The 57671-nt window shown below is 42.5% G+C and carries 41 protein-coding genes (1 of these 41 only partly in view); 40 read left to right on the top strand and 1 reads right to left on the bottom strand.

What is annotated here, in order from left to right; genetic code table 11:
- The 5 genes from G625_RS0116960 to G625_RS0116935 form a co-directional block, all read left to right on the top strand.
- Positions 1-818: the 3' portion of a PD-(D/E)XK nuclease family transposase gene (locus G625_RS0116960; protein ID WP_044933375.1), read on the top strand. It extends 49 nt beyond the left edge of the window; only the last 818 of its 867 coding nucleotides appear in the window; the start codon falls outside the window, past its left edge; the stop codon is at positions 816-818.
- 464 nt (positions 819-1282) lie between these two features.
- The gene (locus tag G625_RS23215; protein ID WP_256377654.1) at positions 1283-1417 is read left to right on the top strand and encodes a hypothetical protein; all 135 of its coding nucleotides are present in this window, start codon (positions 1283-1285) and stop codon (positions 1415-1417) included.
- Positions 1418-1564: 147 nt separating this feature from the next.
- The gene (locus G625_RS0116945) at positions 1565-1762 is read left to right on the top strand and encodes a hypothetical protein (RefSeq protein ID WP_029202046.1); all 198 of its coding nucleotides are present in this window, start codon (positions 1565-1567) and stop codon (positions 1760-1762) included.
- Between the two features lie 319 nt (positions 1763-2081).
- Complete coding sequence (locus G625_RS23130; protein ID WP_049895989.1) at positions 2082-3731, top strand: HNH endonuclease; 1650 nt, start codon at positions 2082-2084, stop codon at positions 3729-3731.
- A gap of 171 nt (positions 3732-3902) precedes the next feature.
- Positions 3903-4667, top strand: a complete 765-nt coding sequence (locus tag G625_RS0116935) for an NERD domain-containing protein (RefSeq protein ID WP_029202045.1) — start codon at positions 3903-3905, stop codon at positions 4665-4667.
- 48 nt (positions 4668-4715) lie between these two features.
- On the opposite strand, the gene G625_RS0116930 is transcribed toward G625_RS0116935, so the two are convergent.
- Positions 4716-5681, bottom strand: coding sequence for an NERD domain-containing protein (locus tag G625_RS0116930; protein ID WP_029202044.1), 966 nt, complete (start codon positions 5679-5681; stop codon positions 4716-4718).
- Positions 5682-5755: 74 nt separating this feature from the next.
- Between G625_RS0116930 and G625_RS0116925 the strand changes: the two genes are divergently transcribed.
- From G625_RS0116925 to cas2, 35 genes are all read left to right on the top strand, one after another.
- Positions 5756-6349 carry a class I SAM-dependent methyltransferase gene (locus G625_RS0116925; protein ID WP_029202043.1) on the top strand — a complete coding sequence of 198 codons (594 nt, stop codon included), beginning with the start codon at positions 5756-5758 and terminating at the stop codon, positions 6347-6349.
- A gap of 200 nt (positions 6350-6549) precedes the next feature.
- Positions 6550-7362: a hypothetical protein gene (locus G625_RS0116920; protein WP_029202042.1), complete on the top strand. Its 813-nt coding sequence runs from the start codon at positions 6550-6552 to the stop codon at positions 7360-7362.
- Positions 7293-10238, top strand: a complete 2946-nt coding sequence (locus G625_RS0116915; RefSeq protein ID WP_029202041.1) for an ATP-dependent DNA helicase — start codon at positions 7293-7295, stop codon at positions 10236-10238. Before G625_RS0116920 ends, G625_RS0116915 begins: the two co-directional genes overlap by 70 nt.
- Positions 10239-10316: 78 nt before the next feature.
- Positions 10317-10496 carry a zinc-ribbon domain-containing protein gene (locus G625_RS22165; RefSeq protein ID WP_084152976.1) on the top strand — a complete coding sequence of 60 codons (180 nt, stop codon included), beginning with the start codon at positions 10317-10319 and terminating at the stop codon, positions 10494-10496.
- Positions 10497-10622: 126 nt separating this feature from the next.
- A complete protein-coding gene (locus G625_RS20645) occupies positions 10623-11627 on the top strand; it encodes an ATP-binding protein (protein ID WP_049895988.1) in 1005 nt (334 codons plus the stop codon).
- Between the two features lie 371 nt (positions 11628-11998).
- Positions 11999-13681 (top strand): DUF2325 domain-containing protein, encoded by a 1683-nt coding sequence (locus G625_RS0116900; protein ID WP_029202039.1) that lies wholly within the window; start codon positions 11999-12001, stop codon positions 13679-13681.
- Positions 13682-13842: 161 nt separating this feature from the next.
- Positions 13843-14103, top strand: a complete 261-nt coding sequence (locus G625_RS23695) for an HNH endonuclease signature motif containing protein (RefSeq protein WP_084152980.1) — start codon at positions 13843-13845, stop codon at positions 14101-14103.
- A 531-nt stretch (positions 14104-14634) separates the two neighbouring features.
- Complete coding sequence (locus G625_RS0116895; protein WP_198014933.1) at positions 14635-15525, top strand: MerR family transcriptional regulator; 891 nt, start codon at positions 14635-14637, stop codon at positions 15523-15525.
- Between the two features lie 157 nt (positions 15526-15682).
- Positions 15683-17545 carry a beta-glucoside-specific PTS transporter subunit IIABC gene (locus tag G625_RS0116890; RefSeq protein WP_029202037.1) on the top strand — a complete coding sequence of 621 codons (1863 nt, stop codon included), beginning with the start codon at positions 15683-15685 and terminating at the stop codon, positions 17543-17545.
- Positions 17546-17556: 11 nt separating this feature from the next.
- A complete protein-coding gene (locus G625_RS0116885; RefSeq protein WP_029202036.1) occupies positions 17557-19017 on the top strand; it encodes a glycoside hydrolase family 1 protein in 1461 nt (486 codons plus the stop codon).
- Between the two features lie 114 nt (positions 19018-19131).
- On the top strand, positions 19132-19734 hold the full coding sequence (locus G625_RS20640; RefSeq protein WP_156885171.1) for a hypothetical protein: 603 nt from the start codon (positions 19132-19134) through the stop codon (positions 19732-19734).
- A 551-nt stretch (positions 19735-20285) separates the two neighbouring features.
- Positions 20286-21116, top strand: a complete 831-nt coding sequence (locus G625_RS0116875; protein ID WP_029202035.1) for a helix-turn-helix domain-containing protein — start codon at positions 20286-20288, stop codon at positions 21114-21116.
- A 253-nt stretch (positions 21117-21369) separates the two neighbouring features.
- Complete coding sequence (locus G625_RS0116870) at positions 21370-23304, top strand: oxidoreductase (RefSeq protein WP_029202034.1); 1935 nt, start codon at positions 21370-21372, stop codon at positions 23302-23304.
- A 396-nt stretch (positions 23305-23700) separates the two neighbouring features.
- Entirely contained in the window at positions 23701-24360 is a 660-nt protein-coding gene (locus tag G625_RS0116865) for a CatA-like O-acetyltransferase, family 3 (protein WP_330365066.1), read from the top strand.
- Positions 24361-24393: 33 nt separating this feature from the next.
- Positions 24394-24936, top strand: a complete 543-nt coding sequence (locus G625_RS23555; RefSeq protein ID WP_029202032.1) for a VanZ family protein — start codon at positions 24394-24396, stop codon at positions 24934-24936.
- Between the two features lie 353 nt (positions 24937-25289).
- Complete coding sequence (locus G625_RS0116855; RefSeq protein WP_029202031.1) at positions 25290-28229, top strand: AMP-binding protein; 2940 nt, start codon at positions 25290-25292, stop codon at positions 28227-28229.
- 121 nt (positions 28230-28350) lie between these two features.
- A complete protein-coding gene (locus G625_RS0116850) occupies positions 28351-31500 on the top strand; it encodes a non-ribosomal peptide synthetase (protein WP_084152974.1) in 3150 nt (1049 codons plus the stop codon).
- Positions 31497-32906, top strand: coding sequence for an MATE family efflux transporter (locus G625_RS20635; RefSeq protein WP_049895987.1), 1410 nt, complete (start codon positions 31497-31499; stop codon positions 32904-32906). The genes G625_RS0116850 and G625_RS20635 overlap by 4 nt, the downstream gene beginning before the upstream one ends.
- Positions 32907-32996: 90 nt before the next feature.
- Positions 32997-33488 carry a hypothetical protein gene (locus G625_RS0116840; protein WP_029202029.1) on the top strand — a complete coding sequence of 164 codons (492 nt, stop codon included), beginning with the start codon at positions 32997-32999 and terminating at the stop codon, positions 33486-33488.
- A gap of 238 nt (positions 33489-33726) precedes the next feature.
- A complete protein-coding gene (locus G625_RS0116835; RefSeq protein WP_029202028.1) occupies positions 33727-35529 on the top strand; it encodes a HAMP domain-containing histidine kinase in 1803 nt (600 codons plus the stop codon).
- Positions 35529-37232, top strand: a complete 1704-nt coding sequence (locus G625_RS21675) for an HD domain-containing phosphohydrolase (RefSeq protein ID WP_049895986.1) — start codon at positions 35529-35531, stop codon at positions 37230-37232. The genes G625_RS0116835 and G625_RS21675 overlap by 1 nt, the downstream gene beginning before the upstream one ends.
- Positions 37233-37910: 678 nt before the next feature.
- The gene (locus G625_RS0116820; protein ID WP_029202027.1) at positions 37911-38816 is read left to right on the top strand and encodes a hypothetical protein; all 906 of its coding nucleotides are present in this window, start codon (positions 37911-37913) and stop codon (positions 38814-38816) included.
- Positions 38817-38937: 121 nt separating this feature from the next.
- On the top strand, positions 38938-39048 hold the full coding sequence (locus G625_RS23690) for a methyltransferase domain-containing protein (protein WP_442852574.1): 111 nt from the start codon (positions 38938-38940) through the stop codon (positions 39046-39048).
- Positions 39049-39715: 667 nt separating this feature from the next.
- Positions 39716-41434, top strand: a complete 1719-nt coding sequence (locus G625_RS0116815) for a cation:dicarboxylate symporter family transporter (protein ID WP_029202026.1) — start codon at positions 39716-39718, stop codon at positions 41432-41434.
- Between the two features lie 36 nt (positions 41435-41470).
- The gene (locus G625_RS0116810) at positions 41471-43354 is read left to right on the top strand and encodes an AMP-binding protein (protein WP_029202025.1); all 1884 of its coding nucleotides are present in this window, start codon (positions 41471-41473) and stop codon (positions 43352-43354) included.
- Positions 43355-43446: 92 nt separating this feature from the next.
- The gene (locus G625_RS0116805; RefSeq protein WP_044933371.1) at positions 43447-43983 is read left to right on the top strand and encodes a macro domain-containing protein; all 537 of its coding nucleotides are present in this window, start codon (positions 43447-43449) and stop codon (positions 43981-43983) included.
- 14 nt (positions 43984-43997) lie between these two features.
- Complete coding sequence (locus tag G625_RS0116800; protein WP_029202023.1) at positions 43998-44531, top strand: GNAT family N-acetyltransferase; 534 nt, start codon at positions 43998-44000, stop codon at positions 44529-44531.
- A 148-nt stretch (positions 44532-44679) separates the two neighbouring features.
- On the top strand, positions 44680-45927 hold the full coding sequence (locus G625_RS0116795; RefSeq protein WP_029202022.1) for a tetratricopeptide repeat protein: 1248 nt from the start codon (positions 44680-44682) through the stop codon (positions 45925-45927).
- Between the two features lie 164 nt (positions 45928-46091).
- Positions 46092-47723, top strand: coding sequence for a hypothetical protein (locus G625_RS0116790; protein WP_029202021.1), 1632 nt, complete (start codon positions 46092-46094; stop codon positions 47721-47723).
- 2 nt (positions 47724-47725) lie between these two features.
- Positions 47726-50728, top strand: a complete 3003-nt coding sequence (locus tag G625_RS0116785) for an ATP-binding protein (protein ID WP_044933368.1) — start codon at positions 47726-47728, stop codon at positions 50726-50728.
- 12 nt (positions 50729-50740) lie between these two features.
- On the top strand, positions 50741-52288 hold the full coding sequence (locus tag G625_RS0116780; protein ID WP_029202019.1) for a hypothetical protein: 1548 nt from the start codon (positions 50741-50743) through the stop codon (positions 52286-52288).
- A gap of 199 nt (positions 52289-52487) precedes the next feature.
- Positions 52488-56156, top strand: coding sequence for a type V CRISPR-associated protein Cas12a/Cpf1 (gene cas12a, locus G625_RS0116775; RefSeq protein ID WP_049895985.1), 3669 nt, complete (start codon positions 52488-52490; stop codon positions 56154-56156).
- A gap of 15 nt (positions 56157-56171) precedes the next feature.
- Entirely contained in the window at positions 56172-56732 is a 561-nt protein-coding gene (gene cas4 / locus G625_RS0116770) for a type V CRISPR-associated protein Cas4 (protein ID WP_049895984.1), read from the top strand.
- 120 nt (positions 56733-56852) lie between these two features.
- Positions 56853-57266 (top strand): CRISPR-associated endonuclease Cas1, encoded by a 414-nt coding sequence (locus tag G625_RS20625; RefSeq protein ID WP_084152973.1) that lies wholly within the window; start codon positions 56853-56855, stop codon positions 57264-57266.
- Between the two features lie 10 nt (positions 57267-57276).
- Positions 57277-57552 (top strand): CRISPR-associated endonuclease Cas2, encoded by a 276-nt coding sequence (gene cas2 / locus G625_RS0116755; RefSeq protein ID WP_029202016.1) that lies wholly within the window; start codon positions 57277-57279, stop codon positions 57550-57552.
- Positions 57553-57671 lie beyond the last annotated feature (119 nt).

Raw genomic sequence — 57671 nt, 5'->3', positions numbered from 1 at the left:
AGAACGAAGAATTAGTAAATCAGATTGTTGATGACCTTACGCTTTTTGATGATGACTTAATGTCATTAGTATTTGATAAAAATATTCCTGCAACTCAACTTGTACTCAGAATTATTTTTAATCGTGCCATTGAGGTTATCAGTGTTAAAGGGCAAGAGGAATTTAAGAATCCGTTGGTAGGTGGCAGAGATATCACTCTTGATGTTCATGCTATCGATGTTGATGGCGAGGAAATTGACATCGAAGTACAGGGTGACTCAGAAGGTGCACATGTTAGGCGTGCTAGATTCCACAGTGCCATGATTGATTCAAGGATGCTAAAGGAAGGCGATAAATTTAAAATCCTTAAGGACTCATATGTAATATTTATCTACAAACATGATAAATTCCGCAAAGGCTATCCGATATATAGAGCTGACAGAACAGTGTTAGAAACAGGAGAGCCATTGAACGATGGATCACATATTATTTATGTGAATGGAACGTACAAAGGAAATGATGCGATAGGCAAGCTAATTAAAGATTTTCATGCGAAGTCTTCAAAGGACATGCATTACAAGGAATTGGCTGCGGGAGTTCATCATTTCAAGGAGACAGAGAAAGGACGTGATATTGTGTGTGAATCAGTAAAGAAATATGCGGAGCAGTATGCTGAGGCTGAATCTAAAAAGAGTGCTGAAACAAGTAGAATTAAGACTTTGGCAGAGAGCGTTAAGACTCTGATGCAAAACACATCAGTTACGTTAGACCAAGCTTTTAGTAATCTAGGCATTTCAGACAGCGATAGAGTTATTATTTCCAAACAGCTTCAGAAGTAAAAGTTAATATCGTAATATGCACATGAAGCAGTAGATCCGATAAATGGTCTGCTGCTTTTTTTGTGTGCTGGTATAACGATAAACCGATAACAATAATAGATTCTATTGTATCCGATTCGAAGGAGGTATTCCTATGTGTACCAGATCGCAAAACAGGACATCGACAGATTCCTGGAGATTGAAGAAAAGCAAAAAGATAAAGAGAAGAAAAAAGAGGTTCAACTATAACCGTAAGAGGGCAGTTAGCTATTAAATATGGCTATCTGCCCTCCTTTTTTAATGCACATTTTTTTGCTATGCCCATATGTTACTGTATGTATAACTTAAAAAGAATCAACACCAAAAATGATTTCTTTTTAAACACATAGCTGCATCCGTGACCAATACAATGGCGGATGCATTCTATTTCTATAACAATATTTTTATATATAAATCTTTAAGCTAATGATTATTGGGAGGATTTAATGTTTAGGACTCTTAAGAAGAAAACAATTATGGTTAAAAACATAGATGTGAGAATCAAATATGCTGCCGGCTACGATGATTATGAGATTGCAGAAAGCTGTGGCATTAATGTAGAAGCATTCCGTGAAAAATAGAGAGAAGTACTTGACCAGGAGGAGTATCTTTACAAGCAGGGGTTTGATACAGATGCAAAAGATTTTATACGGGACGGAATCTTCTGTATAAAAGGTATGAATCAATCATGAACTAAATGTCAATAGATCTTAAATGTGAGGTGAAGCATGGAACGAGTATTATTTGAATCTGAAATTTTTAACGAGGAAGCAAAGGGAATGTTTCCATTCAGGATCAGAGTGTCTGAATCTATAGTGAATGGCAATCATACGGTGCAAGTCATCCGTGAAGGGTTCGAAAAGATTGGAGAGAACCTGGTGGTCAAAAATCAAAAGCTATTGAATGGTTCAGTATGGAATGAGTGAAAATCTGAGAACAAGCTGCAAATGGTTTTGAAAAAATCCACGAACTGATGTAGAGACAACAAAAGAAAACAATGTGATTAGCCCTGCTCGTCAACGAGCAGATCAGGGGGATTGGGGGCTACCCCTCAACAAGCAACGGAGACATTCTGTACAGGATGTCACTGCTTGCCAGTTTTTTCGGTCACTCCGGTAGAATTATATTATTCAATATTAAGCCGATATAAGAGTGGACAGATAAATATATGGTAACATTAATTTAATATATTTATTGATTTCAAACTGCAATCATACGTTTAAGATTCTAAGAAGGATTATATATATGGAATTTATTATCATATTCGTTTTAGTGATAATTCTAGTTGCAATTATAACAAAAGCTATTAATGAAGAAATACAGAAAAAACAATACAAGAAAGCAAAAGTAAGTATTCTTAATCATTTAGGATTGCCCTATTTAGAATATTTAACACCTGATGATTATGTATATTGTAAGAGCGCCAAGGCTGTTGATAATTATACATTTGTTCAGTACTTCAAAGAAAATAGGCAAAGACTTGAATATGTATCTAATACTTTGGCTAAGAAAAGACAATATAAAACACTACTTGAATCATTTCTTAAAGAAAATGAGTTCAGCGCATGGCCAATGTATTCTAAGGTTGAAGCAGAAATCAAGGAAAACTTAAAACACTTGGACACATTTGATGTTGTTATTAGCTATAGTTCTCCTACTGGAAGAAGTTATAACAATAAAACCATCAAGTATACTCAGTTTCATGTAAATGCTCTTATTGAAGATCCTGCACCTATAATGAGTAAGAGTGAATATAATCAGATGATTAAGAGTAAGAATAAAGAACAGCTTGATAAAAAACATCATGAGTATTATGCCTTAGTAAATGAAATCGTAGACACAGCAAATAGTTATAAAGATAAGCTAGTAATCAAAGAAGATCAAGCTGAACTTGATAAGAATATAGCCTCTTTGTTTGACAGAACGGTTAATAGTATTAAAAAGATTAAGGATATTGATAGCGACGAATGGACTGTCATAGGAAATTTCATTTCTAATATCAAGCAAAAAGTTGATGCCATTACAGAAAGAAATCAGAGAATTCTTGATTACTATGATTCTTCTGAATTTGCGGGCATCAAAACAACCTGCAATTCATTGATGGAATCACAGAAAGAATTTAATGAGTATATTAATGAGAAAGCGCAGTCTATTTCCAAACTTTTCGGATCAAGAGTCACACGAAATGAAACCGTAATTGATGATGAATATGATTACATCAGGCCCTATAAAAAGAGCATAACTCCTTTTACTGCAGAAGTATCTGCTCAGGTTTTTGCAAGTGCGGAAAATAGCCCTATAGAATACATTATCAAATATTTTTATCCTAATAAGGATCAATATCCGGAACAGATTCAGAAGCTTCAGCTTCTTGTTGAAGAACTTGAAACTTTGAAAGATGCGAAGCAAATCATCGATAATTATAAGAAGGATTACCAACAATATATTACAAATGTTCCATCTTATATAATGGAGAATGATGAAGATGGTTTTTATTCAAGACTTGGTTTTGCTAACATCAGTGAGAGTGCCTTAACTGTAGAATACAAGTTTAATTACACTTCAAATGGTGGTATGGCTCAACGTAATTTTACCGTTCCTATGACGGAAGAAACTATCATAGAGCTGATAAATATCCTTCAAAGTAAACTTTCGATGGCATCCTTTGCTAAGGAACAACGAGCTTTAATGACTAGTAAGCTGCGTCAGTACATTAAAGAAAGAGATGACTTTACTTGTAAGTTCTGTGGCAACTCTACTTATAAAGAACCTAATCTATTGCTTGAAATAGACCATATTATACCTGTAGCTAAAGGTGGTGTAACAGAAGAAAACAATCTTCAAACATTATGCTGGAAGTGCAATAGAAGTAAAAGTGCTAAGATATTGCCTTAATAAAATAATAATGCACCATTAAAGTGTGATTATCATAAAAGATAGTCACGCTTTTTACCTGTCACGTTAACCCCGAGTATTTTAGATAACTGAGCCCTTTTAATTATTTGATGTATTACGTAATCTTCTAAGTTATACTAATCAAGTAATCAACCACGGGAGGTTTGCGTCATGAGGCAATATGACTGGTTATGGATACTTATTGGTATTTATATTTGCTTGAGACTCACAAAAAATATATGGTTACCTTTGATTAAAGGTTTCATAGGAGAAGCATCTATATCGACCTTGCTTTGCGGTCTTAACAATGAAGACTATAAGGTTCTTCATAATGTGATGATTCGAGCAAGACAAGGCACAACACAGATCGATCATATAGTAGTATCTCGTTATGGAATATTTGTTATTGAAGTCAAAAATTATAAAGGCTGGATTTTAGGCTTTGAGAACGGAAGAGAATGGACACAATCTATTTATGGGCATAAAAATAAGTTTATGAATCCAATCCACCAAAACTACGGGCATGTAAAAGCTATTGAAGCATTACTTAAAGAATATGATATATCTGGAGTTCCTATTATACCAATTGTAACCTTTCCAGGATATGCTAATTTAAAGATCAAATTTAATAACGCCCTCGTTGTAAAGTGGGGGGATCTAAACAAAACAATAAGATCTAATTCTGAAACCATGTGTTTGAGTGAAGAAAAAATGAATTCAATATTTGGAATAATCACGATAGCCAATGTTGATTCGGGAGAAACTTGTCAAGCTCATATAAGTGGTATTCAAGAAAAAACGAATAACGAGAAACATTCCATACAAGAAGGTATATGTCCCAAATGTGGTGGAGACCTTGTAAAAAGAAATGGCAAATATGGTGATTTCTATGGCTGTAGTAATTATCCTAAATGCCGCTATACAAAGAAAATATAAAATTCAAAGAATACAAAAAACACGGTTTCATTGTACGTGGTTTTGTATTCATAGGTCCAATATAATATTTTCTATATATCTGCACTTGGGGTACTGGCTGCATCCCCAAAACTGATTTCCTTTGTATTGGGCTTTCTTGGCTGTTCTCAGAATCATCTTACTACCGCATCTAGGACAAAGCTTTTCTTCCTCATGCAATGCTGGGATAGAAGAAAGCTCGGGTGATGGAGTGGTTGAAGAAGGTGTAGGTTGAGCCTCAGCTTCCATTTCTTCCTTCATCTTCAGGAACTTTTCAAGGTAATCTTTTCTTTCCTCGTGATTCATAGAGAGAATATTGTTACCATCGTCCAACATCTCTTTTTTACTGGACTTATCTGATGATGTTAATGTTTTAAGTGTTTTGATTAGCTGGTCTGCCCTTATAACTTTGGAATTAATATCTTTTGGAGCATATTTATCATTCAAGAGCGTCTTTGGATTCGCTAATACAACTAAAGACCTATTCCAATGATCAAACATTTTTTCGATGCCAACACGTAAAACAATGTTTTTATTCTCGGTAATACAATTCTTAAATACAAGCAAATGGCGTTCGTTCTGAGTGATTGGACTGTAAAGGCCTTCCTTGTATTTTTTACTACCATATTCAATGGTTCTGATAAACTCACCCTTGTTGTTAATTTCTATGTCGCCGAACAAGTTCTTGCACTCGATAAATACTCTGACATAAGGAGTAATAACAAGAAAATCGATCTGCGCTGAGTTTCCGTCCTGGTCAACTAAACAGATATCATGAAGCACAACAAGATCCATGCCACTATTTTTAAGTTCGAAGAGGATATTTTCCTCGCCTATGATACCGGCCTTAACGATAGAAATCTCTTTATCTATTTTCCTATGAAGCGGTGAGCCTTTCTTTATTGTAGCCTGAAATTCTTCCAGCTTTGACAGGTACTCCTTGGCATCACTAGACTCTTTAAGTATTGTTACTTCTGATCTTGCAAACAAAGACATCTCGATTATCTCCTGAATTTGAATATAATATAAGTATAACATAGAAACGAATGAATACAGCATAGAGGTAATCAATGACGGATACTACATTAAACTATTACAACAATAATGCCGAGGCCTTCATTCAAGGAACTATATCTGTTGATTTCAGTGCTACACAGGATAGATTTTTAAGACTTTTATCCGGAAAGAAGATTCTGGATTTTGGTTGCGGTTCCGGCAGGGATACAAAGTACTTTCTCGAGAAAGGTTTTGAGGTTGCTGCCATTGATGGATCCGTGGAACTGTGTAAGGCAGCAAGCCTGTATACCGGAATAGAAGTTAAACATATGCTGTTTCTGGATCTGGATGAAAGCGCTGCTTACGACGGCATCTGGGCATGTTCTTCAATTCTTCATCTTCCCAAATCGGAGTTAAAAGAAGTATTTCTGAAGATGTCGGAAGCATTGGTCCCTGATGGAATCATCTATACTTCATTTAAGTATGGAACCTTTGAGGGAGACAGAAACGGACGATATTTCACGGACTTCACTACTGAGACATTTGCAAGCTTTATCAAAGACATAAAAGAACTTGTCATCAAGGATCAATGGATAACCGGGGATGTGAGACCCGGAAGAGAGGATGAGAAGTGGTTAAATCTGATACTGCAAAAGACGAATTCTTAGAATACTAGGCACCGTGTACCCTTTCAAGATATTTACGGTTGTAATAATTATTTCAGGGAACACGGTACCAATTTCTTTTTGTGCAAGGGAGCATTTCAAAGATATCAGCGGTGAGAATGTGGTTTACGATGTAGCGGATAGCTACACATCGCTGATGGAGAAGGTAATGAAGTAAAACAATCAAGTAGGAGGTAACCGATATGCCGCAGCATATATCTGTTAGGGTGACTTGGCACGATCATGGATGGGATGGAACTGTATGTGCAGATCCCGAAAGCAACAACGCCTGTCTGCGACTAAAGAACATTTCAGAAAACCGAAATGATAAAGCGGAAGCTGCCATATGCGGACAGTGTATGGCAGATCATGCCGATACCCTCAGTTGTATTGATGAGGGTGCCTGTTTCATGTCTCCAAAGGAGATTATAAGGACAACAGAACATCCGTATAGGAAAAGCAATCCTGCTACGCACGGACACTTTCTTCCTACGGATGTGACATATCCACCGTATAGTTTCCCTGCTCGTCCTTTTGCATGGCTTATGAAGGACTGGATTGCTAGTATTAAGGACATTTATAATATCGACTATCAGGAGGAACGTGAACCGGTCTTAAAGTTCAAAACCATGTGGGTACAGGACGCTGAAAACCACAAGGCAATATTTGATTATTTTTATGGAGATGTGGTGGAAGACGAATCTCTTTGCATTGCCTATGCAAAGCAGGTTCCTTTTGTGGAAGATACCAAGCGCGTAGTGATTGGTATCGGTCACGTAAAGAAGATCATTCCGGCGATCCAGCATAATTGTACGAATGAAGGTAGTCTCAGGTCGATGATCTGGGAGACGATGATATGCCATTCTATCCGAGAGGATCATGAAGATGGTTTTGTGATTCCGTATCAGCAGATGATGGAATATGCCAATGACCATCCTGACCTGATATGGCATCCATTACAGTATTTGCGCCGAATGACGCTTTTAGTGAATTTTCGTATGCATCCGAGCATGTGAGCTATGATGCAGTCATAGACGTGCTTCAGTCCTGCATAAAGGCATTTGAGATTATCAACAGCTGCCTTGATGAGGATTATTCCAATGTTCTTGAATGGTTGAACCGACAGCTGGCTACTGTATGGGAAGATAGAGGTGCTTTCCCCGGTTTGGGTGCTATGCTTTGTGCGCTTGAAATACCGCAGGGTATTCTTATCTCAAAGCGTATGCAGGAAGATATGGAGGATTACGTTGATATCTGGGAGCGGTTGGATTCGCTGATTGCAAAGCCAAAGGAATATTTGGATCCGCTGCTTGCGAAAGCGATTACTCCCATTATACAAAAGACCTGGAAGAATATGCCTGAAGAACGGAAGGCATTATTTCGTTTACTCAGCAGATTTTCATTGAATCTGGAACAGGCGTATGTCCTTTTTTATGAGAACGAACGCATTAAGCAGGGTATTGAATGCAGCGATAAGGATATTATTGATAATCCGTACATTGTCTATGAGCAGACAAGGCTTAAGATCAATAAGCTGTACGTTTCTGTGAAGAAGGTTGACTGTGCGGTATTTCCGGTTGCATCTGTGTTAGAGAAGTATCCACTGGAGGATCCAACGGCTCTCACCTCAGATAATGATCAGAGACGTGCCCGTGCAATTGCTGTAGCGGTATTGGAAAATGAAGCTCTTGCTGGGAACACGATACTTCCATGCGATCAGATGGTGGATAAGATTCGTGATATGATCCTTGATCCGGCTTGCAAGATCACAAATGATATTCTTAATGCTATCGATAAGTTCCTGCATAAAGAAATTATTCGCAGGGAAATGAAGGATGGAACGGAATATTACAAGCTTGTTCGCATAAACGAGTTTGATGAAATAATTGAAAAACGCATCAGTAAGCGGCTTAAGGCAAATAAGCTGGAAGTGAATGCGGATTGGCGCGGACTTCTTGATGCTAAATTTGACAAAGGAAAGAAAGTGAAGCTGGATCCCGGTTCCGATGAGGAAAGAGCAAGGCGTGAGAAAGCAGCTATTCTTGGAGAATTGTCCGGAGCACGTATCGGAGTACTGGTAGGTGATGCCGGAACAGGAAAAACAACGGTGCTTTCAGTACTTTGCAACCAGCCGGATATAAAGGCGGGCGGTGTTCTTCTTTTAGCACCTACTGGTAAGGCTACAGTTCGTCTTTTGGACAGCATGGGAGACGATGCAAAAGATTTGACGGCACTTAATGTAGCTCAGTTCCTTGTACGGAGCAAGCGTTTTGACTGGAATGATATGAGATATAAGCTATCCGGTTATGATTTCCGTGATGTGCCGGAGACAGTCATCATAGATGAAGCTTCTATGCTTACCGAAGAAATGTTCGGTGCGCTGATGCAGGCTTTGAAAGCAGCAAAGAGAATTATTTTCGTTGGCGATCCGAATCAGCTGCCGCCTATAGGAGCCGGTCGTCCTTTTGTTGATCTTGTGAATCTGTTAAGGATGAACCTGAAGGACGGAGTATTTCCTAGGGTATGTAATTGTTATGGTGAGCTCACTGTCAACCGCAGGCAGAGTTCTGATGAAGAGCGTCTTGATGTAGAGCTTTCAAAACTCTTCACAAATGCTGAGGATGCTCCAGATGGTGATGTTGTATCAGAGATTGAGAAAGGAAACAGCGGAAACATACTATTTTCCCGTTGGTCCACAAAGGAAGAACTTGAAGAAAAGCTCCTACAGATTATGGCTAAAGAAATCGGCATGGATAACGTGGATGATCAGGAGGGCTTTGATCTTTCGCTGGGCGGTACTAAGGGTGATTATGGTATTTTCTTCAATACCGGATGTGCTGAGTTTGCTGAGAAGTGGCAGATACTCGCACCAGTTCGTAATATGCCGCAAGGCGTTATGAATATTAACAGACTGATCCATCTGAAATATAGGGAGAAACTCCTTCGGGTTTCAAAGTACTATGGGACAAAAAAGAGGATACCTAAAGCGCTGGGACCTGAAAATATCATATATGGCGATAAGGTCATCAATGTCATTAACAATGGCAGGGATGCATGGCCTAAGGATGACAGCCGGAATTATGTGGCAAACGGGGAGATAGGAATTGCCTGTGGCTCATATTCCGCAAAGAAGGCGAATGATTATCTTCACGTGGAGTTTTCGTCGCAGAAAGGATTCTCATACACTTATACGGCAAAAGACTTCAGTGAAGAGGATGGAACAGCTTGCTTGGAACTTGCCTATGCGCTAACAGTACATAAGGCTCAGGGTAGCCAGTTTGATACAGTTATTCTTGTGCTTGCGGAGCCGTGCCGTATCATATCGAGGGAAATGCTTTATACATCACTGACAAGGCAGACTAGAAAAATCATTATCCTTTACAATCAGGAATCATATCACCTTCTGAAATACGCTTCAGAAGAGAATTCGGATATTGCTAGACGGTTTACAGATCTTTTTGCTGACGTGTTCCACGATGGGGATGTTGATATGCGTCCTCAGGTGGTAAAAGTTGGGGATCAGTTCTATGAAGACAGGCTTGTGCATAAGACAGTTCGTGGGGAACTTGTGCGCTCCAAGTCAGAAGTGATCATTGCAAATGCACTGCATTATCATAATCTAGAATATATTTATGAGCCTGAGCTTATGCTTGAAGGTAAGGTGAAGCGTCCTGATTTCAAAGTGGTGGACGATGATACCGGAGAGGAATGGTACTGGGAGCACTGTGGTATGATGGATGATCCCAAGTATAAGAAACGATGGGAAGATAAGAAGGCGTTTTATAAGAAGAACGGGATTGAGGAAGGAAGGAATCTCATTGTTACGTATGATGAGAATGGTTCCCTTGATTCACAGAAGGTAGAGGAAATTATAGACGATATATTTGGTTAAGGTAGTGTTGGCGATTGGGCGTATGAAGAATGGCAGGTACTACATGGCACGTTGAACGATATACCATAGAATAAGCTGATGGAGTTAATTGAACCTGGTACCAATGTAGAAGAGGATACCGAAGCCTCAAAGGATGAGCAATTTAACCCGCACGCAAAAGGCGTTGTACAAGGATATAAGTACTGCCGTAACTGTGGGCATAAAGTTCCTGAAAGTACTAAATTCTGTGATAAGTGCGGGGAAAGAATGGATTACTAAGGATAGATATTTTTTTATGGAATTGAGTACAGAAGCTAAGTCGAAATTCGGGAAAGAACCATATAATATATCTGAGCAGATTGAAATATTGAAGGGTGATAGTATATATGACAGTTTGATAATGTTGTGAATAAAGACATTGAAGTAACAGATGCAGATATTAAAAGCTTCTGTGAGGACATGAAAAAAGAGGCACAGCGTAATTGTATGGGCGAGAAAGATGCTAAAAAGGTTAAGACTCCTACTAAGAATAACCTGATAACTTGGGGAATTCTTAAGGAAGAAAACGGAGTTATTCGCCCAACGTATGCATATTATTATCTGAGAGGCTTAGATGGCGTAATGTCTCAGATTCAATGTGCTGTATTTAAAGGCAATACACGTGGGATTTTTGTAGATAAAAGAGAGTATGAGGGTAATCTTTGGGAGCAGGTAGAGCAGGCATATCAGTTTGTTCTTCGTAATATTCATCTTGGAGCAAGGATTAAGGGGATTCACAGACAGGATGTTTATGAACTGCCACCGGAGAGTATACGAGAGCTTATTATCAATGCTGTTGTTAATTGCAGTTACCTGCAGGGAAGTCTTGTGCAGGTGGCAATATATGATAATAGACTTGAAATTTCGTCTCCTGGCGGATTGATGCCGGGGGTTACGATTGAGAAGATGAAAGAGGGTTTTTCGAAGGTTAGAAATCATGGTATCGCGAATGCTTTTGTTTATATGAATCTTATCGAACAATGGGGGAGTGGTATTCCAAAGATATTAACACAGACTAAAGAGTATGGACTTCCAGAGGTTGAATTTATCGATATGGAAAATGCCCTTAGAGTTAATATGTACCGTGCCTTTTCAAACGATGAAAAACAAACGATAAAAGCAAACGATAAAAGCAAACGACAAACGATAAATACAAATGATAATGATAAACAAAAAACGGCAAAAGAATATGCAATACTTGAATATTTAGGCAGGGTGGATAAGGCTAAAACAGTTGATATTGCTGCTGTTATTGGTCTTGGACCTGATCGAACAAGGGTTATTCTTGCGTCTATGGCCAAACGTAATATGATAGTAGCAGAGGGTGCAAATAGAAATAGAATTTATCGTTTGCCGCAAACGATAAATTGATATATAATTCTTTTATTACAAACGATATTAATGGTTGCACTTTGGTTGCAAAAAGTCATAAAAAGCAAAAAAATCGATGGAATAAACGTAAAACCACAACAATATATAGTTATAAAAGAAAATCAATCTTACTAGATGTTGATGTTTTTCTAGAGATGGAATGATATAATAAGCCCAAGAAACCGCAAAATAGCGGATTCTTGGGCTTTGTATTTTCATTTTTATATTGTCATTATGTTGTCAGCAGATTTGCGGTCAAATTATTTGACCACAAATATCAGCCTTAATACTTGAGATTTGCGAAAGGCCGAGACCTTTAAGTATATAAAGTTTTGATATAGTATAATTGACAATAAAGGAAACATTAACCTATGAAACCACCATTCAACAATAAATTCTTCCAGGATCAGTTCAAAGACGACTTCATTGACAACATCGATCCCGAAGACATTAAACATAAAAGAAAAATAGCAGGCATCATGTTACAGGACCTGATGAACCGGCAGAGCGGCAATGTGGTTGCACCGGATACCACAGGTGTTGGCTTTGAATTTCTGATGGGTTTTATCACTCCTGAAATGTCCTATGATTTTCCCCTGATAGGACAGGATTTCCTAAAGAACTGCCGGAGCAAACTGGAGGAGTTCCGGAATGCGGGCTGGTACGGGGACATGTCATTCAGGACAAACAAGCCTCTTGATGCGATACAGAACAGTATACTGAGGCTTATATATAACGGCGCAAAGCTTGGGGATGAATACTGCATTGAGCTCATCAAGAACCTCTATAAGGTTTACCACAAAAAGGAGTATAACCAGCTAAAACGCTTCAGGACCATTAACGCACAGGAAATCCTTTCACTTTCCGAGGATGACATCGGAGGGTGTTCTTATTCTGCAATGGGCCGGATAGTGGCAATGTGTCAGTTCTTAGGCATTGAGCTTCATGAGAATTGCTCTTTTATTTATGAGCTCCTTAATAATGACAGAGATGAATTCCTTACAGAGGAAGATGAAGAAACAGAATTTCTGCAGTTTGAAGATGGGCTGTTCGATGAATGCACCGAGCAGGTTGATGAATGGATTTCGGAGCTGACAAAGAAGAATGTTCCACGAAGAAAGAGGATCAAACACTATCTTGATAATTTAGATTTTGTTGGCTTATGCATGAGACAGCATGGTTATGTGGAGGTTTATCCGAAGATCTGTCTTGAAAATGACATGGGTATCAGGATGCAAATGATCCGGACTCTGGCAATGCTCAGGACCTGGAAGCCTAAGAAGGAGTTCACTTTCGAGGAAGTGCAGCTCTACACCAATATCTATGATCTGTCAGCTGCATTGGCCGATACGGCAGACTGCCTGAATTATGATATAGGGTATCTGATCGGAGAAGAGATCGATGAGCTAGACATTGAGGATGCCCTGTTTAATCCTGAGAACATGACTGTTAATGTCAAGAATAGGAAGCCGGAGAAGAAGCCGGTGACAAATGTGGCTCCGGTAAGTAAGGGTGATGTGACGGCGGAGGATTATCTTGCCGAGATCGCCGAGCTCCAGAAGAAGCTCAATGAAAAAGAGCAGGAAAACAAGTATCTCCGGGAAATGTACAGGAGCGCCAAGCATTCTTCTGAGGAGACCGAGGGGCTTGTAAAGAAATATGAGGCTGAACGTGATGAGCTGATCGCGCTTCGTGAGTATGCCTATAACTCAGAGCATGAGGATGCTGAGGTAGATGAAGATAAGCTCCCGGATATGGAGAAGGCAATCGCGGATAAGAAGATTGTCATCATCGGCGGACATGTGAACTGGCAGAACAAGCTTAAGCAGCTGTTTCCGGAATGGCTCATTGTCCACCTGGATGAATATAAAACCGTGAACAGCAGGATGCTGGAAGGTAAGGAGAAGGTCTATTTCTTTACGGATTACATTAACCACATCAGCTATAAGAAGTTCATTGCTATCGTGAGGGAGAAGAATATACCATTTGGATACATCGGAAGCAGCAACATTGGCAGTGTAGTGGCGCAGATTTATGAGGAGATGGTGAGGTAATTGTAATACCTGTCAAATAGAAATAATCAGCAACGATATATATATCTGCATCGTATTCCAAGTGGATCCTCGTGGTTTATGACTGTATGTGCTTAAGACCGGTCAATTATAATAAGTTGGGGGATGTATGAGGGGCCTGAAGCAAAAACAAGAAAACTGAAATTAAACGTATTCTTCTGAGCAAAACGGATGGAGTTGGTGCTCGTTGCGGAAGGACTCTTTCGCCAGAGAAGACAACGATAGAACATTACGTTCCTAACTACAGAGGTGGGGCAGATGATGAAAGAAATCAACTTCCGCTATGCAAGAAGTGTAATAAACAGAAAGGCTCCAGGTTAGTGGTCGCAGAGAAGTACTATCCGTTTCTTAAGAGCGAATACTGCTTAGAAGCAGCTAAATATAAAGTTGAAGAGGGGATATAATTATGACTTGTCTGGTATGGAAGCATGAATCTGCTATCGCGAGTTAAAGAAGATGATAATCTGATTCGAGTAAAAAACAGAGATGCAGCACAAGAATTAATGGAAATGACCTTTGGATAACAGTTAGGTCTTTGTTAATATTGTCTATTGAATCCCTATTCTTTTAGTGTAAAATATAAGTAGATAAAGGTTTTGAGGAACCTTGATATGAAACAACCGGAGAGTTCCTGCCGTTTAAGTGGAAGGTTTAACAACAGTGGAAGCATCTTAACGGATGCTTCCATTTCTTTAGGGAGATGTAATATGTTTCATATTACAATAAATTGTGCGGATGCATGCATTTGAGAAAAATAGATTCAGGTGTTGAACAATGAGTAGTTCAGACAATCCTAAAAACGGAGCCGATATGATATATAGAGCAGATTACCGAATGGAGGAGTAAAAAGATAAGATATTCAGGAAACTAAGTGTCATCACGCAACAGTTCAGCGAAACTCATGAATGATCATAAGCTGCGGAGGTGGAAAGAAGATGCAGAGATATAGAATCGGAGAAGTTTCAAAAATTGTGGATGTTCCTGTGGAGACGATACGTTTTCTGGAACAGAAAGGACTTGTTTCGCCGGAGAAGAATACGGAGACAGGATACCGTTTTTACAGCGTTTGGGATATAAACCTGATACTTGACTATAAGAAGTTCCGCAAGATCGGGTTCAGTTCCAGGGAGACTGTGGACCTGGTTCGGGACAGCAGTTTTGCAGATCTTCAAGAGCAGCTGGATGTAAAAAGAAAGGAAGCTGCATATCTGGCACATTATTATCAGGCCAAGGCCCTGAAACTGAAGAACTTCCAGTCTGTCCTGGGCAATGCTCTGGAGCTGGTGGGAAAATACTATATCATGAACCGCCCGGAAAACTATTCCCTCTTTACCAGGTCTCACTCCGGAGAGAGCCTTAAGATGACCAATGCCAGAGATACGGAAGGCGGTTTTGAGGAAATTACCAGGAATTATCCTTTCGTGGAACATATCTGTCGGCTGAAAAAAGGGGAGCTGATGCTTCCCGAGGATCTGGAAGAGGCAGAATGGGGATTGACAGTCAAGAAGTACTGGGCGGATCGGCTGGGAATACAGCTTTTGCCAAGGATGGAGCATATCCGTCCCGTCACAGCTCTTTTTACGGTTATTACTCTGGAAGAACGGGAGTATTTCACCAGGTCGGCTGTTGAAAATGCCCTGCAGTATATGGAAGATCATCATTACACTCTGTGCGGTGATATCCTGGGCGTCTATATTGCTACTGTCAGGGAAGGAGGCAGGAACGTCCGCTACATGGAGCTCTGGATACCGATTGCCGGGGAGGACAGTGCCATAGCCTTTTCTGAGGATAGGAAAAGAACAGAACTGAAAAAGATTTTCGGATGAGAAGCTTTCGTTCGGGGAATATTCCGGGATACCGGCATATTCCCCGATTTTTTTATAATAACCCATTGACTCTGTAGTTACTGCAGGGTCTACCCTTTTATTCAGAAAGAGAACCGGTTCTGATAATCTCTTGCGAATAGAAAGGTATGGGGAATATATGACGAATAAAGAGTTAGCTTCCAAAATCATTTCCCTGGTGGGCGGAGAGAGCAATATTTCTGTTCTGACTCACTGTGCTACCAGGCTCAGGTTCAATCTGAAAGACAACAGCAGGGCAGACATCGACGCTCTGAAGAAACTTCAGGGAGTTCTGACCGCCCAGATGAAGAGCGGCCAGCTCCAGGTCGTCATCGGAGCCAAGGTCAACGCTGTTTTTGATGAAGTCTCGGCACAGGTACATATCACAGAGGACGGCGCTTCCGAAGAAAAAACAAAAGGAAACGGCATCGGTTCCGTGATCGAGACCATTTCCGGCATCTTTGCCCCTACTCTGCCGGTCCTGATCGGATGCGGTATGTTCAAGGCCATCGTCTCTCTGATCACGAACCTGCATCTGCTTCCCGGCGATAACAGCTTCATGATCATCATGTCCATGATCGGCGACCTGATCTTCTATTTCTTCCCTTTCTTCCTGGCAGTCAGTGCGGCCAGAAAGTTCAAGGTCAGCGAATACATGGCCCTGGCTCTGGCAGCGGCATATATGTATCCCACCATCATGAACGGTGCAGCGGCCATTTCGGAAGGCGGCCCTTCCACCATGAGTTTCCTGGGCCTGCCGATCCTCTTTGTCAACTATAAATCTACGGTCATTCCCATCATTCTGTCCGTATGGGTACTGAGCCTGATCTACAAGCGTATTGACAAACTGGTTCCGGACTTTTTGAAGATACTGCTGACCTCCATGATCGTTCTCTTTATCATGGTCCCCCTGGAACTGATCGTTCTCGGCCCTATCGGCTCTTACATGGGCACCTATATTGCCAAGTTCATCGACTGGTTCTACAACATCGGCGGTTTTGTGGCAGCGGCTCTTCTGGGCGGCACCCGTTCCCTCCTGACAATGATGGGCATGCACTATGCTCTGGCTCCCCTTCAGATCCAGCAGATCGCGGAGACCGGCGGATCCACTCTTCTGGTCAGTGCTCTTACGGCCAACTTTTCTCAGGCCGGTGCCGGCTTCGGTGCCTTCCTTCGCCTGAAGGATAAGGAAATGAAGTCCGTGGCAGGCTCTGCATCCCTTTCGGCTGTCCTGGGCATCACCGAACCCGTCATGTACGGCGTGAACCTGAAGTACAAGCGCCCCTTCGCTTTCGGCATGGCTTCTTCCGCAGTGGCGGCAGCCTTCCTGTCCTTCTTCAATGCCAGAGCCCTGGCCTATGCGCCTCCCGGTCTCTTCACTATTATTACTTATGAAGCAAACAGCTTTGTATTCATCATCATCGGCGCTCTGATCGCTTTCTGTATGGCAGCTGTCCTGACCTACCTGTTCGGAATTCCCGCTGAAGAGAATACAGAGAACGCCGGATCTGAGATCCATACTTCCGAAGAACCTGCCAGAACTCTGATCGGCGGCCAGATCGAGATCAGCTCTCCCATTAAGGGAAAGGTCATCCCCTTAAGCCAGGTGCCTGACGGCGCTTTCAGCGGCGGTGAGATGGGAAAAGGCGTCGGTATCGAGCCTGCCGAAGGAAAAGTTTATGCTCCCTTCGACGGAACCGTAGACATGCTCTTTGATACAAAGCATGCCATCGGCCTTTCCAGCGCCGACGGCGTAGAACTCCTCATCCACATCGGCCTGGATACTGTGGAGCTGAACGGACAGGGCTTTACCGCTCATGTAAAAACGGGCGATTCCATTAAGAAAGGCCAGCTCTTGATAGAGTTTGACAAAGACAGTATTGCCAGAAAGTATTCTACCGTGACTCCCGTCCTGGTAACGAACTTTGACCAGTACGGCAGGATCGAAGGCATTTCCGGCATGACTGCGGATACAGATACAGCCGTCATCCGGATCAGCTAAAGGAGGAGACCATGAACAATCAGATGCCTGAAGGCTTCCTCTGGGGCGGAGCGACAGCGGCCAATCAGTACGAGGGCGGCTATCTTTCCGGAGGCAAAGGCCTGTCCACACTGGATGCCATTACCGGGGGAAGCCATACTTCCCCAAGAATGATTACCTTCCGCACCGCTGACGGTGAATATAAAAAGGTGACCAAGGAGCAGTCACTGCCCGAGGGCGCCACCGGCTATATCGCGCCGGAACTCTACTATCCCAGTCACGTGGCAACGGACTTCTACCATCACTATAAGGAAGATATCGCTCTTTTTGCGGAGATGGGCTTCAAATGCTTCCGCATGTCCATTGTCTGGTCCCGCATCTGTCCCAACGGAATGTACGATGTGAATGAAGAAGGCCTCCGGTTCTATGACAATGTTTTTGACGAATGCCTGAAGTACGGCATCGAGCCTGTGGTCACCATCAATCACTTTGATACTCCCATGTATCTGGCGGACGTCTATGACGGCTGGGCCAGCCGGGAACTGGTGGATTTCTATGTATTCTTCTGCAGGACAGTCTTTGAGCGTTATAAAGACAAGGTCAGATACTGGATGACCTTCAACGAGATCAACTTTCTCAGGAGCTGGACCCAGATCGGTATCCATTCCAATGACCCGGCCACCAAGGCTCAGGCCCATCATCATCTCTTTGTGGCAAGTGCCAGAGCAGTCAGACTGGGTCATGAGATCAATCCTGACTTTAAGATCGGCATGATGGTCTCCTATATACCCAGCTATCCAATGACCTGCCGCCCGGAGGACGTTTGGGAATCCATCGAATTCAACCACGAAAAGGAATTTTTCATGGACGTGCAGTGCCGTGGTGAATATCCGGCCTACCGCCTGAAAATGTACGAACGTATGGGCATCGAAGTCAGGATGCAGCCGGAAGATGCTGAGATTCTGAAGGCCGGGACCGTGGATTATGTGGGCTTTTCCTACTATATGTCCACTGTATCTACAGCGGACAAGAATGCCGAGATGACCGGCGGCAACCAAATCATGGCCTACCGCAATCCCTATCTGAAGGAATCCCAGTGGGGCTGGGCCATTGACCCTCTTGGCCTTCGTATTTCTCTGAATCAAATCTATGACCGATACCGCCTGCCCATGTTTATTGTGGAGAACGGCTTTGGGGCTGTGGATACCATAGAAGATGACGGCTCCATCATCGATGATTACCGTATCGACTATTTCAGAGCTCATATCCAGGCCGTGAAAGACGCAGTCCTGATTGACGGAGTGGACCTGATCGGCTACACTCCCTGGGGGTGCATCGACGTAGTGTCCTCCGGAACCGGAGAGATGAAAAAACGCTATGGTTTCATCTATGTTGATATGGATGACACAGGACACGGCACTCTGGAGCGCCGGAGAAAGAAGTCTTTTTACTGGTACAAGCATGTCATCGAAACCAACGGAGCAGAACTGTAAGAACCGTGATTTGTCCGTCAAAACAGGACTGAACTAAAAACTGCCCTCAGCGGACAAGGAGACAAAGTACCTGTCCGCTAAGAGCATGATTCAGACAGAACGGAGGAATTCTGAATGATACATATGGAATCGGCTTCTTTTTATCTGATGCCGCATACTGCCATGGAATTCCCGGACCCTGAGACCATCAGAGTCTGGAAGTACGGTACAGAGGAGCCGGATATCAATACTTATGCAGCTGTGAAAAACTTGTCCTTCCATAACGGCGTTATTGAAGTTGATGTATGTGGATCACTTCTTTCCGGCGCGCCGGACTATGCCAGAGGCTTTATTGGCATTGCCTTCCGGGGAGCAGAAGATGGTCGGGAATTCGAATCCTTCTATATCCGGCCGACAAACGGAAAGCACTGCAGCGATCCTGTAAGAAAGATCCATGGCTGCCAGTATTTTTCTTTTCCCGGGTATACATTTTCCTATCTGAGAAATTTTGGGATAAAGGATTACGAGAATCGCGTAGACACCATTGCCCTGAACGAGTGGAGCCATATAAAGGCAGTGGTCAGGGATGATAATGCGATTTTTTATGTAGACCAGGTAGAGGTACTGAAGGTCACAGGCCTGAAACACGGCCCTTCTGCCAGAGGAAATGTGGGCCTCTATGTAGACATCGGAACAGATGGTTTCTTCCGAAACCTTTGTATCACCTGTGATGATTAGTAATGGGCCATGATCTGACGTCAGAGAACAGGATTGTGCCTCAGCAAGAATCAGAAGAATAACATACACAGCAGATTTGTTATAATTCTATTATGGATTGCTTTGCAGCCGCATGAAGAACAGCAATCTTACTTTATGCAGAAATCAATAAGTCAATATCAGTTTGTGATTGTACCAAGGATTGTAGTATGATTATTTGCATATGCAATCGATAAATCGAAGTGTTTTAGCTCTTTCAGATTGACCGTTTTCTGCTTCTATTGATTGTCCGTGAACTGCTCTGTATACTGTCTTTCATAAAAATAGAAAGAGGTCCCAGAGCACCCTCCCTGGAAAGTCGTGTACTCTGAGACCAGTGGTATAAAACCATGTTTATGGTAACAGAGTATACCTGTTCAGGGCAACATATTTTTACCTGACGGCAGGAATATATGTTGGATGCAAGCTGAAATATGAGATGTTCCAGTACGAATTGATGGAGCAGTAAGACGACCGACCTCTGGGGTAGTTTTTTACGTAGGCGGTGGGTAGTTCACCGTGTGAGGAATACCATGAATATGTCAAAAAGAACCAGCGCCGTTGATTCATATTCCATTGGGGAAGTATCGACGCTATTAAGTATCTCGAGGGATATGATTCGCTATTATGAAAAACAAGGAGCGATCCGGGCGAGCAGAGGAGCAGAGAATAACTATCGGCGATACGATTCAATGGAAGTTTTCTGGCTTTTGGAAGCAATGCAGCATAAAAGCTGGGGGATTCCTATCAGTGAAATTTCCGGGATACGCAATCACGAATATACTATTAACACGGAACAATTTCTGGGTGAGGAAGTCAAAAGGATCAGGGCGGATATACAATATCGGGAACTATTGGCGCAGCGGTTGGAACAGCTGCAGATGAATATGCTGCTGAGTACCAAAAACATTGGATGTTTCTGGGTAGAGAGTATCCCTTCTGCATACTATTGCCATCTTGTTACAGGCCGCGGAGACGAGTACGAGCGAATAAATTTGTCAGAAAAGAGCAGTTCTTTTGTTTTTGACGATCAGCATTTGCCTTTCATTGACAGCGGACTTCAAGTCGAAGATGACCGGGTGGAATGGGAAATGGGCATACAGGAGAAATATGTCAGATCTTTGGGACTGGAGATACCCGAAGATTTTACAAAGATCTCCGGAGGTTTATGCCTGTGTACGCACATTGACATTGGTGAAATCGGCAGCTATAACCAGGAGGTCTTTCATGTTTTGCCGGAATACGCCGCTGAACATGGATTTAATGTACCGGACGGGGCCAAGATCAGAGGCGTCATATTGGGAAGAGGGTATGAGAACGGAGAGTTTCGCCGGATCGTGAAGATACATCTTCCAATCTTGTAAGAACCAAAAAAGCAAGAACGAAAAACCTTGGAACTCCTCCAAGGTTTTATGAACACCGTTTGCCCTAGACAGTACCGTTTTTTATATAAAAGAGAAGAGAACAGAGGGATCATCGAGCTGTACGGAAGAATCGGCATCAACAGATTTACCTAAAGTCTCTTCTCTTTTTTGGCATTGACACTGGAATCGTACCATTCGTTATTATTTTCACATAGACAACCACCTTTCCAAAAACACAAGGAGGAAAACGAAAATGATGACGGAACTTTTTACACCTGCCAAAATAGGTAACTGCGAAATCCCCAACAGGCTGATCGTGCCCGCAATGGTCATGAACCTGTGCACAGAAGACGGAATGATCACAGAACGGTATATCAAGTATATCGAAGAGAAAGCCAAAGGCGGCTGGGGCATGATCATCACAGAAGACTATGCAGTAAATGTGAACGCGAAGGGCTATAAGTTCATTCCGGGCCTTTACAACGACGAGCAGATTGAAGGCAACAAAAAGCTCACGGAAGCAGTCCACAAATATGAATCCAAAATCTTTTGCCAGATGTATCATCCCGGACGCCAGTCCAAACATGATGTAAACGGAAACGTACAGCCGGTAGCGCCTTCTGCAATTAAGGACCCCTTCTGCATGGATCTTCCCCGTGAGATCACAGTAGAGGAGATCCACCAGATTGTGAAGGACTTCGGATCCACTGCCAAAAGAGTGAAAGAGGCAGGCTTTGACGGAATTGAGATCCACGCTGCGCACGGCTACCTGATCTCCGAATTCCTCTCTCCTTTCACAAACAAGAGAGTAGATGAGTATGGCGGATGTTTCGAGAACAGGACCCGCATCCTGGATGAGATCTATGCCTGCATCCGCGAGAACGTCGGCAAGGATTTCCCGGTCCAGGTCAGAATTTCAGCCAACGAGTACCTTCTGGGCGGCCGCACCGAGGCTGATACCTTTGAACTTGTCCGCCATCTGGATGAGCTGGGCGTTGACGCAATCCATGTTTCCAACGGTATGTATGCTTCTCCTGTCATTCGCCAGATCATCGCGCCGATGTACACGGAGCACGCCTTTAATATGAATACTGCGGAAATGGTCAGAAAACTGGTATCATGCCCTGTCATCGTCACGAACCGCATCAACTCCCCCAAGATGGCTGATACTATTTTGAAGATGGGCAAAGCAGATTTCATCGGCATGGGCCGCGGATCTCTGGCAGATCCTTATCTCCCCGCCAAGGCGAAAGCAGGCCAGTTCGAGAACATCCGCTACTGCATCGGATGTCTCCAGGGCTGTGAAGCAGGCCTTTTGGCCGGAACCTGTGCGACCTGTCTGGTCAACCCTCGTGTCGGCCGCGAGTATGAGAATGCAATGGAAAAGACCGGAAATCCGAAGAAGGTCATGATCATCGGCGGCGGTCCTGCCGGCCTCATCGCAGCGGAGACTGCAGCGAAGATCGGACATAATGTTACTGTATACGAAGCAGGATCATGGCTCGGCGGACAGTTCCGCAGCGCCGCATTCCCGCCCGGAAAAGGCGAGCTCTCCACTTTCGTATCTTCACTGCGCAAGAGTCTCATTGATCTGAAGGTTCCGGTCAATATGGGAGTAGAGGTCACTGAGGAAATGATCCGTGACGAGAAGCCGGATGCAGTCATTGTTGCAACAGGCGCGAAGCCGCTTACACCTCCGATCAAGGGAATGGACGGCAGCAATGTCGTGAATGCGGAAGACGTACTCTTAGGTAAGAAAGATGTCAAGCCCGGTCCGGTCGTCGTCTGCGGCGGCGGCGAAGTTGGCGGAGAGACAGCGCACTTCCTGACCCAGTCCTGCCAGGACATCACACTGATCGAGATGCGTGATGACATCCTGGTCGATATGTTCCCGCTGATGAAGATGCAGCTGATGGAGTACATCAGAGACGCAGGCATCAAAGTATTGACCGGTGCAAAGGTCGCAGAGATCACGGAAGACAGTGTAAGATACACAGATTCCAAGGGAACTCTCCACAGTGTACCTGCTTCGACTGTAGTATCTGCATTCGGATATAAGGCATACAATCCGCTTGAGGAAGCGGCAAAGAAATACTGTGACAATGTCAAAGTTGTTGGATGTGCTGTAAAAGCCGGCAACGCGCTGGTTGCTGTCAGAGAAGGTTATGAGGCCGCATTGGCTTTATAATATACCGTCATCATATGAAAAGCCCGGGGTCCGACCCCGGGCTTTTTGACCTCTGGGGTAATTTGTCCACAGATGTGGACAAATTACCCCAGAGGTCGTTTCAATTGGTATAATAAATATGACTATTCCTGGAGGAAATCCCAAATGACACAAAACGAACGATTAGATTACCTTGTAGAAGAGTTCAAAACCGATTCTGTCCGGTACAAGGATCTGACAACGCCCTCTGATACAACCATAGGTGCCAGTCACTGTGAACAATTGTTCACAGTGACTGGCACCTATGATTGTACCAAGGATTATAGTATGATTATTTGCATATGCAATCGATAAACCGGTGTTTGTGGAGATACGGTTATACTTCTTCTGAACGAGCAGAAGGTCGGGGGTGTAAGAATGAAGCAAATTAACTATAAAGTAATTGATAAAGGTACGTATTATCGAAAAGGTGTATTTCGCCACTTTACTGAAGACTGTAAGTGCTCGACCTCGATAACTTCGAGAATAGACGTAACAGAGCTCGCCGCATACTCCAGGAACACAGGGACGAAGTTTTACATCAATTTCCTGTTTATCCTTTCAAAAGTCATGAATTCACGCGAAGACTACAGAATGGGATATCTTTGGCAGACAGATGAGCTGATCTGCTATGACGTAATCAATCCTACGCAGTATGTTTTTCATGAAGATACGGAAACCTGTACGCCTGTATATACGGAATATGATAAGGACTATGAAAAGTTCTATACTGCTGCATTGCGTGATGTTGAAGAGGCAAAGAAAACAAGAAAATACGGTCTGGATACGACGAATCATCCCAACTGGTTCGATGCATCTTATATATCCTGGCTTTCCTATGATTCACTTCATCTTGAACTTCCTGATGGATATCTATATTTTGCGCCGATCATTAACTGGGGAAAATACAGAGAAGAAAACGGCAGGCTTGTCATGCCTGTGACCGTTCGTCTGAATCATGCGATTGCTGATGGGTATCTGGTCGCAAACGTATTTCGACTCCTGGAACAGGAAATCAGATGTTTTGTCGGGCTATAATCGATTAATGGAGTTTTAAGGATCACGGAGATAATGATTGAGATCACATACTTTCAACTTTTTCTATTTATAACGATAATATGGATAATCACTCGATGCTTCATAGCGATAAAATCGAAGACATTTTCAGTAAAGCGTGAATGTCGGCAACTTTTGGTTTATGTGTGTATCGTTGTTATTTGCAGATTTGTATACTTCGGATTCCATCTTGAGAATGGAAAGATACCGACATTAAAGATGGGCTTTGGAGATGATATCCGTGATATGATCAGTTTCATTCCATTTTATTTTCTTGTAGACCGGTATGATGGTTGGAAGATGAACATTATTGGAAATATCACAATGTTCATACCGGTTGGGATCGTATGGCCGATATGTTTTAGCAGACTTGATACGGTTAGAAAAACGATATTTGCAGGGGCCGGGTTTACTCTACTTATCGAAATGACTCAGCTCTTTTGCCTCGGAAGACATACGGATGTTGATGATTTGATCTTAAACACAATCGGTGTAGTAATTGGCGCATGTATTGTATTCTTGATTCGGAGAAAGCAGAAGAAAAACAGTTCTTTATAGACAGTTGAATTCATGTGAACCCAATGAGGTTTAGTGGTCTATACTCTTTAAAAAAGACGGATATTTAATTCGTTTTTTGAGCCGATTTTTATGCAGCGTGGATTAAAACGGGGTATAATGGGCTTGGCTTCATGACCACACGTACAAACCCGGTCTTGAGCTCATATCCACACCTATGCTAAACTGCCATCAGGCGAGGAAATACCTCTCGTCTATTTTGGTTATTCAAAAATTCATCGGATTTTTCGATGTCGGAGACCTTATAAATCAAGGAACTTTGTTGCGGCTTTTCCACGAAAAGTGCTTAGGATTCCGCATCATTATATTCGAATGAGGCAGGAGGATTTCAACCAATGATTCATTTTTTAGAGAAATTTCTGAACAGTGTAAATGCCAATCCGCTGCACACGGCTGTAGTCGATCGCGCCGGAGAGCGCAGGACAAGCTATCGGGAGCTGGATGTGATGTCGGGCCGGGTGGCGTCCTGGCTGAAGAAAAACGGCATCGGCAAAGAAAACGTTGTCGCTATCTGCGTTCCCAGGGGCGTGGAATTTGTGGCAGTGCGGCTCGCCGTCATGAAGGCCGGGGCAGTCTGGGTCGGTACGGAAAGCATGATGGGAGCGGAGCGGATCGCCTACATCATCAAAGACAGCGGAGCAGCTCTTGTGGTGGACGAGAAGGGCTTTGCCGATGCAATGAAGGAGGAACCGCTGCCGGAGGAGCTCTGGGCGGACCCTGATCCGCACGACCTTGCCTTTATCTATTACACCTCCGGAAGCACGGGAAGACCCAAAGGGGTGGAGCAGGAATATGGCGTATACGACTATATCATGTCATCCACGCACCGTGCCATCGCCAGATGGATCCCCCTGGATTACGCCAATGTGGCGCCGGAAACATTTATCGGCGGTCTTTATCTGATGATGGGAGTGTTGCAGGCTGGCTGCACTCTCCACCTGATCCCGCTTCCGCTTGTGCGGGACCCTGCAGGCCTTCTGGCCTATTTCAGGGAGAAGAAGGTCACTGCCTCCTGCATGCCTCCAACGCTTGTAAAGGCTCTGGAAAGCATGGGAGGCCTTTCCCTTAAGGTGCTGCATGTTTCGGGGGAAGTCGTGGTGGATCTTTACATCGACCGGTTCCCGGTGCTGAATGCCTACGGACCTACAGAGTTTTCGTACCTGCCCTTCTTTTTTGACATCGACAGGGCTTACAGCAATACCCCCATTGGCTCTCCGGATGAGTATACGAAGCTGGTCCTTCTGGACGAAAACGGAGAGGTCAGTTCGAAGGAAGGCGTGATGTGTATCCAGCTTCCTTATTTCCGCGGGTATCTGCATGATACGGAAAGAACCGGATTTGTCACGGTCGAAGGAACGGAATATTTCAGGTCCGGCGATTACATGAGCGTGGATGGGCGTGGGAACTATACGCTTCTGGGTCGTGTGGATGACATGGTCAAGATCAACGGAAACCGCATCGAGCCGGCCGAGGTGGAATTTGCCGTCAGGAAAGTGCTTGGAACAGACTCTGTGACCGTCAAGGCATGGGAGAGGAACGGAAGCAGATATCTCTGCGCGTATCACACCGCGGAGACGGTGCCGGACGCAGCGGAGATGGCTGAGCTCCTGAAAGACCTTCTGCCGGGGTATATGATTCCTTCCTGTTATATGCGTTTGGATGCTCTGCCGCTCAATGACAATGGAAAAGTAAACAAGCGGGCCCTTCCGGAACCGGATGACGCGCTGCTGTTTTCGCCGTACGCCGCTCCGGAGACGGAGCTGCAGGAGCGGATCTGCGCCGGTTTTATTTCGGTTCTGAAGCCCGGAGACCGCAGGGTGGGCCTGGATGATGATTTCTTCCTCCTGGGCGGTGATTCCCTTCTTGCCATTTCGCTCATCATTGAAATCGGGGATCCGAGGCTCACCGTCCCCATGATCTACCGCGGGCGTACTGTGCGGAATATCGCGGAGGCGCTGGAAAGAGCGGAAAGGGTCGGGGAGAAGGCACTTTTCGGGACGGATCCCGGCGCTCCGGATCCGGAACGCCTTTTTCCGCTCACAGAGGAGCAGACCTATTTCCTGGAGCAGAGGAATGTAAGCCCGGAGGAGACCACCTATTACCTGTCTGTCGCGTTAAGCCTTGATCCCGGTATGGAGGACGCAAAGCTGGAAGAGGCCCTGCTCAGGGCCTTTGCGGCTCATCCTGCACTCCTTACCGTCATCAGGGAGACGGCGGAGGGCTGGCGGCAGCAGTATTGTCCCAGGAACAATACGCCGGTCAAAACGGAAAAAATCACCGAAAAAGCGCTTGCAGCGGTCATAGGCATGCGTGAAAAGCCGTTTGCCTTTGATGGTTCTCCGCTGTTCCGAAGGAAGCTGTACCGCACGTCAAAGCGTCTGGTGCTTCTTTTGAAGATCCATCACATTATCTGTGACGGGTGGTCTCTTAAGATCCTGGTGGAGGATATCCTGTCCGTCTATCACGGGAAAACGCTCGCGGAAGATCCGTGTTTCTCCATTCTGTCGGAGTCACTCGCTTATTCCGGATCCGCAGCGCAGAAAAAAGATATGGAATACTTTGACAATCTGTGCAGGGGAGCATATGACAGGCTTCCGCGTCCGGACTTTACCGGAAAAGGATCGGCGGAAAAAACAGTGGCTGTGGAGCTGACGCTTTCCGCAGAGGAAGTGCGCGGGGCAGCGAAACGGATGCACCTTTCTGTTACGGCATTTTATCTGCTGGCCTCAGCCATGTCCATCGCGGCGTATAACGGCTCGGATCGCGTCCTGCTGTCCTGGAATTACCACGGAAGGTCCGATGTGCGCAAGCAGCGATCCGTGGGACTGCTCATCAAGGACTATCCGGCAGTTTTTCATTTCCGGAAGGAAGAGAAGATCAGCAGGGCTGCGGCGGATTTGGCCGCCCAGATGGCGGCGGGGATCCTGCATGGAAGAGTTTCTCCTTTTATGAACAGGGACAAAGAGGATCTTCTGTGCGTCCTGTATCAGGGAAATCTGTTGGATTATACGGACATCCCTCTGGCTCTTGACGTTGATGTTTCCGAAGGAATCGCTGACAGGGCAGCCATTGAACCTATGGAGATCCAGCTCTATGAAGGCATAAATGGCCTGAAGGCGGTGATTTGCTACGACAGCGGGTTGTATAGCAGGGAAAGTGTAGAACGGTTCGGAAAGATATTTGAGCGGATCTGCGTCTTCCTTGCGAAGGATGGAAGCGAAGCCTGCCGGTTTTCCGAAATTCTGTCTTTAAACGCACTGCCGGCTGCGGACTGAACAGAAATGAACGACTAGGACGTTTTCATCTGCAACCCCTTGTTTATAAGGATTCAGCCCTCCTGTAATTATTGACGGACTGGTCCGCATTGAGTGTCATGGTAACGAAAGGTAAACGTGTATGAAAAAGAACCATATCTCTGCGTACAATGAACTGAACGATACGGCGTGGGACGCGCCGTTCGAGAGCGTCGTCCGCATGTTTGAACGGCAGGTCCGGGAGCATCCGGATCGCTTTGCCGCAGCCGGGATTCGGCTAGCCTTGACTTATGCGGATCTGAACGAATATGCCAACCGGGTGGCCAATGCCCTCATCGACAGCGGGATCGGCCAGGAGGATCTGATCATGTTGCTTCTTCCGAGAAACATCATGTATTATGCAGTGAACCTGGGCATCCTGAAGGCGGGAGCGGCTTTCCTGCCGGTGAGCCCCGGATATCCGGACGAGCGGATCCGTTATATTTTTGAGAACGCGGGCTGCCGTTGCCTGGTGACGACGCGGAAGCTGTCTTTTGACCGGGCGGACCTGTTGATTGACCTTCATAAAAGGCCTCTCTTCCTGGAAAACCTGCTGACCTGGGAGCGGGCGGAGAACCCCGGTACGGAGATACAGCCTGATGATCTGGCCTACTGTATTTATACCTCCGGATCAACCGGAAGGCCCAAGGGCGTCATGATAGAGCACGGAAATCTTGCTAACTTCCTGCAGCCGGGGCCGAAGAACTACGAAGTGACGACGATCATGGAGAAGGGCAGCGTCCTTCTGGCCAACGCCGCGCTGACCTTTGATTTTTCCCTGATGGAGGAGTTGACCGGTCTGTGCGGTGGACTGACTGTTGTAATGGCTTCTGATGCGGAGACTCTGAATCCTCTGCTGCTTAGCCGTCTGATGGATCAGTATGGGGTGGACGCAATGTGCTGCACGCCAAGCTACCTGAATACCCTGCTGGCCGCGCGGGCTTTGCGGCCGGCACTGGAGAGGATACGGGTCTATGATCTGGGCGCGGAGGCGTTTCCGGGAGAGCTGTTTGGGGAAATCCGCGCGGCCAGCCCTGAAGCCGTGATCATCAACGGTTATGGTCCGACGGAAACAACCATCAGCTGCATTGCGAAGGAGATCACCTCCGGCGAGGGGATTACCATCGGCAGGCCGGCTGCCAATGTGTGCTGCTATATCATCGGGAAGGACGGCGAAGTCCTGCCGCCCGGCGAGACCGGAGAGCTGCTGATCTGCGGCAAGGGGGTCGGGCGCGGCTACCGGAACCCGGAGGCGCTGAAGGAGAATCCCTTCATCAAATTTAACGGAATGCGGGCCTACCGGTCAGGCGACCTGGCCCGTCTGAATCCGGACGGCGAGATCGAATTCCACGGCAGGACGGATCACCAGATCAAGATCAAAGGCCTGCGGATCGAGCTGGGCGAGATTGAGGAAGTGATGTCCGGTTGTCCGGTGATCAGCCTGTGCGCCGTGACGCCCATTGAAAATCGTTATCTGTGCCTGTACTATACCCTGCGGGAGGATGTTGCGCCGGGGAATGCGGATGAAGCAGTCCGGTCCTTTGCGAAGGAGCACCTTGCTCATTATATGGTTCCGGACTGGTATATGAGACTGGATCGGATGCCGTTCACCGCCAACCGGAAAATAGACCGGAAGAACCTTCCAAAGCCTGAAATTCATGAAATGGAAGGGCTCGCGCCGGAAACGGACATGCAGAAATATATTCTGGAATGCATCCGGAGCACCCGGTCTGACCGCTCCCCCGGTACGGATACGGATCTGACTCTGGAAGGGCTTTCTTCTCTGGACTGGATGCTGGTCATCGCGGCGGTTGGGGAAAAATACGGGGTATCCCTGAACATTGCCGATATCAGCCGCTGCAAAACGGTTCTGGGATTGGAAAAATATATCCTGGATATGCCGGAAAGACAGGCAGATGAAGCGGTGAGGGAGGCTCGGGCAGCGGATGTGCAGGCCGTCTATTACTACCTGCAGCAGTTTTCCGGGCTGGATGAAAACCGGATGACTGTTCAGCTGCGAATGGATCGGACCGTCAACATCGGTGCCGTCGAGGACGCCGTGCGCAGGGCAGCGGCGATGCACCCGGGCCTTTTTGCCCGCTATGAAAAGCGGAAGGACGGCCTGTACATACTTGCGCCGGAATCCGCGGCGGATGCCGCCCGGGAGATGCCGGTGGACATCCTCCGGGCAGCAGAAGCGGAGATGCCGGAGATCTGCCGCCGGTTTGCTGCGGAACCTTTACTGTCGGATGATGAAACCGGCTTCCGGTTTGCCGTATGCGAAACGGAGGAATCGAAGATCCTGCTCGCCTGCTTTTCACATACACTGGGGGACGGTACTTCTGTTTCCATCCTGCTGGACGATATCCTGCGCGCGCTGGATGGCAGGGAGATCGAAGCTGAGGAGATAAACATCTTTCAGGCAAACCGGGAAAACGATCAGGTGATGGAGTCGGTACACCGCGGCCGGATCGAAAACTATCTGAAAGCGTACTATGAAAAGCTGGTCGGAAAAGCGGACTGGCCTGATCTGCTGACTGACCCCTGCAATGCGTTTCATCCTTCCGAGTACGGGATGAAAACCCTTTCGCTGTCCGAGGAAGAATGCAATGAGCTTTGCAGAAAGCTGAACGTTTCCGAGACGGTCTTCTTTGCGGGTCTGACCATCCTGTCGCTTGCCGGGCGGAGCGGCGGCAGAAGGGTTCCGCTGCTTCTGGCTTCCAACGGCAGATTCGACAACCGCCTGAAAAACACCTTCGGATTTCTCGTCCGCCCAGTGATTCTCTGCCCGGATGCCGATCCGGGTATTTCCGCGGCTGCCTTTTTCCGGGAAACGGCACGGCAGTATTTCGACGGGCTGTGCCTGCAGGGGTTCCCCCTGAAGGAAATGCAGGCCCGCTATCCCGGCTGGATGGATCACCTGTTTATTTACCAGGCGTCGGACACCGACCACACGCTGTTCGGAAAGGACGTGAAAGAGCAGTGGATTGCATACGAGGAGGACGTATCCGCGGAGGAAGGAATCCCGGAAACCGATTCCGGAAATTTGCAGGAACAGACAGCGGTCCGCTGGGCCTGTCGCCAGATGACCTATGAGGTCTACGCGGAAGACGGCGAAATCACCTATCTGGTGGGAGCGCCTTCCGGGTTTGTTCGGGAAGGAACGCAGCAGGAAATCGCGGAGGATGTGGATCGCATGTGCAGCATGCTGCACAGTAATCAGAATATGCTTCTCGGGGGTCTTTTGAAATGAGCGGAAATGAGAATGAAACGGAGTTATCCAAGCATTACACGACAGGCGGGCTGATCCGGTTTTCAGTCATTCCCATCCTGACAATTACAATTGCATCCCTCTATATGATCGTGGACGCGCTGTTTATCGCGAATTTCACCACTTCAACCTCCTATGCTGCGGTTGTTCTCACTTCGCCCTATGTCCTGATTTTTCCGGCAGTGGGCTTTATGGTGGGAGGGGGCGGAAATGCGCTGATCGGAAAGCTGCTGGGAGAGAAAAAGCAGAAAGAAGCCTCAGAAACCTTTTCTGTGCTTGTGGAGTTTACCGTCCTGGCCGGACTGGCAGCCACCGCCCTTGGCATGCTCCTGCTCGATCCGTTTCTGTGCTGGAGCGGAGCGGATGGGCTCCTGCTTTCAGAGGGCCTGATATACGGGCGGATTGTCCTATGCGGCACAACCTTTTTTGCACTGCAGTACGCGTTTCAGCTGTTTCTGATTACCTCCGGCGAGGAGGGACGGGCCTTTGCATATACGCTGACTGTCGGTGCTGTAAACATCGGCCTGGACGCTTTCCTGATGCTGGTACTGAAGGTGGGAGTGACGGGGGCCGCTGTCGGAACCGTTTGTTCCCAGATCGCAGGCGGACTGCTGCCCTTGGCTTATTACTGCTCACGGAAGAGGGATGGGATGCTGATTCGCTTCAGGTGGACGCGCATGAAATGGAAACCGATTCTGAACGCCTGCTTCAACGGGGTCTCTGAGATGATCGAAAACCTGACGGAAAGCCTGGCCGGTTTCCTGTACAATATTGAACTGATGCGTGTGAGCGGAGAGGCCGGGGTGGATGCGTACGGATCGCTGATGTACGCGCAGATGATTTTTACGCTGATTTTTGTCGGTTTCAACGAAAGTGTGATACCCCTGATCGCCTACCACTACGGCGCGAAAAACCTGGAGGAGCTCCGAAGCCTCTTCCGGAAATGCACCGGTATCCTGTTCGTTTTTTCCCTTGTCTTCTTTGCGGTGTCAGAACTCCTGGCCGTTCCCGTTTCCGCGCTGTTCTCGGACGGGGATGCAGGGATTATGGCCCTGACGGTCAGAGGATTTCGGATCGGGAGCTTTTCCCTGATCTTCATGGGCGTGGCCATGTTTATTTCTCCTCTGTTCACAGCGCTGAACAACGGGCTGGTCTCCGGAGTGTTGACGGCATTTGAGATGCTCGTGTTCCCGGCGGCTGCTGTCATTATACTGTCCCGTGCCTTCGGCATGGACGGAATCTGGCATTCACTGAATGCTTCCTGGATTCTTTCCGTCCTGCTCGGTGCGGTCGTGCTCTATGGCCTGAAGGGACGCTATCCCTTCCTTCGGGGGGTGCTCCGGAAATCCCGAAAGTCGTCCGCTGAGCATCCGGAAGCTTGCTTGTAGGACTTTATATTTTGACAAAAATCTAGTAAAATTAAGCTCGAACTGTGCAAAAGCAGTTCGAGCTTTTTCTGTAGAGAGGAATGGAATTATATGGACGAATATGTAGAGCACATGGTGAAAAGAAATGACCCTTTATACTGGAAGGCAGCACTTGGAATTGCGGCAGTTCTGACAGTTATTTCACTGTTTCTGGCACTTCAGTATGCCTTTGCACTGCTCCTGCTTCTTGCGATGCTGGCAGCCGACTATGTCATCTGGCTTTTTTCAAGTGTTGAATACGAATACACTTATTTCGGCGGAAACATGGAACTTGACGAAGTTCTGAACAAGTCCCGCAGAAGAAAGATCGTAGAGACAAATGGTGAAGAGCTCGTCCTCTTTGCACCGAAGAATTCAGATGCCGCAAAAACGGAAATCGGTAATGCCAAGGTTCTGGACTATTCGGGAAACGGCCCTGAAGATAAAAAGTACGCATACATTTACATAAGGAACGGTAACAAAACCTGTATGTTTATTGAAGGCACGGAAGAGCTCCTGAAGCAGGTGAGAAGAAACACGCCGCAGAAGTATAAAGCGTATTGATAAACAAAGAGAAACCTGTCGGATCTTCCGGAACCACTCAGTGTCACGAAAATCCCGAATTGCATTTCTGCAGAGGGGGATTTTTATAATATGTGGTATTTTGCCGATATAAATCACAGAATGATGACAGGTAACAGTTCTGCCGATGGACCATTGACTCCGTCCCCATGATCCACCGGCTGAACTGCTACGATTATGGAAAAGACGATGATGCATGTGCCTTAAGGAGGGTTGATGCATGAAGATGAATTTAAAACAGTATTACAGAGGCTTTATCATAATATGTCCTATAGTGATCGTTTTGCTGTTTATTTACCAGATGGTATTCGTGAGCCGTTTTAACGCCAGGGAATACGTTGTAAATGGACCGGATACAAACGCCCCTACGTATTTTAAATATGACGGCAGAGGTGATTCCACTAGTGAATGGTTAAAAAGAGATTTTGACCTGAATGGGAAAAAAGTAGACCTGAAGGGGCAGACAATCGACGGAGTTCTTTATAATCATTCGGAAGACCTGGTGAGTCAGTGGACTCTCCGCATAAACATACGTGGAGACTGTTACATTAACAATGCCTGGTGCGGAACTGTTGAGATACATCAGGCCGTTGGGACCGAGGATGAAAAGGTTCAGAAGCTTGACCTTAGAAATTACAAGCTGGAAGAAGTTGAGCTTGATTATGTTTATGACGGTGACCTGCTTATCCCTCTTTCAAAGGGTGATTATGTGATATATTTTCCTTCGTCGAAGGATAATGAAATTCCTGCCGGACCTCATTCTGAGCTTACCACGGGTGTGATTTTTTATTACCTTGACAGGCTGGATCTTGATAATATCGATCTTAGTTTTTATTATCACAGGGATATAACCAACGGTACAGTATTTTATATCATTGTCACACTTCTTGTGATCTGGCTGGTAAATCTGATCATTTATCTGGCGTCCTTAAAGATATATGAGGATGCCCAAAAAGAACTGGAGCTTAAGAAGTCAGGCATATCCAGCATGTCTGATATGTATGATGCGATCTACATCGTGGATATCGTAAAAAATGAAATAGTTTCCGTGGTATCTGAGGGAGAAAGCGAGTTGAAGAGACCTGCGGAACTGGGGGCTAACGAACAGTTTAAGTATCTTTTTAACTACGATTGCTCAGAAACCTTTAAAGACAGTGTGCTTGAATTTACAGATGTCTCAACCCTCAGTGAAAGGATGAAGGGGAGAAAGAACATCACTTTTGAATATTTAAGTAAGTACAGAGGGTGGACCCGTGTATACTTTTTTGCCATGGATTACGTTGAGGGGCAGCCTGTAGACAGAGCGGTTTTTGCACTTCAGGTTGTAGATGATGAAAAACGTGAAAAGGACAGCATAGTTAAAAAGGTATCTGATTTTGAAAAAGACAGGGAGGAAAAGATAGGTCTGTTCCGTGATCTGGCGGCAGATATCATACACCATTGTAATGAAAGCCTTAGTCATGAACAGAATATGATTGATGAGATCAAGGACGAAAGGATACGTGAATATGCAATTAAGTCAAAACGCGGAATCGTAAAGGTATCAAATCATATGAAGGATCTGGAGGAATATCTCAAGATCGATGACGGTTCTTTTTATATCAATGCACAAGAGTATGATTTCAATGCACTGATTAAAAATATTGAAGAGGATGTGAAGCAGTATCTGGAGGGCAGTCAGATCACTTTCACTGTAAGTGTTCAGCGACCTGTCCTTCACGATCTGTATGGTGACGGTGAACGGATAAGATATTTAATACACTCATTGATACTTGATTCTCTGGGCAGAGTGGATACTAACGAGGTAAAGCTGGTTGTTTTTTCAAAGGAATTTGAGGATAAACTTCATCTCGTGATATCAGTCAGGGATGATGGAACAAATAGTGAAGATAATGGAAAATTCCGTCAGGGACTTGTTGACAGGATACTCACATTTATGGGTTCGAAACTTCATGTCATAGAGGATCCCGAAGGCGGCAGAGATACATATTTTGAAATAGACCAGTTGGTAGGGGGGCAGTGATGTATACATACGCCTATGGAATTTGCCTGTTAGTGTCTGTTCTGATATGGATCCTTATCGCCTGCAGAGGGTATGAAAAAATCAATCCCTATACAAGTACTGCCTTTATCATCATAGTTATAGTTAATCTGGGTTATTGGCTGAAAAGTATGGTTCTCAGTCAGGAAGCAGCCATGATATGTTTTTGTATCTGCTATTTTGACAGCACGGTACTCTTGTCTATCATGATACTGTCAATGCTTAAGGCCCTGGATATAAAAACCGGATTTTCAATAAAGTTCCTTGCCTATGGAACAGCTTTTTTACATTTATTCATAGTGTGGACCAGTATTCACAATAGTAATTATTATGACACTATCACAATAATCCATACAAATATGGGTAATGTGACAAAAGTCACATACGGACCATTGTTACTGTTCCATACAGTTTACCTGTCTTTACTTATTGCTATATTTTCAGTATTGGTGATCGTGGCATATGTAAAAAAGGGCAGGTATTCAAAAAGAACTCTTTATATTTACACAGTGGGAATTTTCGTGGGATTGATGGCATATCTGCCGGATATTCTTGGATTGATCCAGTTTTCCCTCCTGCCTTTTGTTTACGTCATCACAGATGTGTTTCTGGTGTACAATTTCGAGAGATCCCAGTCACATGATCTTACTGCGCTTACGACAGAATATCAGAATGACCAGGCTGTCAGGGGATTGGTCGCTGTTGACACGCAAATGCGTTTTTTAAGCTGCAATGACAGAGCCTATGATTTTCTGCCTGAGTTAAGGGAGCAGGTAGTTGACGAACCCCTGATGGATGGAAGCGAGTTTACAAGGTTAATGTATCCCATGATGTATGCCTTTGAAAAAGAAGGCTTTGCATCCAGAAAATTTCAAACGGGGGATATAACCTGTATAGCAGAAATCCATACCTTTACCATCCGGGCTAATGAACCAAAAAGAGGATATGTTTATGAGCTAAGGGATGCTACGGAAGAACAGAAGGCCCTGGACCTTGTGAATTCCTACAATGAGTCTCTTAACAGGCAGGTTCAGGAGGCTACAAGGAACATAAGGAGCATCCAGAATAAGGTAGTTGCCGGTATGGCAAATATGGTTGAAAACCGTGACAACAATACCGGTGGTCATGTAAAAAGAACCAGTGACACCATAAATATCCTGGTTGGTGAAATTCGCAGACAGGGACTTATGGATATTGATGATGCCTTTGCCGATGATATCATGAGAGCTGCGCCGATGCATGATCTGGGCAAAATAATCGTAGAAAACAGCATACTCAATAAACCGGGAAAGCTGACGGATGAAGAGTATGAGATCATGAAGATGCATTCCACCAAAAGCGGTGAGATGGTTATGATACTGCTGGATGGTGTGGAAGAAGAACATTTCGTTAAGGTTGCCTATAATGTAGCCAGATACCACCATGAGAGATGGGACGGACGTGGTTATCCGGAAGGACTTGTGGGGTCCATGACTCCAATTGAAGCCAGGGTCATGGCAGTGGTTGATGTGTATGATGCGCTGGTAAGTAAGAGAGCTTATAAGGAACCTTTCAGTTTTGAAAAAGCTGCACAGATCATGTGCGAAGGCATGGGCACCCAGTTTGATCCCAATATGAAGGCTCCGTTTTTAGGCTGCAAGGCTCAGCTTGAAGCATATTATACTGAAATAAATGCACAGGGATGAACTTCCATCTGTTTTACAATTCAGGTAAGGCAGCCGGTGAACGGAGTCGTTTTGAGGAGACAATCCAGGGTATGCAGGCCTGGCTTGATAAACAGAGGGACCAGGAACGTGAATTCAGCAGCACATTCCACCACTATTGCACATAATACATATGGTGCCACTTTGAAATTATCGAGCTGGAATAGCATTTCCGGATATATTGAGTGAATGTTATGCCCCGGAAGCTGCATGAAACTGCAGCTTCCGGGCTCTTTCTGAAACTACAGTTTCCGGGCTGTTTACTGAAACTATAGCTTCCGGGCTGAAACTACAGCTTCCGGGCTCTTTCTGAAACTACAGCTTCCGGACTGAAACTACAGCTTCCGGGCTCTTTCTTGCTTTTTTGATTCTTTTGAGTTATAGTCTTTTAGGTTTCTAATTTCTAAGTTTTTCTTATTTGTGGCATTTTTTATCTGGTCACACAGATTCCATTATGCTATGACACTCGGTAAATGCAGTCATGAAACTGGGAGTGTTGTTTTTGAGATGCTTTGGGCTTTCTTTGGGTGTTCTTGACACTTGTAGAAGAATATAGAGTGGAATAGAGTGTTAAATTGGCTGAAAAATATGTAGAAAAAGTGTTTTTAGACACTCGTACGTGTATTAGAGAAATATTCGAGTGTTGAAAGATGCTATTTGATGCCCCAAAAGACACTACTGGCACGATCACAAGTAAATTGGAGTGTTATTAAGGAAAGGATAAAAATAAATAAGAACCATAATAAAGGCAACGGGAGGAAAAAGACAATACAAGATTATTCAAAAGAATTAAGACAGCAGATCAAATGGCTTGATCAGCTTATAACCGCAACAAGGAAATATCTAAATGCTATCAAAATAAGTGACGACAGACCGGTCAGAAGTTCAAAAAGAAAGAATGGATATCAATACTATTTACAGAAAACTGATGGAAAGCTGGAATATGTTAAAGAAAAGGATATTGATAAGGTAAAGCGTATAGTTCAAAGAGACTATTACAATGCACTATTGGATAATCTGCTGACAATGCGATACCGTATTGAAAGGTTTACAAAAATATATGATATTGGTTCTATTGCAAGGGTTTATGATGACTTGAGTGAAGCCAGAAAAGCGCTGGTAACGCCACTGATTCCTTCTGATGAAGCATATATTACAGAGTGGAGAGCACTTCACGTTGGAGGTACTAATACTTTTCCTGAGGAGGGGAAATATCTGACTGCAAGGGGTGAGCTTGTCAGATCAAAATCAGAAAAGATATTGGCGGATATGTTTGAAAAGTTCGACATTCCTTATGTCTATGAGTCCCAAATAGTTCTTCCCAATGGTAAATGCTTATATCCTGATTTTGCATTACTGAATATGCGAACAAGAAAAACAATCTATTGGGAGCATTTTGGGCTAATAACGGATGGAGATTACGCCAGGCATGCATTGTTAAAGATTAATCAGTTTGATAAGATGGGAATTGAAGTGGGAAAAGAGTTAGTTATTTCTATGGAATCCAATGAAATACCGCTGGACATTAAGCAGATAGAAAAGAAAATAAAGGAATACTTGTTATAATTCATGATGGATAATAAGGCATTTGACTCAAAGAAGATAGCGCAAGGCTATGCCAAGCGACCCTGGCTTCATAAGTCAGTAGTAGAGCATCTAAAAAGATTGCAGTCTTCCTAAGGATTATATACTTAAAAACGGTCTTGATGTAGGCTGTGGAACAGGGCTTTCAGCTAAGACACTAAAGCTCATATGTGACAAGGTAACAGAAACAGATATATCAGAATGTAATTGTTGAGACAATATCTTAAGTGATGACTACTACATCAAATAATAAGTATCTGACACATTATGTGCTGCTTTATAGTTGTAATACGTAGTCGGAATGACAGTACTCACAATATTTTTTGAAAAAAGTTTTAGATTTTTCACCCAAAAATACTAATACGCCAAGAACTCCTCCAATATTTTTTTGTGCCAATAGAAGTTACAGCTAAACAATAATTACAACAACAGAATAGTTTGAGATCCCCGCGGATGACTGTTATACCGGTCGCATTTTGGTTTGAAACTCTTACAAAGAATAACAGGAATGCATATGTAAAGCACCACATTCCTTTTATTATGGTTCCTACACAGATTTATCTGTCATTTTTAGGAACACTGTTCAGTAAAAAAATGACAAAGAGTAACAGTTCAGTAAGTGGACCGGGGGGACGGGGTTTGTGGTCCATTTTAGAAAAATGGACCACAAACCCCGTCCCCCCGGTCCACTTACTGAACTGCTACGACAAATAGAAAGTAATGGTTAATAGCAAATAATTATGTATTGAAATGCCAAAATATATATGTTATCCTCATAACTGTAACCGCTTACAATCGTAAAATTAAGCGATTATTTCGTCAATATTAAGTGCTTTAAAACATTGTGTTTATCAGTAAAGCAGGAGGTAATTGGAACTATTATGAACCCTTGGTATGTTTTGAAAAAAACTGTTATAGATACGACCCCTGAAGCTATAGCAGAAGGCATGGATGCAATCAGAGAAATGTTAAATGGTTGCGGGTTAAAACCCGCAGATATAAACAAGGCTGAGCTGGTTGCGGAAGAAACATTGTCAGAGATGGCTGCTCATGCGGATCAGGATGCTAAAATAACACTTTCCATCAGAATGTTTCTTGAGACAGTTACTATGGAAATACGATGCAACGGTCAGGAATTCAGATTTGCACCGGCCGAGTCGGATTTTTCATGGAGTGGTTACGATCCTGAAGGTTCTACGGAAGAGGATATGATGCAGCGCCTTCACGGTATCATTGCTTACTCGTTTGCGGAAGAAGTAAAATATAAACATACAGGAGGATGCAACTTTGTAAAATTAGTTGCAGTACGCTCTAAAAGATCTTTTTTGTATCATACTGTCGGAGCTATGTTTCTTGCGATTCTTGTGGGAATGCTTCTGTCGTCTGTCAATATGGAAGGCTTTAATTCCCTTCTGAACACCTACCTTCTGGTGCCGGTCAAGACCATGTATATGAATGCACTAAAAGCAGTGGTAGCCCCCGTGGTGTTTTTCTCCATCGTCTCCTGCATAGTACGTTTTTCTGACCTTTCAGAGCTGGGGAGAGTCGGAGGACGTATCATACTCATGTATCTCTTCACAACTTTGATCGCAGTTGCAGTTGGTTTTTCAGTCTTTTATCTGTTCCAGCCGGGAAATCCTATGAATGCATTGGGAATTGTGGATGTTAGTTCCATTACTTCAAAATCAATGGATGTGTCCATAAAGGATGTAGTTGTAGGCATTGTACCTTCAAACTTTGTAAAGCCATTCCTTGAATCCAATATGCTTCAGCTCATTTTCCTTGCTGTGGTCTGTGGTATAGCAACAGGTATGATCGGGAAATATTCTGATATGGTCAAGGATCTTTTTGAAGCAGGTAACGACCTCTTCTTAAAGATAACGACTATCATCATCGGATTCATGCCTTTTGCGGTATTTTGTTCAATCACATCCATGATGATCACAACAGGTGTTAAAACTATAATTTCTGTTCTTGGAATGCTTGGAACCTTCCTGTTTGGACTGGTATGCATGATGACGATATACTGTCTTCTTATACTTGTTATAGGAAGGGTAAATCCACTTCATTTTGTACAGAAATATGTACCCACGATGCTTCAGGTATTTTCCATGGCATCCAGCAATGCTTCAATTCCTGTTAATATGGATGCCTGTGAAAACCTTGGAATATCAAAGAAGATCTATAGCCTTTCTATCCCATTGGGTGCAACACTTAATATGGACGGAACCTGTATATATCTCGGAGTTTTTGCACTTGCCCTGGCAAAAACCTATGGAATCCCTGTTACAGGCGCAACTCTTTTTTCTATGAGTATCTCCATTATAGTTTTATCAATGGGTGCTCCGGGTGTTGCAGGCGCAGGACTGATCTGCCTTTCTGTTCTTCTTGAGCAGATGGGAGTTCCTCTTGAGGCCATAGGACTTGTTATGGGAATCGATTCTCTCGTAGGTATGTTCAGGACCATGTCCAACTGTCTCGGAGATGTGGCCGTAAGCACAATTGTTGCAAAACAGGAAGATGCTTTGGACATGGAGAAGTATAATGACAAAAAATCAAGCAGGAATGAGCATGATAAACAGCTTTCAATGGCCCATTAACAACATACCGCACTCACACAAAAGGAAGGTTTCAAAATGGATATTACGACAAGATATGATTCAGGAACTATATATCTGTATATAACAGGAAAACTAAGCTCGACAACAGTAGGCGACCTGTCCCAGGTCATTGACCGCATACCGAAAGATACAGAAAAGGTAGTATTGGACTTTTCTAAAGTCTCATATATTTCATCCTTTGGACTAAGGGAAATACTTCGTCTGAAAAAACATATGAAGGACGGAAGTGATCTTACCATTGTGGGATGTAATGAGGATGTTCTTGAAATATTCATAGAGACCGGTTTTGACAAAATGGTAAATATTCAGGAAGGTTCTTTGGAAGAATCTCCGGAAACCCTTTCGGTTAAAGACTTGTTCCTGCTTAAAGTCAGTACCGCTCCTCAGAAACCATTTGTAGTTACAGACCACCGGATATATACCTATGAGGACATAAATCATTACACCCATATACTTGCGGCAGATTTATTTAGAAACGGAGTACACAAGGGAACTCATATAGGCATATACAGTGGCAACAGTGTTAACTGGGTGATCTCGTTCCTCGCAGCACAGATGCTGGGCGCCATAGCTATGCCCCTCAATTTTCAATATACCATCGATGACCTTATCCAGCTTTCCGGCATCGGTGATATCACCCATCTTCTTATAGGTGATGTACAGAACGCCGGAACCATAGATGAATTCAAAAAAGCAGTCATGGCTAATGACTCCAAAATACATCAGGTACTTGAGATAGGTAAAAATGTAGACTTCAGCTTACGTGACGCAGAGTTTGAACCTCTTCAGGATCAATTCAAAGGTAAACAGGAGGCAGAAGATAACTGCTGTATGCTGTTCACTTCAGGTTCTACCGGTAAACCAAAGGCTGTACTTTTGTCTTCGGCAGGAATACTTCATTCGGCAAAATGTAATGTTGAATTCATGCATTTGTCCGAGAATGACAGGATATGCATGAATGTTCCCCTTTTCCACACAACAGGTTTGATCCGGGGTTTCCTGGCTGCTCTTTATTCAGGAGCCAGCATTCATATCCCTGAAAATTTCGAAACCGGAACACTTCTTTCTTTTATAGAAAAGCAAAAGTGTACCATCATGAATGCGATACCGGGAACCATCATATCAATGGTAAATGATCCTTCATTTTCGGAAGACAAATTAGCAAGCCTTCGATGCTCTATTCTTACAGGTGCTCCGGCAACGGAAACACAGATGCGTATGCTTATGGAAAAAATGCCCGGAAATCATTTTATCTCTTCCTACGGCATGAGCGAACTGTCACCCATAACTGCGACTCTTTACGGAGACAGTGTTGAACATATCTGCCGCAGTGTAGGAAAAGTTGCTGATGGAGTTAAAGTCGAGATCCTGGATTTTCATACAGGCATGCCTCTCCATCCAGGAGCAAATAACCGCGGTGAGATCGTTGTCCATGGTGACAGCGCAATGACAGCCTACTATAAATTGCCGGCTGAATCACAGGCTCTGGATGACAAAGGACGCATACGGACCGGTGACTTCGGATTCTTCGATTCTGATGGATATCTTCATATCTCAGGCAGAATGAAAGAGCTGATCCACTGTAACGGAAAAACCATAGAACCAAATGCTGTAGGTAGTGTGATTGCGGAATATGCACCTGTTTCTGATGTCAAAGTAGTAGGTATAGCCGATGAAAAGGACGGGGAAGTTGCCGTGGCATGCATCAGCCTCAAGAAAAACACTCAGGAACAGCCTGAATACAATGAAGCAGAACTTGTTGCATTCTTAAAGAACCGTTTGCCCGATTACCAGATTCCAAGAAGATTTATGATATACGACAAGCTGCCCACTCTTGCCAACGGAAAAGTAGATGCTGTTACTTTGAAGAAAGACGCTCAGAAAGCTGCAGAAGTCTGAAAGCGCTAAAATGACTGGGCAGGTCAGCACTGCAATTTTGTATGTCAGAGACAAACGGCGAGAAACATGCGTTTATAGCCGAGGAGGATATAATGGAAAAAGAATATAAAGGTACCAAAATCTGTGCTGTACAGGGTGATATAACAAAAACAGATGGTTTGGATGTATTGGTTATAGGCGCTGACGAGAGCCTGTATCTGGATAGCGGTGTTTGTAAAGCCATCCATTCCATTGCCGGACCGGAACTTCTTCAGGAAGTCAAAAAACTGGGGGGTTGTAAAACCGGTGAAGCCAGGATAACCGGTGCTTATAATGCCAATGCTGATTTTATCATTCACACTGCAGCACCCAAATGGCAGGACGGTATGCATGATGAAGTTAAACTCCTTTCTTCCTGCTATAAAAGCATATTAACATTAGCTGCCGAAAATAAAGCAAAAAACATCGGGCTTCCTTCTCTTGGTACCGGTGTCTATCATTTTCCTTTGGATCTGGCATCTGAAACTGCGATAAATACAGCAAAAAATTTTGTGGATGAAAATGCAGGAGCATTGGAAAGCATCACCTGGATTCTCTTCGACGAGCAGACCTTTAAAACCTATGAAGCTGAAATTACAGCCATGGTTTAAGGGGGACCAGTGAATTGATCAAAAACCTTTTTCCGATAATTCCCAGAATCGAGAATGACGGGATAGTACTTGACAGGATAACACAGAAAGATGCCGAAGATCTCAAAGACTTTGTCTCATCTTCAGCTGTGTATGAATATGAACCTACGTTTTTATTTGAGAAAAAATATGATGATGTAACTTATGTTATAGATCATCTGTATGATGAATGCCTGGAAAGCTCCCTGATACTTGGAATATATGTCGACGATAAGTTCGCAGGGATTGCAGAATTCTATGGATTTTCAGACAGGATTCATAAGGTAAGTATCGGTTTCAGACTGTCCGAGAAGTATTGGAGCAGGGGAATCGGTACCAGGGCAGTTAAAGCGATGATAGACTATCTGGAGACGCAAACAAACATCGAGATAATCCAGGCAAGCACCCTTCCGGAAAACAACAGATCAGCCCGTGTTCTCGAAAAACTCGGCTTTACTCTGGTAGTAAAAAATTCCGATGAAGACTGGGGCTTCGGCGGTCTGACTCCGACAGATAAGTGGATTCTGTAACCGGGTTCCAGGGAAAAATTAATATGACAAATAAGGCGATGGCCAACCATATTACAAGACCATAGGTGCCTATCAACGTGAACGTTTAACTTTAGCCGTCAGAGCCGGAATTTCTCCGGTTCTGACGGTATTTTTTTGTGATTATTAAATGTCCGAGGCCACTCAAAAGCTATTCAAGGAATGCCTCGATTACTGGTGTGATGTGAAGAAGGATCCCGGCTCAATACAGCGGAGAGGCTACTGCTATTATTGCGGAACGAAGATCTACCCTAATGACTGGCTTAAGGCGAGGGATGCCTTCGAGGAATATTATCAGATGACCGGTGATGCTTCGGCCGCCAATACCCTCGGTTACATCTACTATTACGGTAGGTGCAACGGCGGCGTGCCGGAGTACGACAAGGCCTTCATGTATTTCAGCGTGGGTCATGCCTACTCATATTTTGAAAGCACCTACAAGCTTGCCGATATGTTGGCTTACGGCTACGGAGTGGTCAAGGACGAGTATTCCGCAAATCATCTGTACTGGAAGGTTTACAAGCAGAACCTCAAGCGCTTCATGAAGGGTGACGACTGTAAATTTGCCGATGCAGCCCTCCGTAAGGGTAATGTCTACAGAGACGGCATCGGAGCTGAGGCTAATGCTGAGACCGCTTACTATTACTACCTGCAGGCAGACTACGCCATCAGGAAGAGGATTGACAGTAACTATTACGGGGATACTGTGGTCTTTACCGGAATCCAGAAGGCTCTGGAAGAGACCCGGAAGGAGTTTGTCGATAAAGGACGGACTGTAAAGTTCTTTTCTCCCGGCTGGACCAAGTGGACACTTATAAAGCACAGAAGATGCAGACTTACTATAAAGGAACTCAATGATGGGGTTTTGGCGCTGGATGCTACGCCGCTTAAGAGAAGAGATGAAGATGCTGCGCCGCAGATGCTCATCACAGTGCCACGGGCGGATTACTGTGAGCTTAGAAAGAGTATAAGGATCAAGACGACTCCGGAAACCATGTATGAGGTCTTTAATGGGGAGTCGGAGATTGTCTTTGACAGCGTAGAGTATGACTGGAGTGAGAAGAAGACAAGGTTTTACCTATATGACGATTTGGTAGGAGAGATAAGTACGGAATACTTTATCTTCACTGCACTGGCGAAGAAGAAAGCGGAGGAGAGTGGAGAAGTATATCATGTTGTGTCCGTAGTGTTTGAAGGAAAGGCACGATGCTTTGATTATCTATGCGATGACAAGACCGTTAAGGTTGGAGATACAGTCATAGTCAATGGATATGACGGTGAGACACCGGTTAAGGTTGTGGCGGTTGCAGATAAGTACGAGAGTGAGCTGGTGCTGCCGGTGGAGAGGTATAAGAAGGTTGTGAGGAAAGATGGGTGAATTCCGGTGGAGAAATTTTACTCCAACTGCGTAATAAATCATTGGTTTTTAAATCTATGTAAACTGATGATTAGTATGTTTGAGTCGATATCTCATTTAGAGTATGTATACAATTGAAATATAGTATTTAAGATTTAAGAATCCATTAGGAAAGGGACTATTTCATGATAAAAGCTGAATTGATTTATAATCCATATCTTCTTGATACAGAGGTTCGATTCAATGGAAATCCCCCAAGAATAAACAGTCTTGTAGAGAAATATCAAAAAGAAAAACTTCAAACCTGGGTAAATAAGATTCCTTCCATATTCTACGATGAAATGAACGGATATAATTTTGAGCTGGACTTTACCGGTACAGAAATGGACTATGAAGAGTTAAAAAAATCTTTCTTACAAGCCGGAGTCGGAAAAGACCTTGTACAGCTTTTCCACAAGGGCAGTCTCGACAGCAGACAAGAAAAATCACATTCGATAGATGAATTATTGAAGTGGCTTGACGATACCCCTAACAGAAAGTTTGATTTACATTCATTCAGAGACCACAACAAAGAATTATTTGATAGTGCATATTCATTTGTTGTAATAGGGGGATCAGTAAATCCTGACAGGATATTTGCGGATATTGACATATCCGTGGAGAATGTTGAATCGGTAGATGAATTACGTAAAACTGATCTTCATAGCACCCCGGTTCTCTTTTATATTGATCGCAAAACAGCTAGTACATTGCAATACAATCTGTTAGAGCTTTTGAAGAGAGATGATATTACACAGGATCAGCTTTTCTTCATGATAAGTCCTGCTCTTGGAGAAAAAGCTGAAAGAGAAATACGAGATCTGGGTGTGAAAAAACCACAGGTAGTAACATCTGTTGATGACCCTCTTATCTTTAGATATTTTGAACTTTTTCCCGAATCAGAATATATTTATGATTCAATTAATGTGTTCCAAAAACAGGCTGATGAGTTAGGAGCCATTCTTAAAGAAGAAAACAGACAGAGTGAAATAACCAACCGGGATATCCATGAAAAGATTAAAGAGTTGGATAATATTCTGACCAATTTAAAAATATCCAATGACCATTTTTACAATAGAGAGAATCTTGATCTTCCATTAGATCTTATAAGAGCCAAATCATATTTGATTGACAATATAAATCAATGGAAAATTAAAAAAACCAAAATCACAGATGTGGCAGAGGCCAGATCATTAGCTTATGAATTTGAATCAGAAGTTTTTAGGTTTTTTGATGATTTCAAGCATGCTGTAAATCAATTCTATTTTATTCAATGTGCCACACTCATGACTCTTTGCGATGAATGGTACAAGGGTGCTCAATATAAAGAAGATTTTAACGTTAAAGAGATAGTAGCTTCTGAACTATCTGAACACTCGATACATCGAATAGCCGACGAATTAATGGATATAAAAGAAGAACAATATGTCATACCAAAAGATGATTTTTTCGGAAAATTATTTAAAACTTCCGAGGCATCAATTCAAGAACCGGTTCTGGAAACAATATACTACTATGAAAACTGGCGTTCACATGCCGCAAATGTTGTTGGACCGGTAGCGGATGACATGATTAATGAAGCCTATTACAACTTACAAAAGTATTTCTCTGAATTGTCCGATTGTTACATGAAGCATATAGCTATTCTTATTCAGGAAGTAACTGAGGAAAAGGAACTTGTGTCATCACAACTTACGGAAGATGAGAAATTACTACAGGCAGATAACGACTGGCATACCGCTTTCTGTGATAAGCTCCGAGATATAGAGAGGTCCTGATTATGAATGAATTACAAGAGCAACTGTCCGCTGAAATAGTCACACAGGATATGACTATGGAGAACCGTCTTGCAATCATAGAGGATGGTATCCGGAAAAAGTATCTATCCAGATTGACAGAAATGCAAATAGTTCCTGTCGGTGAACTTCTGCCGTTGGAAGAGGATTTAATCCAGAATATCCGCCTTTTTCATGTTACCGAGATGGTATATAAAAAAGGTGAACCTGTTACGGATAAGTTCACGACTGTATTTAATACTCTTTCGACATATAATGCTACCGCATTCATAATCATGGATTCCGACGGTCAAAAGACAGATTTTTACATCGGTGTCCGAAATATGGAAAAGGATGAATTGCAGAAGCGTTCAACCGTTACCCTTGGTGACACCCTGAAGAATACATTCATTGGTCACTTCCCCGGAATGAAGATCTTAGGAAAGGACAGACAGCATATTGCTGCTCTGTCTGAAAAGATCATAAAGCAACAGAACGTTACATCAGTTAGCATTGTCGGAAACAGTAAGTCTTCAACAGAACAAACTAATGAACAGTTTGTTCAGGGGATAGAAAAGCTGGCTCTGGCGATGCATGGACGCCAATTCATAGGTCTTATTGTGGCAGAAAACCAACCTTCACAGATGATCCAGATGCTGCGGAAGGAATATCAGGATCTATATACAAAGCTCTCTCCTCTTCAAAAAGTACAATTATCTGAGAGTACATCCAATACTACGTCCAAAAGCAAGTCATTTGCCGAGATGAATGGAAAGCAACGAGCAGCACTTTTGGGAGGAGTACTTACTTCATTGGGCGGTGTAATCGGAGGTGCCATTGCAGGAGGAGCAATAAGTCCTTCAATCGGAATGACCGGTGGCGCAATGGTTGGTGGTCAGATTGCAGGACAGCTGAGCGGTTTCATCAATACTTTGGCTCCCACTGAACAGCAGAGTGAATCCCTCAGTACTTCAACATCAACTACAACAGAAAACAAAGTAGTAACTGATATGCTTCAAATGCTGGATGATTCTTTGAAACGTACGAGGGAATTTGACAGTTATGGCATGTGGAATGTTGCTGCATATTTTCTTTCTGATGACATGTCAGCGGCTGAGATTGCTGCCAGCAATTATCGTTCTCTTATGAATGGTGAGAACTCCGGAAGAGAAGTCTCATCAATAAATTCGTGGAGAAGCAATAATCCGAGAACAGTTGGTAATTATCATGATTTGACCACATATCTTTCCCGTTTTCTTCATCCGCTCTTTTATTACGGTAATAATGACCAATACGGTGTAATGACAAATGCTACTACAACTATTACCGGTAAAGAACTCGGAATACACATGGAGCTACCCAGGGCCACTGTATCCGGACTTCCGGTCATTGAGCATGCTGAATTCGGCAAAGAAGTTACTGCCTACCACCTGTTTTCAAAGAACACTGTGTCACGTCCGGAGGACAGAATGACACTTGGCAGAGTGTTTGATCTTGGAAAGATTACAAACAAAATTGTAGAACTCGATAATAAGAGCCTGAACATGCATACATTTATTACCGGATCAACAGGATCAGGTAAGAGTAATACCGTTTATCAGATGCTGGCTGAGCTTCATCAGGACAGAATTCCGTTTCTTGTTGTTGAGCCGGCGAAAGGCGAGTATAAGGATGTTTTCGGAAACTGGCCGGATACTAATGTATATTCTACAAATCCACGAGTAGCAGAACTTATTAATATCAATCCTTTCAGGTTTCCTAAATCTATACATGTTCTGGAGCATGTGGACGGATTGGTTGAAATCTTCAGTGTCTGCTGGCCAATGTATGACGCTATGCCGGCTTTTTTTAAGGACGCCATCTTACAATCCTATGAGGAGGTGGGCTGGGATCTTGGTTCTTCTACCTTTGATGGAGCAGAACCTGAATACCCCGATTTTGAAATTCTTATCGATCAACTAAACAAATTGATAGAAAGCTCCGATTATGCTTCTGATATAAAATCAAATTATCGTGGAGCACTGATAACCCGTGTTAAATCATTGACCGTCGGGCTCAATAAGTTCATATTTACGACAGAACAAACACCATATAAAAAGCTTTTCGATGAAAACTGCATTATTGATATAAGCAGGGTCAAGTCTACAGAGACGAAAGCTCTCATTATGGGGCTTATGGTTTATATCCTGAATGAGTACCGAGTTGATCAAAAGACAGAGAATAATAATGGATTAAAGCATGTCACTGTTCTTGAAGAAGCTCATAATCTGCTCAAAAACACTAAAGGTGGCGGAGAATCCGGGTTAGTGGGAAAATCCGTTGAGATGCTCACTCAGACCATTGCAGAAATCCGAACATATGGTGAGGGATTTATTATAGTTGATCAGTCACCATCTTCTGTTGATATTGCGGCAATAAAGAACACTAATACAAAGATCGTTCTCCGTACTCCGGAAGCAAATGACAGGGATGCTATCGGACGTTCGATAGGTCTCACCGTGGATCAAGTGAATGAAATAGCAAAACTACCAAGTGGTGTAGCTGTTGTTTATCAAAATGACTGGGTCGCTCCGGTTTTGACCATGATTGATAAAGCAGCTGTCACAGAACGGCCTTATGTGCCGGATAGAAGGACAGTTATTCGAACTGTAAGTTCCGCAAGAATATTGATCTTAAGGATGCTTATGCAACCATGGATTGGTAAGGGAAGGATAGATGAACAATCCTTAAAAGACTCTTTGAAAGTACTCGAAATATCACGCGGAGCAAAAAAGGTAATCTCCACATTAATAGATGACTACACACTCTTCAATGGACTTCTAAATTGGAAAACTGCAGATCTCCCTAAACTGCAGGAACTGGTCCAGGAAGTAATAGGCATAGATAATAAGGACTTTATGAATTTTAATACCCCTAAGGAATTACAGGTATTTGTTGAAAACAGACTGAAGCAGTGTTCTTCTGAAGAAATCAAGAACATCTGCTTTGTGTTAACATCAAAGGAATGAGGTGCACTTATCATGACTTTCGATACATTTGAATCAAGCGGCCTAGATACAGGAAAATTTGATTTAGGCGGTAAAATGTCAGCTCTCCATAGTGGTTTTGAGAGCAGTATTAGTTCCAAATATGATGCATTCATGAATATTCCTGATAGTATTGATAAGAATATTTCTAACTGGCTTGGAACTGATGTCCCAGATATGACAGCTGTAATGTCCTCGACAAAAGAAATGTATAATGGAACAACTCTTGATAAAGGAAAAAAATCATTAGGTTTAAAGGAAATAAGTGAATATAAAATAAACAAAGATTATGAGAACCAGAATATAAGACAACATGCTGGTTATGCAGCTGAGGTTATAAGTACAACAAAAGAAAATCTTATTGCCGAAAAAAATGATACGGGAGTAAAAACTTTTCGTACAGATGACCTACCGGATGAGTATAAAAAGTACGATCCGTATGAGTATAAAAAGAATGATCCATATGTTGACAAAATCCGAATTGACAGAAATGGGAGCATAGAGAGAATTCAGGTAAAATTCGTTGGAAAGGATGCCTCTGAATGCCTTTCCAAGCTTGCATCAAAAAAATACGACAAATATTTTAATGATGGTAAAGTCGATAAGATGGAGATTCCTAAAGATTATTATGATGATGTGAAAACTCTTATTCCGAAGAAGATTAGTAATCTCGAAGAACAGCTGCAACGTGTACGCGACAATGGCAACGTAGAGGCAGCTCAGAAATTAGAAAATCAGATTGAGCGTTATAAAAAGATCGATCAAATGGTTGAAAAGAGCACTGTTAGTTCTGATGAGGCAATTTACGCTGTTAAACATCCAGAAAGATATACAACTAAACTTTTCGTACAAGACACCTTTGTAGAAAGCCATAAGGCCGGAATGGATAGTGCGGCAATAGCAGTAACAATAACAGCGGCAGTGTCTACGGTTGATAATGTCGCGAAGGTTATGGATGGTGAAATCACGCCACAGGAAGCCTTTATTGATGTAGCAAAGGATACCGGAGTTGCCGGAGGTGTTGCCTATGGGACAGCATTTGTAAGTACAGCTGTTTCCCAGACCATGTCGGCGTCCAGTCATCAGCTTATTAAGTCTCTTGGAAAATCCGGAGTACCTGCAGCTGTAATATCTTTTGGAGTTCAGTCTTATGACTCTGTTATTGATTATGCAACCGGTCAAATAACTGGAAATGAACTTGCCTATGATTTAGGTGAAAATGCAGCTCAAGTGGGTGGAGGCATAGCCGGCGCTGCTCTGGCAGGTGCAGCTGTTGGATCAGTAGTACCAGTTGCAGGAACTGCAGTTGGCTTTGGTGTTGGTATGGTAGGCGGAATGATTGGTTGTGCGGTTGCTTCAGAGGCATATGCTTCAGCGGTTGAATTTGGTTCCGACCATGTTGATGAGCTGGCTGACAAAGCTAAGGAAATGGCCGATAATACTGTGAGCCTTGCAAAAGAGATCGTACCGGATAAAGTAGGCAACATAGTCGCTTCACTCAATGACTTTGCAACTTCAAACCATCTTCCTTTTAGTGTTTGATTTAACGAAAATAGAATCAGCAGATTTTTTAAATGTTTAATTTTGCAGCATATATAATTTCATAATCAAGACCAGCCTATTAATGGGCTGGTCTTCGTATTAACGACCATAGGTACCTGTCACCGTGAACTTTACACTAAATATAATTTAGAGATATGTACATTTTTTTGCAGTTTTGAAGAGATATAATAGCATATAGATGGAAACAGAAATACTTAAGTATGATTTTTTTGAACGTGAGGGTAAATATATGTATTATGATGGATTAACAAAACAGTATGCATTAAGTAAAACTATAAGAAATGAACTCGTTCCAATTGGTAAGACATTAGATAATATAAAAAAGAACCGAATTCTTGAAGCTGATATCAAAAGAAAAAGTGACTATGAGCATGTGAAAAAACTCATGGATATGTATCACAAGAAAATAATCAATGAGGCTTTGGATAATTTTAAATTATCTGTTTTAGAAGATGCTGCAGATATTTATTTTAATAAGCAGAATGATGAAAGAGATATTGACGCTTTTTTGAAAATCCAAGATAAATTGCGTAAAGAAATAGTTGAACAGCTAAAAGGACATACTGACTATAGTAAAGTTGGCAATAAAGATTTTTTGGGTTTACTAAAGGCTGCATCTACCGAAGAAGACAGGATTTTAATTGAAAGCTTTGACAATTTTTATACATATTTTACAAGTTATAACAAAGTGAGGAGTAACTTATATTCTGCTGAAGACAAGTCATCTACAGTTGCATATCGTTTGATAAATGAAAATCTGCCGAAATTTTTCGATAATATTAAAGCATATAGGACTGTACGGAATGCAGGCGTTATATCAGGCGACATGAGTATAGTGGAGCAGGATGAATTGTTTGAGGTTGATACATTTAATCATACATTAACACAGTATGGTATAGACACATACAATCATATGATCGGTCAATTGAATTCTGCTATAAATTTGTATAATCAAAAAATGCATGGAGCAGGCAGCTTCAAAAAACTGCCAAAAATGAAGGAATTATATAAACAATTATTAACAGAAAGAGAGGAAGAATTTATTGAAGAATACACTGATGATGAAGTACTCATAACAAGTGTACATAATTATGTTTCATACTTAATAGATTACCTGAACTCTGATAAGGTCGAATCTTTTTTTGATACCCTCCGAAAGTCAGATGGAAAGGAGGTTTTTATAAAAAATGATGTTTCAAAAACAACTATGTCTAACATTTTATTTGATAATTGGAGCACAATAGACGATTTGATAAATCACGAGTATGATTCTGCTCCTGAAAATGTAAAGAAAACGAAGGATGATAAATATTTTGAAAAGCGCCAGAAGGACTTAAAGAAGAATAAGAGCTATTCACTAAGTAAGATCGCAGCATTATGTAGAGATACTACCATACTTGAAAAGTATATAAGAAGGCTTGTTGATGATATTGAAAAAATATATACATCAAACAATGTTTTTTCAGATATAGTCCTATCCAAACATGATCGTAGTAAAAAACTATCTAAAAACACTAATGCAGTACAGGCTATTAAGAATATGTTAGATTCCATTAAAGATTTTGAACATGATGTTATGCTTATTAACGGTAGTGGTCAGGAAATTAAAAAGAATCTGAATGTATATTCTGAACAGGAAGCTTTAGCAGGTATACTCCGGCAAGTTGATCATATTTATAACTTGACTAGAAATTATCTGACAAAGAAGCCGTTTTCAACAGAAAAAATCAAATTAAATTTTAATAGGCCAACGTTCTTGGACGGATGGGATAAGAACAAAGAAGAAGCAAATTTGGGAATACTGTTAATCAAGGATAACAGATATTATTTGGGAATTATGAATACATCATCCAATAAAGCATTTGTAAATCCGCCAAAGGCAATTAGCAATGATATATATAAAAAAGTAGATTATAAACTTTTGCCAGGACCAAATAAGATGTTGCCTAAGGTGTTTTTTGCAACTAAAAATATAGCTTACTATGCGCCTTCAGAGGAGCTTCTCTCAAAATATAGAAAAGGCACACATAAAAAAGGAGATTCATTTTCTATAGATGATTGCCGAAATCTGATAGATTTTTTCAAATCATCTATTAACAAGAACACTGATTGGTCAACATTTGGATTTAACTTTTCAGATACGAATTCTTATAATGATATAAGTGATTTCTACCGTGAAGTTGAAAAACAGGGATATAAGCTTTCCTTTACAGATATAGATGCTTGTTACATAAAAGACTTAGTTGACAATAACGAGTTATATTTGTTTCAGATTTATAATAAGGATTTCTCACCATATAGTAAGGGAAAGCTGAACTTGCATACTCTTTATTTTAAGATGCTGTTTGATCAAAGAAATCTGGATAATGTTGTATATAAGTTAAATGGAGAAGCTGAAGTATTTTATCGTCCTGCATCAATAGAATCAGATGAACAGATTATTCATAAATCCGGGCAAAATATAAAAAATAAAAATCAGAAACGATCAAATTGTAAAAAAACCAGTACCTTTGATTATGACATTGTTAAAGATCGAAGATACTGCAAGGACAAATTTATGCTGCACTTACCTATAACAGTAAATTTTGGAACTAACGAGTCAGGAAAGTTCAATGAATTAGTTAATAATGCAATACGTGCAGATAAAGATGTAAATGTTATTGGCATTGACAGAGGTGAACGTAACTTGCTCTATGTGGTCGTTGTTGATCCATGCGGAAAGATAATAGAGCAGATATCGCTAAATACAATAGTTGATAAGGAATATGACATCGAAACCGATTACCATCAGTTATTAGATGAGAAGGAGGGAAGCAGAGATAAGGCGCGTAAAGATTGGAATACCATAGAAAACATAAAAGAATTGAAAGAGGGATATCTGAGTCAGGTGGTTAACATCATTGCCAAATTGGTTCTAAAGTATGATGCAATTATTTGTCTTGAAGATTTAAATTTCGGTTTCAAAAGAGGACGTCAGAAAGTTGAAAAACAGGTTTATCAAAAATTTGAAAAGATGCTCATTGATAAGATGAATTATTTAGTATTGGATAAAAGCAGGAAACAGGAATCGCCTCAAAAGCCAGGAGGAGCCTTAAATGCTCTGCAATTAACATCAGCGTTTAAAAGCTTTAAAGAACTTGGTAAACAAACAGGTATAATATATTACGTACCTGCTTATCTTACAAGTAAAATTGATCCTACTACGGGATTTGCCAATTTATTCTATATTAAATATGAAAGTGTTGATAAAGCACGTGATTTTTTTTCAAAGTTTGATTTTATTAGATACAATCAAATGGATAATTATTTTGAATTTGGATTTGATTATAAATCTTTTACAGAGAGGGCAAGCGGTTGTAAAAGTAAGTGGATTGCATGTACAAACGGAGAACGTATTGTGAAATACAGGAATTCTGATAAGAATAATTCATTTGATGACAAAACAGTTATATTGACAGATGAGTATAGAAGTCTATTTGACAAGTACTTACAAAATTACATTGATGAAGATGATTTAAAAGACCAAATTCTTCAAATTGATAGTGCTGATTTTTATAAAAATTTGATCAAGCTATTTCAGCTTACATTACAGATGAGAAATAGTTCATCAGATGGTAAAAGAGACTATATTATTTCACCTGTTAAAAATTATCGTGAAGAATTTTTCTGTTCAGAATTTAGTGACGATACTTTTCCAAGAGATGCGGATGCAAATGGTGCATACAATATTGCCAGAAAGGGTCTTTGGGTAATTAAACAAATTAGAGAAACTAAATCAGGAACAAAAATTAATTTGGCAATGTCAAATTCTGAATGGTTGGAATATGCTCAGTGCAACCTATTATGAGCTGATACATGACATATGGATGATGCTATATTAATTACTGAATTAAATGATTTTATATTTTGCCCAGTTTCCATTTATTTTCACAAAATGTATAAAGATATGGATAGGATGATATATCAAAATACTGATCAAATAAATGGAAACGCGGCACACAAAAGTGTAGATGAAAGTACATACACTACACGTAAAGATATACTTATGGGAATTGATGTATATTGTGAGAAATATAATCTTATTGGGAAAATAGATATTTTTGATATCGCTAAAAAAACGCTCAGAGAAAGGAAGAAAAAAGTTAAAAATATTTATGATGGATATGTATTTCAAGTATATGCACAGTATTTTTCTCTAGTAGAGATGGGATATGATGTTAAGAAAATAGAAATATATAGTATAGATGATCACAAAAAATATGATATACCGTTGCCTTATGCGAACACGGATATGCTATTCAAGTTTGAAAAAGTAATAGATGAAATTAAACATTTTTCTATACATGAATTTATTCAGACTAATGAAGCTAAGTGCCTTCATTGCATATATGAACCAGCATGTGATAGAACGCTTATAAAGTAAGTTCAGAGGAATAGTCTATGTTGGATATTAATGATTTCTCAAAAAAACAAATTATAGTTTTTATGCCTGCTAGAGGAGATAAGCTTTCTTATAGAAATGACAATTTGATAGTTTGATTATATTAATAGTCTTTTGGATATAGGATATACAATATTGTTTAATTTTATAGATTGTATACTAAGTGTTTACGATTTCGATGTATATAGAGGCGTTTTACATACAGATTTTTATATGAGAAAATCATTAGTGTGTGACCTTATGGAACCATTTAGACCAATAATTGATTGGAGAGTCAGAAAGGGGATAAATTTAGGACAGTTTAATAAAGAAGATTTTACATTGATAGGTCATCAATGGCAGTTGGAATATAAAAAAGCAAATTTATATTCCATGATTTTTTTAGAAGATCTGCTTGAAAATAAAGATTCTATATTTCTTTATCTACGGGGTTATTACAGAGCTTTTATGAAAGGAAAAAATGCTAGTGAGTTCCCGATATTTGATATGAAATCTAAGTCTATTTCTCTTCCATAGGAGTAAGTGTATGATTATAATCAGCTATGACATATCAAATGATAAATTGCGTACCAAATTTTCTAAATATTTAGGTAAGTATGGACACAGAATACAATTTTCAGTTTTTGAAATTGATAATAGTGAAAAAATACTTAATAATATTGTGGCAGAAATAATCAATGAATATGAAAAACGTTTCTCACAAGAAGATAGTGTTATAATTTTTATGATGTCAAGTAGTTGCAAAACCATAAGATTTGGGTATGCTATTAATGAGGAGCATGATTTGGTTATGATAACTTAATTGCAAACCTCTTACTTGATTTTAGAATGGTTCTAGGATGTATGATATACTAAGGATGAAATTGGCTAAAATGCACTATTATATCGCCGTAGAATCTTCAAAATGCATGCATTTTGACA

Source organism: Oribacterium sp. NK2B42 (assembly GCF_000424445.1).
Lineage (GTDB): Bacteria > Bacillota > Clostridia > Lachnospirales > Lachnospiraceae > Oribacterium.
This window is presented reverse-complemented; position numbering and strand designations above follow the sequence as displayed.

What these genes read in the sequence shown, in the direction of transcription:
- G625_RS0116805 (WP_044933371.1), top strand. Translation starts at nt 43,447, where the DNA reads ATGGAAAAAGAATATAAAGGTACCAAAATCTGTGCTGTACAGGGTGAT.
- cas12a (WP_049895985.1), top strand. Translation starts at nt 52,488, where the DNA reads ATGGAAACAGAAATACTTAAGTATGATTTTTTTGAACGTGAGGGTAAA.
- G625_RS0116840 (WP_029202029.1), top strand. Translation starts at nt 32,997, where the DNA reads ATGGACGAATATGTAGAGCACATGGTGAAAAGAAATGACCCTTTATAC.
- G625_RS0116855 (WP_029202031.1), top strand. Translation starts at nt 25,290, where the DNA reads ATGATTCATTTTTTAGAGAAATTTCTGAACAGTGTAAATGCCAATCCG.
- G625_RS0116925 (WP_029202043.1), top strand. Translation starts at nt 5,756, where the DNA reads ATGACGGATACTACATTAAACTATTACAACAATAATGCCGAGGCCTTC.
- G625_RS0116810 (WP_029202025.1), top strand. Translation starts at nt 41,471, where the DNA reads ATGGATATTACGACAAGATATGATTCAGGAACTATATATCTGTATATA.
- G625_RS0116935 (WP_029202045.1), top strand. Translation starts at nt 3,903, where the DNA reads ATGAGGCAATATGACTGGTTATGGATACTTATTGGTATTTATATTTGC.
- G625_RS0116920 (WP_029202042.1), top strand. Translation starts at nt 6,550, where the DNA reads ATGCCGCAGCATATATCTGTTAGGGTGACTTGGCACGATCATGGATGG.
- G625_RS0116785 (WP_044933368.1), top strand. Translation starts at nt 47,726, where the DNA reads ATGAATGAATTACAAGAGCAACTGTCCGCTGAAATAGTCACACAGGAT.
- G625_RS0116915 (WP_029202041.1), top strand. Translation starts at nt 7,293, where the DNA reads ATGGCATCCATTACAGTATTTGCGCCGAATGACGCTTTTAGTGAATTT.
- G625_RS20640 (WP_156885171.1), top strand. Translation starts at nt 19,132, where the DNA reads ATGATACATATGGAATCGGCTTCTTTTTATCTGATGCCGCATACTGCC.
- G625_RS0116945 (WP_029202046.1), top strand. Translation starts at nt 1,565, where the DNA reads ATGGAACGAGTATTATTTGAATCTGAAATTTTTAACGAGGAAGCAAAG.
- G625_RS0116790 (WP_029202021.1), top strand. Translation starts at nt 46,092, where the DNA reads ATGATAAAAGCTGAATTGATTTATAATCCATATCTTCTTGATACAGAG.
- G625_RS0116930 (WP_029202044.1), bottom strand. Translation starts at nt 5,681, where the DNA reads ATGTCTTTGTTTGCAAGATCAGAAGTAACAATACTTAAAGAGTCTAGT.
- G625_RS0116850 (WP_084152974.1), top strand. Translation starts at nt 28,351, where the DNA reads ATGAAAAAGAACCATATCTCTGCGTACAATGAACTGAACGATACGGCG.
- G625_RS22165 (WP_084152976.1), top strand. Translation starts at nt 10,317, where the DNA reads ATGGAGTTAATTGAACCTGGTACCAATGTAGAAGAGGATACCGAAGCC.
- G625_RS0116900 (WP_029202039.1), top strand. Translation starts at nt 11,999, where the DNA reads ATGAAACCACCATTCAACAATAAATTCTTCCAGGATCAGTTCAAAGAC.
- G625_RS0116820 (WP_029202027.1), top strand. Translation starts at nt 37,911, where the DNA reads ATGCCCCAAAAGACACTACTGGCACGATCACAAGTAAATTGGAGTGTT.
- cas4 (WP_049895984.1), top strand. Translation starts at nt 56,172, where the DNA reads ATGGATGATGCTATATTAATTACTGAATTAAATGATTTTATATTTTGC.
- G625_RS0116890 (WP_029202037.1), top strand. Translation starts at nt 15,683, where the DNA reads ATGACGAATAAAGAGTTAGCTTCCAAAATCATTTCCCTGGTGGGCGGA.
- G625_RS0116885 (WP_029202036.1), top strand. Translation starts at nt 17,557, where the DNA reads ATGAACAATCAGATGCCTGAAGGCTTCCTCTGGGGCGGAGCGACAGCG.
- G625_RS23555 (WP_029202032.1), top strand. Translation starts at nt 24,394, where the DNA reads ATGATTGAGATCACATACTTTCAACTTTTTCTATTTATAACGATAATA.
- G625_RS0116780 (WP_029202019.1), top strand. Translation starts at nt 50,741, where the DNA reads ATGACTTTCGATACATTTGAATCAAGCGGCCTAGATACAGGAAAATTT.
- G625_RS20635 (WP_049895987.1), top strand. Translation starts at nt 31,497, where the DNA reads ATGAGCGGAAATGAGAATGAAACGGAGTTATCCAAGCATTACACGACA.
- G625_RS23130 (WP_049895989.1), top strand. Translation starts at nt 2,082, where the DNA reads ATGGAATTTATTATCATATTCGTTTTAGTGATAATTCTAGTTGCAATT.
- G625_RS0116865 (WP_330365066.1), top strand. Translation starts at nt 23,701, where the DNA reads ATGAAGCAAATTAACTATAAAGTAATTGATAAAGGTACGTATTATCGA.
- G625_RS0116815 (WP_029202026.1), top strand. Translation starts at nt 39,716, where the DNA reads ATGAACCCTTGGTATGTTTTGAAAAAAACTGTTATAGATACGACCCCT.
- G625_RS0116835 (WP_029202028.1), top strand. Translation starts at nt 33,727, where the DNA reads ATGAAGATGAATTTAAAACAGTATTACAGAGGCTTTATCATAATATGT.
- G625_RS0116875 (WP_029202035.1), top strand. Translation starts at nt 20,286, where the DNA reads ATGAATATGTCAAAAAGAACCAGCGCCGTTGATTCATATTCCATTGGG.
- G625_RS0116870 (WP_029202034.1), top strand. Translation starts at nt 21,370, where the DNA reads ATGATGACGGAACTTTTTACACCTGCCAAAATAGGTAACTGCGAAATC.
- G625_RS0116795 (WP_029202022.1), top strand. Translation starts at nt 44,680, where the DNA reads ATGTCCGAGGCCACTCAAAAGCTATTCAAGGAATGCCTCGATTACTGG.
- G625_RS21675 (WP_049895986.1), top strand. Translation starts at nt 35,529, where the DNA reads ATGTATACATACGCCTATGGAATTTGCCTGTTAGTGTCTGTTCTGATA.
- cas2 (WP_029202016.1), top strand. Translation starts at nt 57,277, where the DNA reads ATGATTATAATCAGCTATGACATATCAAATGATAAATTGCGTACCAAA.
- G625_RS0116895 (WP_198014933.1), top strand. Translation starts at nt 14,635, where the DNA reads ATGCAGAGATATAGAATCGGAGAAGTTTCAAAAATTGTGGATGTTCCT.
- G625_RS23215 (WP_256377654.1), top strand. Translation starts at nt 1,283, where the DNA reads ATGTTTAGGACTCTTAAGAAGAAAACAATTATGGTTAAAAACATAGAT.